General features: G+C 65.4%; 45 protein-coding genes, 1 other RNA gene and 2 pseudogenes (2 of these 48 running past the window's edge). 34 read left to right on the top strand and 14 right to left on the bottom strand.

The window, feature by feature from the left end; all coding sequences use genetic code 11:
• Window positions 1–502 (top strand): annotated as a pseudogene (locus tag XCC_RS18240) (PAS domain S-box protein); it begins 2215 nt to the left of the window's first position.
• A 709-nt stretch (window positions 503–1211) separates the two neighbouring features.
• Here the strand turns inward: XCC_RS18240 and XCC_RS18235 are convergent.
• Together XCC_RS18235 and XCC_RS18230 are read right to left on the bottom strand one after the other, a co-directional pair.
• A complete protein-coding gene (locus XCC_RS18235) occupies window positions 1212–3338 on the bottom strand; it encodes a methyl-accepting chemotaxis protein (RefSeq protein ID WP_029628846.1) in 2127 nt (708 codons plus the stop codon).
• Between the two features lie 673 nt (window positions 3339–4011).
• On the bottom strand, window positions 4012–5466 hold the full coding sequence (locus XCC_RS18230; protein WP_011038613.1) for a cellulase family glycosylhydrolase: 1455 nt from the start codon (window positions 5464–5466) through the stop codon (window positions 4012–4014).
• Between the two features lie 212 nt (window positions 5467–5678).
• Here XCC_RS18230 and XCC_RS18225 point away from each other — a divergent pair, with 212 nt between their 5' ends.
• Together XCC_RS18225 and XCC_RS18220 are read left to right on the top strand one after the other, a co-directional pair.
• Window positions 5679–7166, top strand: coding sequence for a SulP family inorganic anion transporter (locus XCC_RS18225; protein ID WP_012437314.1), 1488 nt, complete (start codon window positions 5679–5681; stop codon window positions 7164–7166).
• A 238-nt stretch (window positions 7167–7404) separates the two neighbouring features.
• The gene (locus XCC_RS18220) at window positions 7405–8385 is read left to right on the top strand and encodes a GGDEF domain-containing protein (protein ID WP_043877867.1); all 981 of its coding nucleotides are present in this window, start codon (window positions 7405–7407) and stop codon (window positions 8383–8385) included.
• Between the two features lie 36 nt (window positions 8386–8421).
• Here the strand turns inward: XCC_RS18220 and XCC_RS18215 are convergent, their stop codons facing one another.
• Window positions 8422–10650, bottom strand: coding sequence for a TonB-dependent siderophore receptor (locus tag XCC_RS18215; RefSeq protein WP_019237219.1), 2229 nt, complete (start codon window positions 10648–10650; stop codon window positions 8422–8424).
• 224 nt (window positions 10651–10874) lie between these two features.
• On the opposite strand from XCC_RS18215, the gene XCC_RS18210 reads away from it, so the two are divergent.
• From XCC_RS18210 to hemC, 7 genes are all read left to right on the top strand, one after another.
• The gene (locus XCC_RS18210) at window positions 10875–12524 is read left to right on the top strand and encodes a M28 family metallopeptidase (RefSeq protein ID WP_011038609.1); all 1650 of its coding nucleotides are present in this window, start codon (window positions 10875–10877) and stop codon (window positions 12522–12524) included.
• A 708-nt stretch (window positions 12525–13232) separates the two neighbouring features.
• Complete coding sequence (locus tag XCC_RS18205) at window positions 13233–15071, top strand: SLC13 family permease (RefSeq protein WP_014509050.1); 1839 nt, start codon at window positions 13233–13235, stop codon at window positions 15069–15071.
• A gap of 317 nt (window positions 15072–15388) precedes the next feature.
• Entirely contained in the window at window positions 15389–17326 is a 1938-nt protein-coding gene (gene mdoH / locus XCC_RS18200; protein WP_011038607.1) for a glucans biosynthesis glucosyltransferase MdoH, read from the top strand.
• Between the two features lie 132 nt (window positions 17327–17458).
• Window positions 17459–18127: an alpha/beta hydrolase gene (locus tag XCC_RS18195; RefSeq protein ID WP_019237217.1), complete on the top strand. Its 669-nt coding sequence runs from the start codon at window positions 17459–17461 to the stop codon at window positions 18125–18127.
• A 3-nt stretch (window positions 18128–18130) separates the two neighbouring features.
• Complete coding sequence (locus XCC_RS18190; protein ID WP_011038605.1) at window positions 18131–19186, top strand: sensor histidine kinase; 1056 nt, start codon at window positions 18131–18133, stop codon at window positions 19184–19186.
• Between the two features lie 30 nt (window positions 19187–19216).
• Window positions 19217–19957, top strand: coding sequence for a LytR/AlgR family response regulator transcription factor (locus tag XCC_RS18185; RefSeq protein ID WP_014509046.1), 741 nt, complete (start codon window positions 19217–19219; stop codon window positions 19955–19957).
• A gap of 30 nt (window positions 19958–19987) precedes the next feature.
• Complete coding sequence (gene hemC, locus XCC_RS18180) at window positions 19988–20902, top strand: hydroxymethylbilane synthase (protein ID WP_011038603.1); 915 nt, start codon at window positions 19988–19990, stop codon at window positions 20900–20902.
• A gap of 335 nt (window positions 20903–21237) precedes the next feature.
• Here the strand turns inward: hemC and XCC_RS18175 are convergent, their stop codons facing one another.
• Window positions 21238–22038 carry a DUF481 domain-containing protein gene (locus tag XCC_RS18175; protein WP_011038602.1) on the bottom strand — a complete coding sequence of 267 codons (801 nt, stop codon included), beginning with the start codon at window positions 22036–22038 and terminating at the stop codon, window positions 21238–21240.
• Between the two features lie 215 nt (window positions 22039–22253).
• Here XCC_RS18175 and XCC_RS18170 point away from each other — a divergent pair, with 215 nt between their 5' ends.
• Window positions 22254–23219, top strand: a complete 966-nt coding sequence (locus tag XCC_RS18170) for a helix-turn-helix transcriptional regulator (protein ID WP_011038601.1) — start codon at window positions 22254–22256, stop codon at window positions 23217–23219.
• Window positions 23220–23223: 4 nt separating this feature from the next.
• Here XCC_RS18170 and XCC_RS18165 read toward each other — a convergent pair.
• Both XCC_RS18165 and XCC_RS18160 read right to left on the bottom strand, forming a co-directional pair.
• Window positions 23224–23298: non-coding RNA, sX9 sRNA (locus XCC_RS18165), on the bottom strand.
• Between the two features lie 120 nt (window positions 23299–23418).
• Window positions 23419–23988: a lipocalin family protein gene (locus tag XCC_RS18160; protein WP_011038600.1), complete on the bottom strand. Its 570-nt coding sequence runs from the start codon at window positions 23986–23988 to the stop codon at window positions 23419–23421.
• A 677-nt stretch (window positions 23989–24665) separates the two neighbouring features.
• Between XCC_RS18160 and XCC_RS18155 the strand changes: the two genes are divergently transcribed.
• From XCC_RS18155 to XCC_RS18140, 4 genes are all read left to right on the top strand, one after another.
• Window positions 24666–24977 carry a membrane protein gene (locus XCC_RS18155; protein ID WP_011038599.1) on the top strand — a complete coding sequence of 104 codons (312 nt, stop codon included), beginning with the start codon at window positions 24666–24668 and terminating at the stop codon, window positions 24975–24977.
• A 68-nt stretch (window positions 24978–25045) separates the two neighbouring features.
• Window positions 25046–27139: a prolyl oligopeptidase family serine peptidase gene (locus XCC_RS18150; protein WP_011038598.1), complete on the top strand. Its 2094-nt coding sequence runs from the start codon at window positions 25046–25048 to the stop codon at window positions 27137–27139.
• Window positions 27140–27376: 237 nt separating this feature from the next.
• On the top strand, window positions 27377–27904 hold the full coding sequence (locus tag XCC_RS18145; RefSeq protein ID WP_011038597.1) for a hypothetical protein: 528 nt from the start codon (window positions 27377–27379) through the stop codon (window positions 27902–27904).
• An 85-nt stretch (window positions 27905–27989) separates the two neighbouring features.
• Window positions 27990–28946, top strand: coding sequence for a hypothetical protein (locus tag XCC_RS18140; protein ID WP_012437328.1), 957 nt, complete (start codon window positions 27990–27992; stop codon window positions 28944–28946).
• Window positions 28947–28999: 53 nt separating this feature from the next.
• Here XCC_RS18140 and XCC_RS18135 read toward each other — a convergent pair whose 3' ends face one another.
• On the bottom strand, window positions 29000–30184 hold the full coding sequence (locus XCC_RS18135; protein ID WP_011038595.1) for a pyridoxal phosphate-dependent aminotransferase: 1185 nt from the start codon (window positions 30182–30184) through the stop codon (window positions 29000–29002).
• Window positions 30185–30293: 109 nt separating this feature from the next.
• On the opposite strand from XCC_RS18135, the gene XCC_RS18130 reads away from it, so the two are divergent.
• From XCC_RS18130 to xerC, 6 genes are all read left to right on the top strand, one after another.
• Window positions 30294–32408 (top strand): S9 family peptidase, encoded by a 2115-nt coding sequence (locus XCC_RS18130; RefSeq protein ID WP_019237214.1) that lies wholly within the window; start codon window positions 30294–30296, stop codon window positions 32406–32408.
• 767 nt (window positions 32409–33175) lie between these two features.
• Window positions 33176–33580: a YbaN family protein gene (locus XCC_RS18125; protein ID WP_011038593.1), complete on the top strand. Its 405-nt coding sequence runs from the start codon at window positions 33176–33178 to the stop codon at window positions 33578–33580.
• A gap of 39 nt (window positions 33581–33619) precedes the next feature.
• Window positions 33620–33886, top strand: coding sequence for an LPS translocon maturation chaperone LptM (gene lptM, locus XCC_RS18120; RefSeq protein WP_011038592.1), 267 nt, complete (start codon window positions 33620–33622; stop codon window positions 33884–33886).
• Window positions 33876–34730, top strand: a complete 855-nt coding sequence (gene dapF, locus XCC_RS18115; RefSeq protein ID WP_011038591.1) for a diaminopimelate epimerase — start codon at window positions 33876–33878, stop codon at window positions 34728–34730. The genes lptM and dapF overlap by 11 nt, the downstream gene beginning before the upstream one ends.
• Window positions 34727–35395, top strand: a complete 669-nt coding sequence (locus XCC_RS18110) for a DUF484 family protein (RefSeq protein WP_016944790.1) — start codon at window positions 34727–34729, stop codon at window positions 35393–35395. The genes dapF and XCC_RS18110 overlap by 4 nt, the downstream gene beginning before the upstream one ends.
• Entirely contained in the window at window positions 35388–36356 is a 969-nt protein-coding gene (gene xerC / locus XCC_RS18105; RefSeq protein ID WP_011038589.1) for a tyrosine recombinase XerC, read from the top strand. Before XCC_RS18110 ends, xerC begins: the two co-directional genes overlap by 8 nt.
• Window positions 36357–36754: 398 nt before the next feature.
• Here the strand turns inward: xerC and XCC_RS18100 are convergent.
• A protein-coding gene (locus tag XCC_RS18100) for an IS3 family transposase (RefSeq protein WP_087942080.1) occupies window positions 36755–37899 on the bottom strand; the annotation gives its coding sequence in 2 pieces (ribosomal slippage) (window positions 36755–37662 and window positions 37662–37899; 1146 coding nt in all).
• A gap of 495 nt (window positions 37900–38394) precedes the next feature.
• Between XCC_RS18100 and hslV the strand changes: the two genes are divergently transcribed.
• Window positions 38395–38946 (top strand): ATP-dependent protease subunit HslV, encoded by a 552-nt coding sequence (hslV, locus tag XCC_RS18095; protein ID WP_011038588.1) that lies wholly within the window; start codon window positions 38395–38397, stop codon window positions 38944–38946.
• Window positions 38947–39064: 118 nt separating this feature from the next.
• Entirely contained in the window at window positions 39065–40432 is a 1368-nt protein-coding gene (gene hslU / locus XCC_RS18090; RefSeq protein ID WP_011038587.1) for an ATP-dependent protease ATPase subunit HslU, read from the top strand.
• 257 nt (window positions 40433–40689) lie between these two features.
• Here hslU and XCC_RS18085 read toward each other — a convergent pair whose 3' ends face one another.
• The 5 genes from XCC_RS18085 to XCC_RS18065 form a co-directional block, all read right to left on the bottom strand.
• Window positions 40690–40989, bottom strand: coding sequence for a hypothetical protein (locus XCC_RS18085; protein WP_011038586.1), 300 nt, complete (start codon window positions 40987–40989; stop codon window positions 40690–40692).
• A gap of 218 nt (window positions 40990–41207) precedes the next feature.
• On the bottom strand, window positions 41208–41663 hold the full coding sequence (locus XCC_RS18080) for a nucleoside deaminase (RefSeq protein ID WP_011038585.1): 456 nt from the start codon (window positions 41661–41663) through the stop codon (window positions 41208–41210).
• Window positions 41660–42160, bottom strand: coding sequence for a GNAT family N-acetyltransferase (locus XCC_RS18075; protein WP_011038584.1), 501 nt, complete (start codon window positions 42158–42160; stop codon window positions 41660–41662). Before XCC_RS18075 ends, XCC_RS18080 begins: the two co-directional genes overlap by 4 nt.
• A gap of 25 nt (window positions 42161–42185) precedes the next feature.
• Window positions 42186–43277 carry an HlyD family secretion protein gene (locus XCC_RS18070; protein ID WP_011038583.1) on the bottom strand — a complete coding sequence of 364 codons (1092 nt, stop codon included), beginning with the start codon at window positions 43275–43277 and terminating at the stop codon, window positions 42186–42188.
• Complete coding sequence (locus tag XCC_RS18065; protein ID WP_011038582.1) at window positions 43274–44923, bottom strand: MFS transporter; 1650 nt, start codon at window positions 44921–44923, stop codon at window positions 43274–43276. The genes XCC_RS18070 and XCC_RS18065 overlap by 4 nt, the downstream gene beginning before the upstream one ends.
• 87 nt (window positions 44924–45010) lie before the next feature.
• On the opposite strand from XCC_RS18065, the gene ubiE reads away from it, so the two are divergent.
• From ubiE to XCC_RS18040, 5 genes are all read left to right on the top strand, one after another.
• Window positions 45011–45772, top strand: coding sequence for a bifunctional demethylmenaquinone methyltransferase/2-methoxy-6-polyprenyl-1,4-benzoquinol methylase UbiE (gene ubiE / locus XCC_RS18060; protein ID WP_014509029.1), 762 nt, complete (start codon window positions 45011–45013; stop codon window positions 45770–45772).
• 190 nt (window positions 45773–45962) lie between these two features.
• Window positions 45963–46853 carry a GGDEF domain-containing protein gene (locus tag XCC_RS18055; protein ID WP_012437339.1) on the top strand — a complete coding sequence of 297 codons (891 nt, stop codon included), beginning with the start codon at window positions 45963–45965 and terminating at the stop codon, window positions 46851–46853.
• A gap of 74 nt (window positions 46854–46927) precedes the next feature.
• A complete protein-coding gene (locus XCC_RS18050) occupies window positions 46928–48877 on the top strand; it encodes a M1 family metallopeptidase (RefSeq protein ID WP_029628849.1) in 1950 nt (649 codons plus the stop codon).
• Window positions 48878–49502: 625 nt separating this feature from the next.
• The gene (locus XCC_RS18045; protein WP_011038578.1) at window positions 49503–50222 is read left to right on the top strand and encodes a hypothetical protein; all 720 of its coding nucleotides are present in this window, start codon (window positions 49503–49505) and stop codon (window positions 50220–50222) included.
• Window positions 50223–50225: 3 nt separating this feature from the next.
• Complete coding sequence (locus tag XCC_RS18040; RefSeq protein ID WP_014509025.1) at window positions 50226–50849, top strand: HAD family hydrolase; 624 nt, start codon at window positions 50226–50228, stop codon at window positions 50847–50849.
• A gap of 128 nt (window positions 50850–50977) precedes the next feature.
• Here XCC_RS18040 and XCC_RS22835 read toward each other — a convergent pair.
• A pseudogene (locus XCC_RS22835) lies at window positions 50978–51168 on the bottom strand (hypothetical protein); the annotation flags it as partial.
• Between the two features lie 519 nt (window positions 51169–51687).
• Between XCC_RS22835 and XCC_RS18035 the strand changes: the two are divergent.
• The 6 genes from XCC_RS18035 to XCC_RS18010 form a co-directional block, all read left to right on the top strand.
• On the top strand, window positions 51688–53427 hold the full coding sequence (locus tag XCC_RS18035; RefSeq protein ID WP_011038576.1) for a PQQ-dependent dehydrogenase, methanol/ethanol family: 1740 nt from the start codon (window positions 51688–51690) through the stop codon (window positions 53425–53427).
• Between the two features lie 41 nt (window positions 53428–53468).
• A protein-coding gene (locus XCC_RS18030) for an IS3 family transposase (protein WP_087942063.1) occupies window positions 53469–54613 on the top strand; the annotation gives its coding sequence in 2 pieces (ribosomal slippage) (window positions 53469–53706 and window positions 53706–54613; 1146 coding nt in all).
• A complete protein-coding gene (locus tag XCC_RS18025) occupies window positions 54614–54943 on the top strand; it encodes a methanol dehydrogenase (protein ID WP_011038575.1) in 330 nt (109 codons plus the stop codon).
• Window positions 54940–56694 (top strand): quinoprotein dehydrogenase-associated putative ABC transporter substrate-binding protein, encoded by a 1755-nt coding sequence (locus XCC_RS18020; RefSeq protein WP_011038574.1) that lies wholly within the window; start codon window positions 54940–54942, stop codon window positions 56692–56694. The genes XCC_RS18025 and XCC_RS18020 overlap by 4 nt, the downstream gene beginning before the upstream one ends.
• Before the next feature lie 25 nt (window positions 56695–56719).
• Window positions 56720–57361 carry a c-type cytochrome gene (locus tag XCC_RS18015; RefSeq protein WP_029628851.1) on the top strand — a complete coding sequence of 214 codons (642 nt, stop codon included), beginning with the start codon at window positions 56720–56722 and terminating at the stop codon, window positions 57359–57361.
• Window positions 57358–57671, top strand: partial view of a beta-propeller fold lactonase family protein gene (locus XCC_RS18010; protein WP_011038572.1) — the start only. Its footprint extends 733 nt past the window's final position; 314 of the gene's 1047 nt are visible here — the first part of the coding sequence; the start codon lies at window positions 57358–57360; its stop codon lies beyond the right edge, outside the window. Before XCC_RS18015 ends, XCC_RS18010 begins: the two co-directional genes overlap by 4 nt.

Genomic DNA, 57671 nt, shown 5'->3' with positions numbered 1-57671 from the left:
CGCGCTCACCGGCCTGCCCAATCGGCACGCCTGGTCGGAGGCACTGCACACTGCGGTGACGCATGCACAGCAGCAGCACACCGCGGTGGCGGTGATGTTTCTGGACCTGGATGGCTTCAAGCGGATCAACGACGTGCACGGCCATCGCGCCGGCGACGCCGTGCTGGTGGCCTTCGGCCGCTGCCTGCAGCAGGCAGTGGGCACGCGCTACCTGGTGGCACGCCTGGCTGGCGACGAATTCGTGGTGCTGCTGGACGACCTGCACGCCCCGGAGCGCGAATGCGCCGCCGTGGCCGAGCGTATCCGCAACGCCGTGGCTGCCGGCACCACCTTCGGCGAGCAATGGCTGCCGATCCAGCCCAGCATCGGCGTGGCCTGGCAACGCGGCAGCACCGCCGACACTGCCAGCCTGATGCACGCCGCCGATGAAGCAATGTATGCCGCCAAGCGTGCGCGCTGCGGCGATGGCGAGACGCCCACTGGGCGTGACGCGGCGCGCTGAGTTTCTGGGCGCGGTTGTACCGACGATGTCTGCATGCCGTGTCTTCTTCTCTCATCGGGAGAAGGACCCGCAGAGCGGATGAAGATGCCGCGCTGGATCAATCAAATCATTGATGCGCTGACAGCCGGTCAATGCGTTGCACGCATGAGCCGCGGCACTACAAAGCAGCAATCAACCGCGTCACTACATGGCGAAACCCAGTCACCAGCAGCTGTTTAGAAGCAAGCCGATCAACCACTTCCTTCTCCCGTCGGGAGAAGGTGCCCGCAGGGCGGATGAGGGTACGGGCGCCAGATCAATCGAGTGGAAAGTCGAATGCACATAGAACGACTGCATTGCAAAAAGCAGCAATCAAATACGTAAGTGCATGCGAGGCGCGGCGGTTAGCAGTTACTTCAACGCAACCGAACAACTGCGTCCATCTCGCCTGGAGAAGAGGGCAGAAGAGTGTTGCCAAGCGCGTTGAGGGTACTGCCTCCGCACGCGGTATGGATTGTCAATGCTTCGCAGGTAGCAGATGCAGCTGGCGAATTTGGTCTGACATTGCAAACGCCAGAAGTGAAACACCAATGCTCAACCACAAGCGCGGCAGAAACCGTGGCACTTCATTACAAGTCTGCTATCGCCTCGGCCCCGGAAGCTCACTAAGCGCCTGCTAGTGCACTGCACACCAACATCCGCGGTGCGCAGTGCCTGCCAATACAGAACGTCAGGCGGCCTGTACGTGCCGCTGCCGCTGCTCGGCCTGTGCCGGCACCAAGCGGAACACCGACACCGCGCGCGTCAGCTCGGCGGCCTGATCTTCCAGGCTGCGCGCTGCGGCGGTGGCTTCTTCTACCAGCGCTGCGTTTTGCTGGGTCATTTCATCCAGTTGCATCACCGTGGTGCTGACCTGCTCGATGCCAGCGCTCTGTTCGGTACTGGCGGCGGTGATCTCGGCCATGATGTCGGTCACCCGCTTCACCGAACTCACCACCTCGGTCATCGTGCTGCCGGCCTGTTCCACCAGGCCCGAGCCTTGCTCGACCTTTTCCACCGAGTCGGAAATCAGCTGCTTGATTTCCTTTGCCGCGCCAGCCGAACGCTGCGCCAACGCACGTACTTCGCTGGCCACCACCGCAAACCCGCGGCCCTGTTCGCCGGCACGTGCGGCTTCCACCGCGGCGTTCAACGCAAGGATATTGGTCTGGAAAGCGATGCCGTCGATCACCCCGATGATGTCGGAAATGCGTGCGGACGATTGCGTGATCGCCAGCATGGTGCTGACCACTTCCTGCACCACGCGGCCGCCGCTTTCGGCTACGTCACCGGTGCCCTTGACCAGTTGATTGGCCTGGCGCGCGTTGTCGGCGTTCTGGCGCACGGTGGAGGTGAGTTCCTCCATGGAGGCAGCGGTTTCTTCGAGGTTGGCAGCCTGATGCTCGGTGCGCGTGGACAGGTCGGAATTGCCGCTGGCGATCTCACCGGCCGCAGTGTTGATCATCTCTGCCGACTGCTGGATGCCTTGCACGATAGTAGTGAGCTGGATCGCGGTGCGGTTGGCCGCATTGGCCAGGCGCCCGAACGCACCTTCGTAATGCGATTCCACCCGCTGCGACAAATCGCCGTCGGCGATCGCGGCCATGATGCGGCCGACATCGTCCAGGCCGGCGTCGGCCTGCTGCATCAAACGGTTGAGCGCCTGCACCATTTCCGCGAAGGCGAACTGATAGCGCGCCTGGTCGCCACGTGCGGAGAAATCGCCGCGCGCGGCGGCATCGGCAAGCCGCGCGATATCGCCATTGATCGCCGACAGATTGGTCTTCACCGTGTCCAGCGCCTCATGCAGCGCTGCGCGCTGGCCGGGCAGGCGGCGCATGTCGCGGCGCAGATCGCCGCGGCCATAGTCGCTCATCACATCCATCGCTTCGTTGATGGCGTCCAGGTGCTCGAAGACCACTGTGTTCACGCCATGCGCCAGGCTGCCGTAATCGCCGGGGAAGTCTTCCGGGATGCGGTGCGCGATGTTTTCCCCCTGCTGCAGGCGGATCATGGTCTGCATCTCGCCATTGAAGCGCTGCAGCTGGGTTTGCATCTGCGCCATGCTGTGCATCAGCTGGCCGGTTTCATCGCGCGACTCGACGCGGATGTCGTTGTCGAACCGGCCCGAAGCGATCGCCTCGGCGGTGCGCGTTGCAGCACGCAGCGGTGCAGCCATGGCCGAGGCAATCAACCAGCACAGGCCGATCACCATGGCTACCAGCGCGCCGCCGATCAGCGTCAGCGTGCGGGTGAATCCCCACGCCTGCACCTGGATGTCTTCGGCGTACACGCCCATCACCAGCACCCAGTTCCAGGCCGGAAACACCTTGGCATAGCTGATCTTGGGCAACTGCTCTCTCTTGCCGGGCTTGGGCGCGTCGTAGTAGCTGAAGCCATCGCCGCTGTCGATGGCGGTCTTGATATCGCGGTAGACGTACTGCCCGGCGTCACTCTTGTAATCGGACATGTCCGTGCCGACCGGCCGCTTGGGATGCATCAGGATGCGCATCTGCGGGTCGACGATGAAGAAGTAATCCACGCCGTCATTGGTGCGCATATCCGCCAGCGTGGTACGCGCCGCTTCCATGGCTTGTTGCTTGCTCAGCTCGCCGGCCTTCACCTTGTCGGCGTAGTGCTGCATCACCGTCAGGCCCATTTCCACTTCGGTCTTGACGCTGAGCTTGCGTGCTTCGACCAGATCCAGGTATTGCAGACGCGCTGCGGCAACCGCCAGCAGGATCACGCCAACGGCGAGCAGCGTGCACAACAGGACGAACTTGCGGGTGAGTGGGAGATTGGCAACATGCCGGCGCAACGAACTGACGAGATACATGAAGGATGTCCACAAAGACGCGGGAGCGTTGTCGTGGATATCGGCTGTTTCACGCGGCGATTTAATGCTATCTGCGGCCGCGCCTGCTTGTCTGCAGCCGCACGGAAACCGGTAGGAGCGGCCTTGGGCGGGATGGGCGTTATCGGCAATGCCTCATCGCGCCCGAGGGCGCTCCTACGGGGCATTGCGTGTGATTGGATTACTGCGTGATGCATCCGATCGAGCGGCGCTGTTGCCGTCACGACATGTGCGAATGCTGATTCGAACGCGCTCCGAGGTTGCAGCTTCGTAGGAGCGCCCTTGGGCGCGATGGGCCTTATCGGCAATGCCCATCGCGCCCGAGGGCGCTCCTACGGAAAGATTGTGTGGTTCTGCGGTGTTGCTACTCGATCACGGCTGTCGCTGCGATCTTGCGGCGTCTTCGTCAACCAGATGACCGTGCAGACGCTGGACAACGTTCCAACGCCAAAAAAACGTAGGAGCGCCCTTGGGCGCGATGGGCTTTATCGGGAATGCCCATCGCGCCCAAGGGCGCTCCTACGAGGTCGTGGGTTAGGCGCCGCAGGTGATCATCAACCTGCTACGCAGCGCCTCCACAATGCCACTGCATGTTGCAAAGGTAGCGGACACGGGAGCCGTACCCGCCACAGTGCACTCAGCTCGCGGCGCAGAAGCCGAACTCGGCGGTGGCGCCGGCTGCCAGGGTGCGGTTGAAGTCCACGCCGCTGGCTCTGAGCGTGCTGCCGCTCTGCGACCAGGTCGCATTCCAGGCGTTGTTGACCGTACCGGTGACCGGCACCGCGATCGACCAGGTGCCGCTGGCGGTGCCGGTGTTGGTCACCTGCACGCGGTTGCAATAGCCGCCGTTCCAGCTGTTGTCCACGATCACCTTGGTGCTGAAGGTGCTGGTGCCCGGGGTGGGCGTCGGCGTGGGGGTAGGCGTCGGTGTCGGTGTGGGCGTAGGTGTGGGAGTCGGCGTCGGCGTGGTATTGCCGGCGGTGCCCCACAGCGTGCGCAGCAGGGTCATCTTGTCCTGGCGCACGCTGGTCCAGTCATCGCGCAGGATGCCGCCGGTGTCGCCGCTGTTGGGATTCCACGACCAGTAGAAGCCCTGGTTGATGCCCTTGCTGCGCAGGTACTTCACCAGCGCGTCCTGCCAGGTCTTGTCGCGTGCGTCGCCTTCGCCGTACTTGCCACCGAACTCGCCCAGCAACAGCGCATGCGTGCCGGCGAACTGACCGAAATGGCGTTCCCAGATGGCGGGCATGTTGTTGGGGAAGTTGCTGTCGTTGAAGTACGACTGCACGAACACGTCCGGGCCGTACACGTGCGGGGCCAGCAGCAGGCGGTTGGCCGGGATGTTGAGCGGGGTGCAGGCCAGCGGCTGCAGGTTGCCGCCCCAGAAGATGCCGCCGTTGGTGGAGCACACCGGGTTGTCGGTGATGCCTTCCACCGCGATCAGCCACTTCGGCGCGACCGCCAACACCGCGGCCGAGCCGCGCTCGGCAGCCTTGTTCCAATCGGTGGCGGCGTTGCCGGTACCCCAGGTGGCGGCGCCGTGCGGTTCGTTCTTCAGATCCAGGCCGAGTACATACGGCACGTTCTTGTAGCGGTTGGCCACAAAGCGCAGGTCGGCCAGCCACTGTGCCTCGGTATAGGAGCCGGTGTACCAGAGCTCGGAAATGCCGGCGCAATCGGGGGTGTGGTGATCCAGCAGCACATACATGCCGCGCGCATTGAATTCGGCGATCACCTTGTCGAGGATCTGCAGCGAGGTCAGGCCCTGCAGGTCGGCGTTGCGGCTGTAGTCGATGCTGGCCGGCATGGTGTCGCTACGCAGCGTGGCCGGGCAGAACGGCAGGCGCACGGCGTTGAAGCCCAGGCCCTGCATCTGCACGATCATGTCCTTCCAGTTGCGTGCCCACAGGCCATGCATCACGTGGTTGCCGGTTTCGAAGCCGAACACGTTCACACCCTTGAGCTGCACGACCTTGCCGCTGTCGTCGACGATCTGCCTGCTGTTGTTGATGGAATAGCTGAAGGCCGGCCCGGCGGCCAGTGCGAGGGCGGTGGCCAAAGCGAGCGTGCTTGCGGTCCTGAATATGGACATGGTGATCTCCCTAGAGAACCGGGCTCGACACCCGAGCGCGGTAAGGCGGGCATCTTGGTCTGTGCGCGCGTCGCGTGGTGTGATCGTCCCCACAGAAAACACCATTGCCGCACCGATCACATCGCGGCTGCGGGAGCGGTCGCTTTCCCGCACACTAGTGCCCCCTGCGCGCTGTCCGCAGGACTGTCGTTCTTGTCCCTGGAGTGTCCCCCATGTCCTTCCTGCGCACCGAACTGGCGCAATGGCGCGCCTCGCCTGCGCGCGAACTGATGGCTGGCGCCGTTGCCACGTTCGCCCTGATTCCCGAAGTCATCGCCTTTGCGTTCGTCGCAGGCGTGGACCCGCAGGTCGGCTTGTTCGCGTCGTTTGTGATCGGCATCGTGATCGCGTTTTGTGGCGGACGGCCGGCGATGATTTCCGCAGCCGCCGGCTCGGTGGCGCTGGTGGCTGCGCCGCTGGTGGCCACGCATGGGTTGCCGTATCTGCTCGCCGCCGGGCTGCTCGCCGGGCTGGTGCAGATCGTGTTCGGGCTGCTGCGCCTGGGCGTGCTGATGCGCTTTGTCAGCAGCTCGGTGCGGACCGGGTTCGTCAACGCGCTGGCGGTGCTGATCTTCGCCGCGCAGCTGCCGCACCTGCTCGGTGCCAACCCCACCACCTGGGTCACGCTGGGCGTGGGCCTGGCCATCATCTACGGCCTGCCGCGGTTGCGGCTGCCCGGTGTCTCAGCCATTCCGTCGCCGCTGCTGTGCATCCTGCTGCTCACGGTGGCCAGCAGCGCGCTGCACCTGCCGCTGAAGACGGTGGCCGACCTGGGCAAGCTGCCCACCGCGCTGCCGTTCCTGCAATGGCCCGGCGTGCCGTTGACGCTGGAGACCTTGCGCATCATCGCGCTGCCGGCGCTGGCCATCGCAATGGTGGGCCTGCTCGAATCGATGATGACCGCGCGCGTGGTCGATGAACTCACCGACACGCCCAGCAACAAGAACCGCGAATGCACCGGCCTGGGCCTGGCCAATGCGGCCGCCAGCCTGTTCGGCGGCATCGCCGGTTGCGGCATGATCGGGCAGACCGTGGGCAACGTGAAATACGGCGGCCGCGGCCGGCTGTCGACGCTGTTTGCCGGCGTGTTCCTGCTGATCCTGATGGTGCTGCTCAAGCCGTGGGTGTCGCAGGTGCCGGTGGTGGCGTTGGTGGCGATCATGGTGATGGTCTCGGCCGAGACCTTCGACTGGCGCTCGCTGCGCACCGTGATCACCCACCCGCGCACCTCCAGCGTGGTGATGCTGGCCACGGTCGCAGTGACCCTGGCCACCCACAACCTGGCCGCTGGCGTGGCGGTGGGCGTGCTGCTGAGCGGGGTGTTCTTCACCTTCAAGGTGTCCGGACTGCTGCAGATCGTCCCCAGCGACGCGGCCAACCCGCTGCGCACCTACAGCGTGCGCGGGCAGGTGTTCTTCGCCTCGGCCGATGTGTTCATCGATGCCTTCGATGCCCGCGACGTGCCCGGCCAGCAGGTCATCATCGACGTGAGCCGCGCGCACTTCTGGGACATCACCGCGGTGGCGGCGCTGGACAAGGTGGTGCAGCGCCTGCGCCACCACGGCTTGCAGGTCCAAGTGCAGGGCCTGAATGCCGCCAGCCGGCGGCTGATGCAGGCCCACGCCCTGGGCGAGGATGCGCTGGAATCGGCCCTGCCCTGAGCCAGGCCGCGGCCCCTGTACCCGCATGGCGTCAGGGGCCGGCAACGGCGGGATTGACCTTGCTGGCCGCGCGCTGAGCGGGGCCGGGCAGCGGACTCAAGTTCGCCCCCCAGACGCCGATGAACCGACATCTCTGATTGCGGTGATCTGTCGTGATACCAGTGCGTACCCGCCACAGGCCTGAGCCTGCCTGTCACCGGTGTTCCCGGCGGGCGCCGGTGCGTGCGGTGCCGCCACCATGACCGAAGCGCCGCTGCTGGAACGGATGGTCGACCTGACCGCCATCCGCGACGCCGATCTGCTCGATCTCACCCTGCTGCGCACCGTGCGCGAAGTGTGTGCGGCCGAAGAATTGTCGCTGCTGCGCATCGCCCCCGATGGCCGCAGCATGGCCGAAACCCGGTTGCGCGAGGACGGCCGGCTGTCGCTGACGGTGGCCGAGATCCACGACGCTTCCACGCGCGCGCTGCTGGCGCACGTGCGCGGCCCGGGCGAAGTGGTGCAGCTGCAGCACGACGGCCGCGCGCTGCTGGTCTACCCGATGATGGAAGCGCGCGGCATCCGCACCTGTCTGCGCGTGGGCGGCACGCAGGCCCCCGGCGCTGCCGAGCAGCTCTTGCTGCAGGGCTTTGCACGCTTTTTCCAGAACTACCGCAGCCTGCTCGACGACGCCCAGCGCGACGCACTTACGGGCCTGCGCAATCGCAAGACCTTCGACGACATGATCCTGCGCCTGTTCGCCGCCAACGCGGATGGCGCGCAGGAGAACGCGGTGTGGCTGGGCATCGTGGACATCGACCATTTCAAGCGCGTCAACGACACCTTCGGGCATTTGTATGGCGACGAGGTGCTGCTGCTGGTGGCCCAGCTGATGCAGCGCTGCTTCCGTCAGGACGATCTGCTGTTCCGTTTCGGTGGCGAGGAGTTCGTGATCGTGTTGCGCGGGGTGGACCGCGACACCGCAGTGAGCCTGTTCGAGCGCTTCCGGCGCGCGGTGGCCGAGCACAGTTTCCCGCAAGTGGGCACGGTGACCTTGAGCACCGGCATCGTCGAACTCAGCGATGGCCGGCTGGTCAGCCAGATGCTGGACGAAGCCGACAAGGCGCTGTACTGGGCCAAGCAGCACGGCCGCAACCGCGCGGCGGTGCACAGCGAACTGATCGCCAGCGGGCAGATGCAGCGGGTGGACCAGCAGACCGGCAGCGTGGATCTGTTCTGAGTTTGCATGGCGCCACCGTCAAGGCGCCTCGTACGCTTAGAAGTTCGCGCGCAGGTTGAACAATAGCCGCCGCGGTTCGCCCCAGTAGCCGGAATTGAAGAAGCCCACGTTGCGGTAATAAACCTTGTCGAACAGGTTGGTCACCGTCACGCCCACGCTCAGCTGCTCGTTGATGCGGTAGCGGCCCATCAGATCCACCAGTAGATAGCCGCCCTGGGTGACCCGCCCGCTGCGCGTGATCGGTGCGCCGGCCGCGGTGAAGCGCCCGGTGGGGATGGTCTGATTCTGATACACCGCGCTCTGCCAGCTGATCCCGCCGCCCAGGGTCCAGTCGCCGAACCGGTAGGTGGTGTTGAAGCGCGCCAGGTGCATCGGGCTGGTGGTGAACACCCGCGCGCCGCGCTGGTCGGTGCTGTAGGCGTAGGTGTAGCCGCCGGTCATGCTCCAGTCCGGGGTGATCGCGCCGGAGACTTCGAACTCGCCGCCCCAGGTTTCCACGCCCGACACCGCGCGATACGCAGAGCTGCCATCGGGCAGGCTGTTGGGCGCCACTTCCGGATCGATTTCGGCCACGTTGTCCTGTTGCATGTGGAAGCCGTTGAGCGCGGCGTAGAGCGCACCGCCAAAGAACTCGCCCTTGAAGCCGTACTCGAGATTGGCACCCACCACCGGATCCAGTTGCTGGTTGGTGCGGTCGCGCAGGTTCTGTGCCTGGAATACATCCGAATACGACACAAACGCCGAGAGGTGCCGGCTCAGGTCGTAGATCGCGCCCAGATACGGGGTGAGCGCATCGGCGTCGTAGTCGGCGCTGCGTCCGGTGAACTGGTTGGCCGGCGAATAGTTGTCCGTGGCGGTGTTCCAGCTGGAATACCGCCCACCGCCGATCAGCTTCAACGCATCGGTGGGATTGAGCCGCACGGCCGCGTAATAGCCTGTTTCCTGCGTGTTGGTGATGCTGCTGGGGATGCCGGCATTGGTGGTGGTCGGCCGGCCCACATCGCCATTCCAGTCGAAGATGCTGGGGAAGGCGGTCAGGCTGTAGGGACGCGCGGTGATGGCGGTGCGCAGCGTGCCGAGATCGCGGTCGTAGTGATTGGCGCCGACCACCAGTTCGTGCGCACGGCCCAACCATTGGAACGGGCCGGAGGCGTAGAGATCCAGCGCGTTCTCGCGGGTTTCCGACACGCCGTAGGTGTCGGACACGCGCAATCCCAACCCGGTGCGCGCATCGGCGAACGAGGCGCTGTTGGAGCCGGCAAACAGCAGGCTGTCGGTATCGGTGGCGCGATGGTTGTAGGCAAGCCGCCCGCTCCAGCCGCCGGCAAATTGCTGTTCCAGCGTTGCGAAGACATTGGTGCTTTCGCGCTCCCACCGGTTCCAGCGTGCTGCGGCGCTGTAGGAGCGCGGCAGCCGTGCCGGTGTGCCATCGCTGAAGAACAGCGGCGCGGCACTCCACGCACCGCCATCGGAGTGCGTGGCGAGGTGGTCGATGCCCGCGCGCAGCCGCGTGCTGTCGGTGAGGTCGGCTTCGAGCACGCCGTACATGCTGGGCGAGCGGTCCTGCTGGAAGCGCACCCAGCTGTCCTTTTCGGTGTAGGCGCCCACCACGCGGCCGCGCATGCGCCCGCCGGAGGTCAGCGGGCCGGCAACGTCCAGCTCGGCGCGGCGGTAATCCCATGAGCCAACATTGAGGCTGGTACTGGCCTGGAACGCCGTGGTGGGGCGCTTGCGCACCATGTTGACGGTGGCCGATGGATTACCCGAGCCGGTCACCAGGCCACTGGCGCCGCGCACCACTTCGATACGCTCGTAGATCGAGGTGTCGCTGAGGATCGAATTGCCGCCCGCGCCGGTGGTGTAGTTGGTCGGCACGCCATCGAACATGAAGTTGCTGATCGCAAATCCGCGCGCAGCGAACAGCGTGCGGTTGCTGTCGTAGGACTGCACGGTGACGCCTGGCGTCTGCTGCAACACCTCGGCGATGGTGATGAGGTTGAAGTCTTCGATGCGCTGGCGGGTGAATACCGTTAGCGATTGCGGCGTCTCGCGCAGCGTCAGCGGCAACTTGGTGGCGGTATTGGTGCCGCGCACCTGGTAGCCCTCGGTGCGGCCGGTCACCAGCACCTGGTCCAGCGTGTTTGCTGTCGGCGCGGGGGCATTGTCCTGTGCATGCGCGGCGGTGGCACACAACGCACCGGCGCACTGCAGCGCCAGCAACAGGCGGGAGTGGGCGCGCACGGAGCGTAGCAGGGCAACGGGCATGGACACACTCGGCAACGAAGGGGAGGGCACGCGCAAGCGGCAGGCACGGCGTTGCCGCCACTGGGTCAGGCACGTTGCGCAGCGCGTAAGTGAGAATGAATATTATTAAAGTTGCGCGCGGGCGTCGAGTACGTACGTGCTGTGCAACCCATCTAATGGCACGTGGCGTCGCCGCGCGGTGGCCTACACTCCGGGGCTGTCTTTGATCACACCGGGGTGCTGCAGTGAAGCGAGTTGGACTGGGAATGCTGGCAATGGCGGTCTCCACCGCACTGATGGCGGCAACGCCGACATTCGATGGCGCGCGCATCTCGCGTGACGTCAAGGAGCTGGCCTCCGACGCCTATGAAGGCCGCGGCCCGGCCACTGCCGGCGAAGACAAGACCATTGCCTACCTGAGCACGCAGTTTGCCGCGGCCGGTTTGCAGCCCGGTGGCGATCTCGCCGATGGCAAGCGCCTGTGGACGCAGGCGGTGCCGCTGCGGCGCGCCGATATCGTGGGCACGCCGCGTATTACGGTGCAGGGCGGCAGCGCGCCGCAGACCCTGACCCAAGGCAAGGAGATCGCGATCCGCGCGGCAATGGACGGCTCATCCAAGGTCGATATCGCCAACGCGCCGCTGGTGTTCGTCGGCTACGGCGTCAAGGCGCCGGAGCGCGACTGGGACGACTTCAAGGGTGTCGACCTCAAGGGCAAGATCGCCGTGGTGCTGATCAACGACCCGGATTTCGAGACCGGCAAGGGCGCCTTCGATGGCAAGGGCATGACCTACTACGGCCGCTGGACCTACAAGTACGAAGAAGGCGCGCGCCAGGGCGCACTCGGCGTGCTGGTGGTGCATGAAACCGCGCCAGCCTCCTACGGCTGGGACACCGTGGCCAGCTCCAACACCAACACCATGTTCGATGTGGTGCGCGACAACCCGCGCGCCGCGCATCCCACCTTGGAAGGCTGGGTCCAGCGTGATCTGGCCGCGCGTCTGTTCACGCAGGCCGGCCTGGATTTCGACACCTTGAAGAAGCAGGCGCAGACCCGCGCATTCAAGCCGGTGGAACTCAAGGGGCAACGCTTGAGTGCCAGCTACACGGTCAAGTCGGATGTGATCACCTCGCACAACGTGGTCGCGCGCCTGGAAGGCAGCACCCATCCCGACGAGACGCTGATCTACAGCGCGCACTGGGACCACATCGGCGTGGGCAAGCCCGATGCACGCGGCGACACCATCTTCAACGGCGCGCTGGACAACGCCAGCGGCACGGCCGCATTGCTGGAGCTGGCGCGCGGTTTCGCCAAGGGGCCGAAGCCGGAGCGCTCGGTGGTGTTCCTGGCGGTCACCGCCGAGGAAAAGGGCCTGCTCGGTTCGGAGTTCTACGCCTCCAAGCCGCTGTACCCGCTGGCGACCACGGTGGCGGTGATCAACATGGACGGCATGAACCCGTTCGTTCCCTCGCGCGATTTCGGTATCTACGGCACCGCCAAGCTGGAGTTGCTGGATCAACTCAAGACCGTCGCCGGGCAGTGGAAGCTGCGCTACACGCCCGATCCCAAGCCGGAGGCGGGCTACTTCTTCCGCTCCGATCATTTCTCCTTCGCCAAGCGTGGCGTGCCGGCGTTGTCGTATGCGGCCGGCCAGGATTGGGAAGTGGGCGGCGTGGCCGCAGGCAAGGCGGCATCGGACGACTACACCGCCAAGCGCTATCACCAGCAGGGCGATGAGTGGAAGCCGGACTGGAGCTTCGCCGGTGCCGCACGCGATCTGGGCATCCTCTACGCCCTGGGCCAGCAGCTTGCCGATGCGCGTACCTGGCCGAACTGGAGCAGCGATTCGGAGTTCCGCGCCACCCGCGACACCAGTGCGGACGCGCGCAAGTAACGCCGTGTAGCGACGCTGCTGCGTCACTATGTGGAGATGTAGGCTGCCGGCGCTCACTGCGCCGGCAGTAGCGCGCAGAGTTCGCGTGCGCGTTGCGGAGTGGTAGGCAAGGTTGCGTCAGCGATGGAGCACGCAGTGCGGCAATGGGAAGCCGTCCTGTGTGCATCGGCCCAGGCGTGCGTGGCATGGCGACGCACGGGCGAAGCCAGCTCCGCAATAGAACTGACGCCGCAATGTAGTTCGCGTGCTACCACCGCTGCCGATTGCACGGCCGGGATTCGGTGCATGCATCCCAGGCGCGTGAGCTACTGCCACGCGCATGTTCTGCAGTCTCCGAACAACAAGCAGGCTCCAAGCAACAAGCCTTGGACAAAGGCATCCGCACAACCACAGCGCCGCGGTGTGTCGCTTGCGGCGTGCATTCTCATCGCGACCGCTCGGCAGCCTCCGCATGACCTGGCCTGCACGCCCGGCTATCCAGCCCAACCGCAACGTAGTGAGGGATGACGCCCCACCCACGACACTCACATCTGTCCAAGGTGCATGCGTGCAGCACACCATCGACACCGCGCAGCCGCTGGCATTCGCAAACACAACGCAACTGCCGCAGCACGCCCGCCCACACGCAGTTGCTCCCAAACGTGACCACGCGCATGTCGCCTTCACCGCGCTCAGGTAAGGTCGGCGCAATCGCAGGCGGTGAGTGGAATGGAACAACAGCAACTCGTGTTTCTGGTCATCCTCGTGGTGGCACTGGTGCTGTTCATCAGCGAAAAGCTGCGGGTCGACCTGGTGGCCATGCTGGCGACGCTGGCGTTGACCCTCACCGGCATCCTCACCCCGACCCAGGCCTTGTCCGGGTTTTCCAGTGAGCCGGCGATCATTGTCGCGGCGGTGTTCGTGTTGTCGGCCGGCTTGTCGGCCACCGGCATCACCGACCGTATCGGCGCGGCGATCGGGCGCGCCGCCGGCGGGCGCGAGTGGCGCGCCATCGCGGTCACCATGCCGGCCACCGCGGCCCTGGCGGCGTTTTCGCACCATCTGATGATCACCGCGATGATGTTGCCGGTGATGATGCGGCTGGCCCGCGAGCAGAAGCTGGCCGCCTCGCGGCTGCTGATGCCGATGTCGCTGGCGGCCTCGTTGGGCACCACCTTGACCCTGATCAGCGCGCCGGCCTTTCTGCTCGCCAATGCCGCGCTGGAACGCGGCGGCCACGGGCGGCTGGACCTGTTCGCCATCACCCCGATCGGCGCGGTGCTGGTCGGCGTGGGCATGCTCTACATGCTCGCCGGGCGCTGGCTGCTGCCCAAGCGGCAGGGCGAAGACGATGGCGGCGCGGACTATCTGCGCCTGGAGCGCTATTACACCGAACTGCTGGTCGACGCCGATGCGCCCTGGGTGGGCCGGCCGCTGGCCGAGTTCGAGGCCGCGTTCACCGAACGGCTGCAGGTAGTGGATTGGTTGCGCAACGGCATGCGCCGGCGTCGCAGCAGCAACGAGGGCCTGCTGCGCGCCGGCGATGTGCTGCTGGTGCGCGCCTCGCCGGACGAGATCGCCTCGGTCAAGGATGAGCCGGGTTTGTCGTTGCATGCGGTGGCCAAGTACGGCGAGCAGCCGCGCGAGGATCGCACCGACCCGCAGCGCCCACACGAGGCACTGGGCGAAGAGCAGCTGGTGCAGGCGGTGGTGGCACCGCATTCGGAATTCGTCGGGCGCTCGGTGTCGCGTATCGATTTCCTGCACACCATGGGCGTGGTGGTGGTCGGGCTGTGGCGCAAGGAAGGCTGGCTGCATGGCGAGTTGTCCGAGCTGCAGCTGCAGGAAGGCGACCTGCTGGTGTTGTGGGGCCGTCAGCACACCTTCCAGCAACTGTCCCAGCACCGTGGCTTCTTGATGCTGATGCCGTTCGACGGCCGCCGCAGCCGGCGCCGGCGCGCACCGTTGGCAGTGGCCATCATGCTGGCCGCCGTCGCGGCGGCCGCGGCCGAGTGGCTGCCACCGCATATCGCCTTCCTGCTCGGCGCGGTGGCCATGGTGCTCACCCGTTGCGTGAGCATCGAACAGGCCTACGCCGAAATCGACGTGCGCATCTACGTGATGATTGCCGGGGTGATTCCGCTCGGCATGGCGATGGATCAGACCGGCACCGCGCGCTGGCTGGCCGAGCATGTGCTGGCGCACGCGCACGGCCTGTCGCCGCTGAGCCTGCTGCTGTTGATGTTTGCCGCCGCCGCGTTGCTGACGCAGGTGTTGTCCGATGCCGCCACCACGGTGCTGTTGACGCCGGTGGCGCTGGCCCTGGCGCAGGGGCTGGGATTGCCGCCGATTCCGTTCGTGGTGTGCACCGCGATGGGCGCGGTGGCCTCGTTCCTCACCCCGATCGGCCACCACGGCAACCTGCTGATCCTCAATCCCGGCCAGTACCGGTTTGCCGATTTCCTGCGCGTGGGCGTGCCGCTGACGGTGTTGATCGCGTTTGCCTCCGCATGGATGGCGCGCTATCTGTGGCTGGGCGGGCCGTTGCTGCCCTTCGCCTGGCCGTGACAGCCGGCGCGCCAGGCTGCAATCTGTTGGGGTAGCGTTCGGTCGCTGCGGCGTAGTCTGCCGCGCGGTCCTCGTCGGGAGGGGCGAAGACCGCAAACGGTGGCCTTCGGTTCCTTTAACGAACGATTCTTTAGGATGAGCCGCGACGTGAAGTCGCAGCCAGGAGAGCTTGTGCATTGGAGTTGTTCTACTGCGACGTGGTCGCACACCGTCGGGATCGCCCGTAACACGGTGCGCGTGGCAACGTTGCCGCGCACGCCATTGGCCATCTCGTTTCAGCCCGCAATGTCGCCGCAGATGCGCGACGGGCAGCCCTGATGGACGGCACCGTGACCCTTTCCCCTGCACCAACCGATCTACCTCCCGTCTCCAGCCTCGATGCCGGCCAGCCCACGCTGCCGCCGGAAGCGCCGCTGGCAATGCCCGAACAATCCCTGCGCGAAGGCAGCCTGCAGGTACGCCACCAGCGCACCTCGCCGATGGGCATCGGCCTGCGCCGCTTCTATCTGATCGGCGGCACGCTCACTGCCACCGCGGTGGCGGTGTGGGTGATGCTCAGCGTGCTGTGGCCCGGCGGCTTCAGCGTGCTGGAAGGCTGTTTGCTGGGCCTGTTCGTGTTGCTGTTCGCCTGGATTGCGATGTCCTTCGCCAGCGCGGTGGCCGGCTTCATCACCGTGGTCGCACGCGCCGGGCGCAAGCTCGGCATCGATCCGGATGCGCCGTTGCCCAGCCTGCACACGCGCACCGCGTTGCTGATGCCCACCTACAACGAAGACCCGCGCCGCCTGTTGGCCGGCCTGCAGGCGATCTACGAATCGGTCGCAGAAACCGGGCAACTGGAGCACTTCGATTTCTTCGTGCTCAGCGATACCACCCGCGAGCACATCGGCCGCGCCGAAGAACAGGTGTATGCCGAACTGTGTGACAGCGTCGGCGGGCATGGCCGCATCTTCTACCGCCGCCGCGCCGACAATGCCGCGCGCAAGGCCGGCAACGTGGCCGACTGGGTGCGCCGTTTTGGCGGCAACTACCCGCAGATGCTGATCCTGGACGCCGACAGCGTGATGACCGGCGACACCATCGTGCGCCTGGTCGCCGGCATGGAAGACAACCCGGACGTGGGCCTGATCCAGACCTTGCCGGCGGTGGTGAACGGGCAGACCCTGTTCGCCCGCATGCAGCAGTTCGGCGGCCGCGTGTACGGGCCGATCATCGCCTTCGGCGTGGCCTGGTGGCATGGCGCGGAAAGCAATTACTGGGGCCACAACGCCATCATCCGCACCCAGGCGTTTGCCGATCACGCCGGGCTGCCGTCGCTGCGTGGGCGCAAGCCCTTCGGCGGCCATGTGCTCAGCCATGACTTTGTCGAAGCGGCACTGATGCGGCGCGGCGGCTGGGCCATGCACATGGTGCCGTACCTGCAGGGCAGCTACGAAGAAGGCCCGCCCACGCTCACCGACCTGCTGGTCCGCGACCGCCGCTGGTGCCAGGGCAACCTGCAGCACGCCAAGGTGGTGGGCGCCAAGGGCCTGCACTGGATCAGCCGCATGCACATGATGATCGGCATCGGGCATTACTTCACCGCGCCGATGTGGGGCATGTTGATGCTGGTGGGCATCGGCATTCCGCTGGCAGGCGCAGGCATCGATCTTGCGCAGGGCCTGCCGTTCTCGCCGGCGCGCTACTGGCACGGCAGCAGCGACGGCAACGCGATCTGGATCTTCGTCTGCACCATGTTTGTGCTGCTCGCGCCCAAGCTGCTTGGCTATATCGCCCTGCTGCTCAACCCGCGCGAACGCCGCGCCTGCGGGGGTGCGATCCGCGCCGCGTTGAGCATCCTGCTGGAGACCGTGCTGGCGGCCTTGATGGCGCCGGTGGTGATGTACCTGCAATCGCGCGGCGTGTTCGAAGTGCTGGCCGGCAAGGATTCGGGTTGGGATGCGCAGGTGCGCGACGACGGCAAGCTGTCGTGGCCGGCATTGATCCGCAGCTATGGTGGCCTGAGCGTGTTCGGCCTGTTCATGGGCACGCTGGCCTACCTGGTGTCGCCGTCGCTGGCGGCGTGGATGGCGCCGGTGATCGTGGGCATGGTGGTGTCGATCCCGGTGGTGGCGGTGACCTCGCTGCGCCGCACCGGCCTGGCGCTGCGCCGCGCCGGCATCTTCTGCATCCCCGAAGAACTCGACCCGCCCAAGGTGCTGGTGCGTGCGTCCGAACTGCGCCGCGCCGCCGCGCTCGAACCGTCGCTGATCTGAGCGACCCACGGCGCGTGTCACCGCGGCCGCGCTCGCTGGCAGGCAGCAGCCGGCGCCACTGGCCGCCTTGCGCAGCGCGCTGAGCGCACAGGGACGCAAGGCATAATGCCCAGCCCTGTCACCGGAAGGTGGATGATGCTGGACGTGATTGAACGCGAGACCGGACCGAACCCCCAGTGGGCGGTGATCTGGCTGCATGGCCTGGGTGCGGACGGCAGCGACTTCGCGCCGATGGTGCCGGAATTGGTGCGCCCGCAGTGGCCGGCGCTGCGCTTCGTGTTCCCGCATGCGCCAATCCGCCCGATCACCATCAACAACGGCGTGCGCATGCGCGGCTGGTACGACATCGTCGGCATGGACTTTGCCCAGCGCGCGGACAAGGTCGGCATCGCCGAGTCGGTGGCCCAGGTCGAGGCCTTGATTGCCAACGAACAGGCGCGCGGCATTGCGCCCGACCGCATCCTGCTGGCCGGCTTCTCGCAAGGCGGCGCCGTCACCCTGGCGGTGGGCCTGCAGCGCCGCGTACCGTTGGCCGGGTTGATCGCCATGTCCACCTATCTGCCCGATCCGGCCGCCGCTGCCAGCCAACTGCAGCCGGGCGCGCTGGCGCAACCACTGTTCATGGCGCATGGCAGCGCCGACCCGGTGGTGCCTTACCGCGCCGGCGAACAGAGTGCGCAGGCCCTGCAGGCACTGGGGTTCACGCTGGAATGGCATAGCTACCCGATGGGCCACCAGGTCTGCGTGGAAGAGATCGACGCCCTGCGCGACTGGATGCAGGCGCGCTTCACCGCCGTCTGAGCCATGGCCCACACCGCGCCGCAGATCGCCTGGATGCCGGACCTGTGCCGGCTGCCACGCCTGGGCGCGATGCTCGGCCTGGCCGAGCTGGTGGTGCTGGTGGTGACCCTGGTGCCCGAAGCCGGCGCTGCGCGTAGCCTGACGCTGTCGCGCTTCGTGTCGGCCAGCGGCCTGGCGCTGTGGCTGGCCCTGGCGGTGAGCGTGCTGCTGTGCGTGCTGCGGCCGTCCTTGTCGCGGCTGCCGCCACGGCTGGGCGGGCTGGCTGCGTTGTCGATCGCCGCAGTGGTCGCCATGCTGGGTGCTGGCATCGTGCATGGCCTGTACGCGGTGCTCGACCAGGCCCCGCTCGGCCCGCTGGTCGGGTTCTGGCGTTTTACGCTCGGCAGTGCAGCCACGGTGGTGCTGATCACCGCGCTGGCGCTGCGCTATTTCTACGTCAGCGATCGTTGGGAGGCGCAGGTGCAGGCCAACGCCCGCGCCGAAGCCGATGCGCTGCAGGCGCGCATCCGCCCGCATTTCCTGTTCAACAGCATGAACCTCATCGCCAGCCTGCTGCGGCGCGACCCGGTGGTGGCCGAACAGGCAGTGCTGGACCTGTCGGACCTGTTCCGCGCCGCGTTGGGGGCGGGCGAGGGTGTGTCCACGCTGCGCGCCGAATGCGAGCTGGCCGAGCGTTACCTGGCCATCGAATCGCTGCGCCTGGGCGATCGTCTGCAGGTGCGCTGGCACAAGCAGGAACCGCTGCCGTGGGCGTTGCCCATGCCGCGGCTGGTGCTGCAGCCGCTGGTGGAAAACGCGGTGCTGCACGGGGTGTCGCGCATGCCCGAGGGCGGCACCTTGTACCTGTCGCTGCGGCAGCGAGGCAGCCAGTTGCAGATCCGTATCGTCAATCCGGCCCCGCAGCCCGGCACCCAGGCGCCGCTGGTGGTGGCGGGCGCCGGGCATGCCCAGGCCAGCATCTCGCACCGGTTGGCGTTTCAATTCGGTGCCGGGGCACGGATGGCGGCCGGCTGGTCGGAGGGCTACTATGCCTGCGAGATCACATTACCGTTGAAGTGAGGGGGAATCACTTCAGCGAGGGGGATGTCCATGACGGCCACGCAAGTGCGGGTCCTGATCGCCGATGACGAGCCACTGGCACGTGAGCGCCTGCGCCTGCTGCTGGGCGAGCATCTGCACGTGCAGGTGGTGGGCGAGGCCGAGAACGGCGAGCAGGTCCTGCAGCTGTGCGAGCAGCAGCAGCCGGACCTGGTGCTGCTGGACATCGCCATGCCCGGGGTCGACGGCCTGGAAACCGCGCGCCTGCTGCGCCAGCGCCCGCAACCGCCGGCGGTGGTGTTCTGCACCGCCTACGACCAGCACGCACTGTCGGCCTTCGATGCGGCCGCACTGGACTACCTGATGAAACCCGTGCGCCCCGAGCGCCTTGCTGCCGCGCTGCAACGCGTGGCGACCTACCTGGCCGGGCGCACCCCCAGCCTCGCGCCGGCCGCGCCGCTGCGCACCCACCTGTGCGCGCGGCTGCGCGGCAGCCTGCGGTTGATCGCGATCCAGGACGTCCGCTATCTGCAGGCGGAGGAGAAGTACGTCATCGTCCACCACGCCCGGGGCGAGGACCTCATCGAAGAGTCGCTCAAATCGCTGGAAGACGAATTCGCCGAGCGCCTGGTGCGCATCCACCGCAATTGCCTGGTCGCCCGCGAGGAGCTGGTGGAACTGCGCCGCAGCGGCGATGGCCAGGTGCATGCGGTGCTGCGCAACGTGCCGCAGACCCTGGAAGTGAGCCGGCGCTGTGTGGCCAGCCTGCGCGAACAACTGCGCCAGGTATGAGTTGGGCGTCGTGTCCGCGATAATGGCGGCATGACCACGCTGCGCATCGCCACCCGTAAGAGCCCGCTTGCCCTCTGGCAGAGCGAACACGTCGCCACCGCGCTGCGCCAGCACCACCCCGGGCTGGAGGTCGTGCTGGTGCCGATGAGCACCCGCGGCGATGAAGTGCTGGACCGCTCGCTGGCCGCCATCGGCGGCAAGGGCCTGTTCCTCAAGGAACTGGAGCTGGCCATGCTGCGCGGCGAGGCCGATTGCGCCGTGCACTCGCTCAAGGACGTGCCGATGGAGCTGGACGCGCCGTTCGTGCTGCCGGCCATCCTGGAACGCGGCGACCCGGCCGATGCGCTGGTGTCCAACCTCTACGCCACCTTGCAGGCCCTGCCGCTGGGCGCACGCGTGGGTACCTCGTCGTTACGCCGCCAGGCGCAGTTGCGCGCCGCGCGCCCGGACCTGGAATTGATCGACCTGCGCGGCAACGTCAACACCCGCCTGGCCAAGCTCGACAACGGCGGCTACGACGCCATCGTGCTGGCCTGCGCCGGACTGCAGCGGCTGGGCCTGGAAGCCCGCATCACCGCGCGGCTGGACGCACCGGAGTGGCTGCCCGCCCCGGCGCAGGGCGCGGTGGCGGTGGAATGCCGCGGCGACGATGCCCGCATCCACGACCTGCTGGCAGTGCTGGATGCCGGCCGCACGCGCGCCTGCGTCGAGGCCGAGCGCGCGATGAATCGCGCCCTGCACGGCAGTTGCCACGTGCCGGTGGCTGCCTTCGCGCGCTGGGAAGGCGAGGACCTGTTCCTGCAGGGCATGGTGGGCAGTGCCAGCGACGGCCGCCTGATCCACGCCGAGGCGCACGGCAGCCCTGACGCTACCGAAGACCTCGGCCGCCTCGTCGCCGACGGCCTGTTCGAAAAGGGCGCCGCACAGCTGCTGGCGGAGCTGTAAGCGCTAGCCAGACCGTAGGAGCGGCCTTGGCCGCGAACGCATTACCGATAACACCGACGCTGACACCTGATCGGCAGAGCCCTCGCGGCCAAGGCCGCTCCTACGCCAGCGGTTCATTGTTGCTGCATGGCTGATGGCGAGATGCAGAGATTTGCCTAGGACATCACGTCATCGCCGATGGCGTACCCGAGGAGCGCCACCGCAGCTGCCGCGGCCCTGCAAGCCGCCAGCCATCTCGTAGGAGCGGCCTTGGCCGCGAACGCGTTACCGATCACACCTGCGCGTAATCGATAAAAACCCTTGCAGCCAACGCCGCTCCTACAAAGCGCAATGGCTTACTTGAACGTGTAGACCAGGTTCACCGTGGTCAGCGTGTCGGTCTTCTTGTCGCCCTCACTGACGTCGCTGTTGTGGCGCATCTGCCAGGCGGCCTTGAGTGCGAAGTGCGAATTCATGCTGACCTGCACGCCGAAATCGTTCTGCGCGTAGGTGTTGTATTCGCCCGATTCCACCAGCAGCGTGTTGATCAGATCGGTGTTGTCGGTGACGGTGTATTTCAGGTCGAACAGACCACGGCCGATCAGCCCGGTCTCGTTGCGGTCGTCGTCGCTGTTGTGTGCGCGGCGGATACCCGGGCCGATCTGCGCATCCAGATAAAAACGATCGGCATCGATCAGGCGCGTGCCGTAACCGATACCGAAGGTGGCCAGGCGGTCGTAGGTGGCGAAGTCATCGTGTTCGTAGCGGCCGGTCGCGGTGAGCTGGCGGTGTTCGCCCAGCTGCAGCGCGCTGCCGGCACTGCCGGTGTAGCGCTCGGCGGTGGTCTGGCGCTCGCGCGTCACGCTGCCGTCGTCGTTGGTATTGGTGTATTCCGAGCTCGAGCGCAGCGCGGTGGCATCCAGGCTGTGGATCCAGTCGCCATCGGTGTAGCGCAGGCGGATGCGCCCGTTGAGGCTGTCGGTGGTGCTGTTGCCGTGCGCGGACGCATAGCCGAGCTCGCCACTGCTGCCGCTCCACGGCGAGGGCATCAAGGCAGCGGCCGGGTCTGCCGGCGCCGGTGCGATCGCCTGGGCCCAGACGGTGGGCGTGATCAACAACAGCGGCAACAGGGCAGACAACGGGGCACGGCGTGACATGGGCGGCACTCTTGGAGACGAAAGGGAAGGCAGAGAGGTGAAAGCGATTTCATGATAACGGACTGGGCGACCGCGTCAGGACCGGGTGAAGCCGCGCTTCATTGGCGGTTCGGGCGATCGGCGCGCCGCGCCCCCTGCGCCGGGCCGGGTAGGCAGGCGTTGCGCGCGGTGTGGATGCTCACCCCGCCGCGCGAAGACTCGGACATAATCAGCGCATGGACCGCTACGAACGTATCAACGCCCTGCATCGCCTGCTCAAGTCGGCCCGCTACCCGGTCACGGTGGCGCGCCTGCAAGATGAGCTGAGCTGTTCCCGCGCCACCGTTTACCGCGACCTGGCCTTTCTGCGCGATGCGCTGATGGCCCCGGTGGAGGGCGACGGCGAATCCGGCTTCCGCTATCTGTCTGGCGAAAGCGACCGCTTCGAGCTGCCGGGCCTGTGGCTGAGTTCCGAAGAACTGCACGCCTTGCTGGCCTCGCAGCAGCTGCTGTCGCGGACCGGCGGAGGCGTGCTCTCCTCGATGCTGGCACCGCTGCAGCAGCGGATCGAAGGCCTGCTCGCTGCCCAGGCCGGCGTCTCGCAGTGGCCGGTGGACCGGGTCCGGGTGATCCCGCACCGCGGCCGCAAGCTCGACGAAGCCAGCTTCCGCAGCGTGGCTTCGGCAGTGCTGGAGCGCAAGCAGTTGAGTTTCGACTACCGCGCCCGCTCCACCGACGAATCGACCAAGCGCACGGTGTCGCCGCAGCGCATTACCCATTACCGCGACAACTGGTACCTGGATGCGTGGGACCACGGCCGCGAAGGCGTGCGCAGCTTTGCGGTGGACCGTATCAACCACGCGCGCATCATCGATACCACCGCGCGCGACGTGCCCGACAGCGAACTGGATGCGCAGCTGGGCGCCAGCTACGGCATTTTTTCGGGCGCGCCCAAGGGCTGGGCCACCATCGTGTTCAGCGCCAAGGCCGCGCGCTGGGTGGCCGACGAACACTGGCATTCCAAGCAGCAAGGGCGCTTCCTGCCCGACGGCCGTTACGAACTGAAGGTGCCGTACAGCGTCTCGCGCGAGCTGCTGATGGATGTGCTGCACTACGGCTCGGACGCGGAAATCGTCGAGCCGATGTCGTTGCGCGAGCAGGCCAAATCGCTGCTATCGCTGGCGTTGAGTAATTACGACTAAGCGCGGCTAACGGTACGTAGCGGGCAGTTGTCAGGTGGGTGCGGGCGGCGCGGAAGAACCGGACCGTACGTGGATACATGCCGGTTTCGAGCACCGGGCGCGCGCCCTGGCGGCTGCGCAGTCGTTTTGATCGCGGCTCCAAGCCCGGCGGGCAACGCCGGGGAGCGCACGCTGGCATGGCCGCGTGCGCGGGCGCCAATCAGCGCTTGTCGGGGACTTCGAAGCCCAGCCGGCCTACCTGTTCGGGCAGCTGCGGCACGCGCTTGAGTTTGTCGGTGTAGATGGCGTAGTCGTCGCGCATCTTGTTGACCAGGGTGCGGTACTGGTCGCGGCTCATGTCCGGCTTGCGCGCGAAGATCCAGGCCAGATCGCGGCCGGGGTAGGAGATCAGCATCCACGACCCGTCGGGTGCAATTTCCAGGATGCGCTGCTTGGCCGGAATGACCTTGTAGAACCACACCCGCCAATCGCGGTTGCCGCTGTCCGCGTCCACCGAGGCGCGCGCGTTGACTTCCTTTTCCGGCTCCTCGAAGCCTTCGCGGTAGCGATAGCGCACCGCCACCTTGCCGTCTTCCACCAGGGTGTATTCGTCGCGGCTGGCCACATGGCCGCGCTCGACCGGGTTGGGCATGCGTGCAATCACGTACCAGGTGCCCATGATCTTGGACAGATCGATCGGCCGCTCCGTGGTCGGTGTGTCCTTGGCCTGCGCCGTGGGCAGGCCAAGCACGAGCAGGAAAGCGAGGGCGATCGAAACGGTCAGGCGCATCGCAAAGTCACAGAGGGTCAGTTGGGTCAGCACACTACCGCATGCAGGGGGCAAGTTCGCGTCAACGGTTGCGCCTGGCGTCGACAAACGCCGCTGGACCGGCCGGGCGCGCGTGCCAGCCGCGCTAGTGGACGGCAGCCAGATGACGGAGCCGCGACAGTGGCGGCGCTGATCGCTGACCGCGGGCCGGTGGATGCAGCTGCGCATGCCGCATCAGCTTGATCTGGCTGATCAGCCCGCGTGACGGCGACGCGTTGGGGAGGGCTGGGGGCGGTTGATGCATGCAGTGGGACAGCGCCAGTGCTGGGGCCAGCCGCCGCCTGTCTTGGATGGCCCTGCGCATTGCGGCACTTAGGTAGAACTGCGCTACTGGCGACGCGTGGGTAACGGCCGTGGTGTGCGGTTGGTGCCGGAACCGGAAACCGCGCGAGTGCTGGTCCAGCCAGGCTTGCTCAGCGTTGCGCGGCCTACGCACGGCGGAAGTCCATCAGTGTCGCAGCGGCGGCGGGAACACCGCGGGCCCCAGCCGCGAGCGAGCAGCGCGCAGCGCCGCCGCCAACCAGCCACACGCGCGAAACGGCAGCGCTGTCACCGGTGTCGCACAGGTCGCAGCCGGTGAGATGGCCGCAGGCAATTCTGCCGGCCTGTCCTCATCCATCCCGCCACGGAGTGCCGCCATGTCGCATCGCCTTTCCCGTCGTTCCGAAACTCCCGACCCACGCGTGCTGCGTCCGGTGCGCCAGGTCGCCCTGGCCGGGCTGGCCCTGGTATTGGTGTGGCCGGCGGCGCGCGGCCATAGCGAGTGGATCGGCTGGTTGCCGCTGTGGCTGGTCGGCATGCCGATGCTGGCGTGGTGGAGCCTGTACCGGTTCGCCGTGCCGGCATTGCCGCGCCGGGGCGAGCGGCCAGCAAGGACGCGGCGGCGGGGGCCGCAGGCGCAGCGCCGTCGCGTGGGTTCGCGCACGGCGACGCAGGTGCGCGCGGCCTGACCTTCGGCAGGGGAAGCCGTCGAACGGCTATGTTACGGTCCGGCGGCTCGCTTTCTTAGGGAACCCCCATGTCCAAATTCGCCTCGATCTGCCTGGTTGCCGGCCTGATCACTGCTGGCGCCGTCTCTGCAAAGGAAACCGCCGTGTCCAATGATCCGTATGCCTGGCTGGAAGATGTCACCGGCGCCAAGCCGCTGGACTGGGTCAAGGCGCAGAACGCCAAGACCGAGGCGCGGCTGGCGGTGACCCCGGCCTTCAAGCAGATGGAATCGAGTATCCGCGAGGTGCTCGACTCGGATGCCAAGATTCCCACCGTGCAGAAGATCGGCCCGTACTACTACAACTTCTGGAAGGACAAGCAGCACGAGCGCGGCCTGTGGCGGCGCACCACGCTGGACGAATACCGCAAGGCGGCGCCCAAGTGGGAAACCGTGCTGGACCTGGATGCGCTCAACAAGGCCGAGAAAGAGAACTGGGTCTGGCACGGCGCCGATTGCCTGCGCCCGGGCTACCAGCGCTGCCTGATCGCGCTGTCGCGCGGCGGTGCCGACGCGGACGTGACGCGTGAGTTTGACCTGTCCACCAAGCAGTGGGTCAAGGACGGGTTCTTCCGCCCCGAAGCCAAGGGCGGGCTGGGCTGGATCGATCAGGACACCGTCTACGTCTATACCGATTTCGGCCCCGGCGCGATGACCAGCTCCGGCTACCCGCGCATTGCCAAGCAGTGGAAGCGCGGCACGCCGCTGAGCACGGCCAAGGTGGTGTACGAGGGCAAGCCCACCGACATGTACATCATGGCGATGCATGACGACACGCCTGGATTCGAGCGTGATTTCGTCAGCCGCACGCTGGCCTTCTACAACGACGAGCTGTATTTCAAGAAGGCCGATGGCGCGCTGGTAAAGGTGGATGCGCCGAACTCCGCCAACAAGAGCGTCAAGCGCGAGTGGCTCACCCTGGAGCTGCGCGAGCCGTGGACGGTGGGCGGCAAGACCTACAAGGCCGGCTCGCTGCTGGTCACGCGCTTTGATGCCTTCATGCAGGGCAAGCGCGACTTCGATGTGCTGTTCGAGCCCACCGACACCACCTCGCTGGCCGGCATGACCTGGACGCGCTCGCACCTGGTGTTGAACGTGCTGGAAGACGTCAAGAACCGCCTGAGCGTGATCACGCCCTCGCAGGATGGCTGGAAGAAAAGCGCCTTTGTCGGTGCACCAGCCTTTGGTACCGTGGATGTCGGCGCCGTGGACAGCGATGACAGCGATGCGTTGTGGCTGACCGTCACCGACTACCTCACGCCCACCACCTTGTCGTGGGTGGACGTGGGCACTGCGCCGCAACCGCTGAAGACCATGCCGGCGTTCTTCGATGCCGGCGAGGACAGCATCGAGCAGCACTTTGCCACCAGCAAGGATGGCACCCGCGTGCCGTACTTCCTGGTGCGGCCAAAGGATCTCAAGCTCGATGGCAGCGCGCCGACCCTGCTGTATGGCTATGGCGGTTTCGAGATCTCGATGACGCCGAATTATTCCGGCGCCCTGGGCCGTGCCTGGCTGGAGAAGGGTGGCGTTTACGTGGTGGCCAACATTCGCGGCGGTGGCGAATATGGCCCACGCTGGCACCAGGCCGCGCTCAAGCAGAACCGCCACAAGGCCTATGAAGACATGGCCGCGGTCGCCAAGGATCTGGTCGCGCGCAAGATCACCTCGACCAAGCACCTGGGCGTGCAGGGCGGCAGCAACGGCGGCCTGATGACCGGCAACATGCTGACCCAGTATCCGGAGCTGTTCGGCGCGGTGGTGGTGCAAGTCCCGCTGCTGGACATGAAGCGCTACAGCCATCTGTTGGCGGGCGCCTCGTGGATGGCTGAGTACGGCAATCCTGACACCGACGACTGGAAATTCATCCAGACCTTCTCGCCGTATCACCTGTTCGATCCGAAGAAGACCTACCCGCCGGTGATCTTCCTGACCTCCACGCGCGATGACCGCGTGCATCCTGGCCACGCGCGCAAGATGGCCGCCAAGATGATCGAGGCTGGCAAGGACGTGACCTACTACGAGAACATCGAAGGCGGCCATGGCGGCGCAGCCAACAATGCGCAGGCGGCGCATATGTCGGCGCTGGCCTACAGCTTCCTGTGGGAGCGTTTAGCGGATTGAGGCGTCCATGCCCACCATGCGGGGATAAGGCTAGCTTTCCACCACTATCGAAATATTCAAAAATATGCGAACTCAATGGTGATTGCGTCCTTTGTGCATCGGGTGTAAAAAATAATGGGGCGCGTCGCTGTGAGGCGTCCCGAGTCCACCTCCCCTCTATCTCCAGAGGAGAATGCTGCAAAATAAAAATCCCTTGATAGGAGCTATTATGAAAATCCTGAATATCGCAGTGGGAGCATGCTTTTTTTCATCGCTTCAGGTGTCATTGCTCAAAATGTAAGTTTGTCTAACAACGCTTTAGGTACATCCATGGATCGGAGGCTATTGGAACAGGAAGTCGCTCCAATACGCTCTCGAGCGGAACTGCAGGAATATCTAAAATTTATGCCGGCTCAATCGCCCCTGAAGTATTTATCTCCTTCAAATAGAGAGCGATTTCTGAATAGTCTTGTTTTTTCAGAGAGCGGCTTGGCAAGTTATTCCTATCAAGATTTGGAAATGGAACTGAATGCGCTTGAGGCATATAAGGTTCTATCGCTGTTCGGCCAGCAGGCAACAGTCGCGCTTATTCCCGGGTTGAGGCAGTCAGATGGGTTTAGCAAGGCGATCATGTCGTCCGTCGATTCTCGGGAGCCCGTAAATGCAATCAGTGGTGAATACAGGCCGGATGCCAGCAAAGATCCAGATTATCCTGATTATGCATGCGTAGCTAAGGCTACCTGCGGTCAGTCAATGGGAAAGATTTGCATCGGTGCCAATTGCTAGTCAATTCCAAGGCCGGCTTCCGCCAGATCCCATCGAATTGGGGTCTGGCGCTTCGCGAATTCCCAACACACTGGAGAGCAGTGCCATGTCGATTGGCCATTGTCGGTTCCGCTGGTTTTTTATCTCGACAGTACTGCTCATTAGCTCTGTGGCGTGGGCGCAACCCTCGGTTGACGTGTTGAATGACGCTTACGATCGCCTGGTGGCGCTGGACGAGGCGACCCTGAGCCTGCCACGCAAGGATCGCCTGCAACGCTTGGCGGACGCCTATAACGCAGCGTTTGCGCCGGTACTCGACTCTCCACGCCTTGCCGACGTCCCCAGGGCGGGCTTGGAAACATTGTCGCGGGCAAGCCAGCGCCTTGCCTATTACACTGACGACGAGCGCTATTTGCAGCAAATGATCGAAGTCATGGAAGCATTTGGCGACACTGCCGGGCCTGATGTGCTGAAGCGCTATCATCAGACGCTTGTCCAGTTTCGTCGCTTTGCGGACGCAGACCAACTGGCAGGTGCCCATCCCGGCATTGAATTTGAACCGGTACCCGATGTGGTCAGGGCGGGGCCTACGGTTAGGCCCAATGCCTATGCCATTGATCAAGGCAAGAGGCGGCTGCGCGAAATCCAGATTCCGTTGCGCGGAGACATACTGGTCGTGGTCGTCCATCCGCATTGCAGATTTTCAGTGAGAGCCATGGACGATCTGAGGCATCATCCGCTCTTGCAAGGGGTCCACCTTGTATGGCTTGCGCCTGTTGGGCTGCGTCTTGATTATGAGGTACTTGAAGCTTGGAATAAGACGCATACGGATCAATCCATCGTACTGGCACGCCACACGGCGGATTGGTCAATGATCAACAGTTGGGGTACACCGACCTTCTATCTGATGCACGACGGAAAGATGGTTGCCAATTTTTCCGGCTGGCCGCACGAGGGAAATTGGCTGGAGTTGCGGGCGCTGCTCGGCAAACGGTCCGACGGGCGCATCGAGTTGGCGGCTACGGCACACAATGACGCGGGCCAGAGTAGGCCAGTCAAGTAGGCACGCAGACTGCACTGTCAGCGGGGTGGCGTTAGCCCGTCTCGTATCTCCGTTCAGATGTGCCGTAACCCACGCGCAATGCGCTCCACCGCCTGCTCAAGGCGCGGCAGGCTCTGCGTATAGGCGATGCGGACGTGCTGGTTGGCGCGGTGGAAGCCGAAGTCGATGCCGGGAGTGAAGGCAACATGCTCGGTTTCCAGGAAGTGCGTACAGAAGGCCTGCGCGTCCTTGGAGAATGCGCTGATGTCGGCATACAGATAGAACGCGCCTTGTGGCTCGACGGCGATGTCGAAGCCCAGTGCGCGCAGTGCAGGCAACAGGTAATCGCGGCGTTGCTGGAACTCGGCGCGGCGCGCTTCGAAGATGGCGATGCTCTCGGGCGTGAAGCAGGCCAGGGCCGCATGCTGGGCGATGGACGAGGCGCTGATGTAGAGGTTCTGCGCGAGTTTTTCCAACTCGGGCACCGCAGAGGGTGGGGCGATCAGCCAGCCCAGGCGCCAGCCGGTCATGCCGAAGTATTTGGAAAAACTGTTCAGCACGAACGCGCTGTCGTCCACTTCCAGCACGCTGTGCGCGTCCAGGCCGTAGGTCAGGCCGTGGTAGATCTCATCCACCACCAGGTGGCCACCACGCGCCTGCAAGGCCTGCGACAAGGCGGCCAACTGCGCACGCGAGAGCACGCTGCCGGTGGGGTTGGCCGGTGAGGCCACCAACGCGCCAACGCTGTCGGCCGTCCAGCAGGCATCCACCAGCGCCGGGGTCAGTTGGTAGTCGCTGTCCGGGCCCACCGGTACCAGCTGCGCGCCAGCTTCGACCAGGCGCAGGAAGTGACGGTTGCACGGATACCCCGGGTCGGCGAGCAACCAATGCTTGCTCGGGTCGACCAACAGGCTGCTGGCCAGCAGCAAAGCGCCGGAGCCTCCCGGGGTGACCAGCACGCGCTCGGGATCGATGTGGCAGCCGTAACGCTGCGCGTAAAACCCGGCAATTGCCTCGCGCAACGCGGGCAGCCCGCGGGCGGCGGTGTAACGGGTGTGGCCTGCGGCCAATGCAGCCTGGCCGGCGGCCACCACGGGCGCAGCGGTGGTGAAGTCCGGCTCGCCGATTTCCAGGTGGATGACATCGTGGCCGGCCTGTTCCAGTGCGTTGGCGCGGGCCAGCAGGGCCATCACATGGAAGGGCGCGATGTCCTGGCTGCGGCGGCTATAGCCGGACACGGGCGAAAGCAGTGAGTCCATTGCGAAGATGATAGACCAGCATGACCTCGGACACATGACGCTCCCCGGCGGCCTCTTCCACACTCGCGCGCTGGGATGGCATTGCGTTCATCCAACGGACCCCAATCTGATGAAACCTGTCCTGACCTTGTTGATCGCCAGCCTGATGACCAGCTCTGTTCCTTCCGCACTTGCCGCCCTCCCGACGCCGCCGGACGTGGCCAAGCATCCGCACGTGGTCAAGGCCCCGTTCGGTGCCACCCGTAACGATGACTACTACTGGCTGCGCGACGACAAGCGTGAGAACAAGGCCATGCTGGCGTATCTCAACGCCGAAAACACCTACGCCGACGCCTTGATGGCGCCGCTGAAGCCGCTGGAAGACACGCTGTATACCGAGATCGTCGGGCGCATCAAGCAGGACGATGCCAGCGTGCCGTACCGCGAGCGTGGCTACTGGTATTACACGCGCTACGAGGCCGGCAAGGACTACCCGATCCAGGCGCGCCGCAAGGGCAGCATGGACGCACCGGAAGAGATCCTGCTCAACGTCAACACCCTGGCCGAGGGCAAGGGCTACTTCAGTGTTGGCGATGCCGAAGTCAGCCAGGACAACCGCATCCTGGCCTGGGCCGACGATGCAGTGGGCCGCCAGCAGTACACCATCCGTTTCAAGAACCTGGAGACCGGCGAGGTCTATCCGGACACCGTGGAAGGCGTCTCCGCCAACGTGGTGTGGGCCGACGACAACAAGACCTTGTTCTATGTGGAAAACGACCCGGAAACGCTGCTGACCGTGCGCGTCAAGAAGCACGTGCTCGGCACGCCGGCCAAGGACGACGTGCTGGTCTACGAGGAAAAGGACGACAGCTTCTACATGGGCATCTCCCGCACCCGCGACGACAAGTACATCGTCATCGGCGTGGAGAGCACGGTGTCCTCGGAAACCCGCTACGCGCCGGCCGACAAACCCGAGACCTTCACCGTGCTGGCCAAGCGCGAGCGCGACGTCGAATACCACCCGGAGCATTTCGGTGGCCGCTGGGTGATCCGCACCAATGCCGATGGCGCCAAGAACTTCAAGCTGGTCACCGCGCCCACCAATGCGACCACGCGCAAGCAGTGGACCGACTGGGTGGCGCACGACCCGAACGTGTATATCGAAAGCTACGCACTGTTCGATGGCTTCACCGCCATCGAAGAACGGTCCGGTGGCCTGGAGCGCGTCCGCCTGCTCAAGCGCGATGGCAGCCACGAGTACGTCAAGACCGACGAGTCGGCGTATTCGATGGGGTTGTCGGTCAACTCCGAGCCGGACACCGCGTGGTTGCGCTACACCTACACCTCGCTGACCACACCGGCCACCACCTACGAACTCAATACCCAGACCGGCGAGCGCAAGCTGCTCATGCAGCAGCCGGTGATCGGTTACGACGCCGGCAACTACGTGACCGAACGCGTCTGGGTGACCGCGCGCGACGGCGTCAAGCTGCCGGTGTCGCTGGTCTACAAGAAAGGCTTCAAGAAAGACGGCACTGCCGCGTTGTTCCAGTACGCGTACGGCAGCTACGGCATGTCGATGGACCCGGCGTTCAACCTGCCGGCGGTGAGCCTGCTGGATCGCGGCGTGGTGTACGCCATCGCGCACATCCGTGGCGGCCAGGAAATGGGCCGGCAGTGGTATGACGACGGCAAGCTGCTGCACAAGCAGAACACCTTCAACGACTTTGTCGATATCACCCGCGGCCTGGTGGCACAGGGCTACGCTGCCAAGGACCGCGTTGCGGCTTCCGGCGGCAGCGCCGGCGGCTTGCTGATGGGCGCGGTGGCCAACATGGCCCCGCAGGACTACCGGGTGATGGTGGCGCAGGTGCCGTTCGTGGACGTGGTCACCACCATGCTCGATGCCAGCATCCCGCTGACCACCAACGAATACGATGAATGGGGCAACCCGGAAACCAAGGATTACTACGACTACATGCTGTCGTATTCCCCGTACGACAACGTGCGCAAGCAGGCCTACCCGGCGATGTTCGTCGGAACCGGCCTGTGGGATTCGCAGGTGCAGTACTGGGAACCGGCCAAGTGGGTCGCCAAGCTCCGCGACGACAACACCGGCACCTACCCGATCGTCTTCCGCACCAACATGGAAGCCGGCCACGGCGGCAAATCCGGCCGCTTCCGCCGCTACCGCGAACTGGCCGAATCGTATGCCTTCGTGCTGGACCAGCTGGGCGTCAAATAGTTGAGGGGCGGGGATTGGGGAGTCGGGATTTGGGATTCGTAAGAGCAGATCGCGCGGGCTTTTAGCGATTAGCTATTTGCCTGGATGTCAGGGGACGGTGGATGCGGGAGGCTGGTGTTGCCGCCGCCGCCTCCCAATTCCCAATTCCCGTCTTCCGTCTCCTTCTTCCCCCTTTTCACCTCTGCTCCGGCTTCCGCTTCCTGCTTCGCTTCCCGCCGTCCCACCTAGCGTTTTCCTTCCTGTTTTTTCGCTTCCTGCTCCTGCTCTCGCTTCTGCTGACGCTCTCGCTCCACCAACGTCGCCTTAAAGCGAGCCGAGCACCGCAGCTGCGCGGGGCCGAAGAGGCGCCCTTGTCTGAGCGCAGCGAGTTTGGGCGCCGTGCCACGCGTGGTGAGGAGCGCAGGGCACCGGTGCGGCTTCACCGCACCGGATCGCGTCGGCGACAGCGGTTTTGGTTCATTTTGCCAAGACAAAAGGAACTCGCGCCGCAGGCGCGAAAGCCCTGCACTCGCTCTGCCGTGCTTTCAGACGTGCCAGCAATAAGCGACAAACCAATCGTCGCCCAAGCACCGCAATCAACCCACCCCTTCGTGCGTTCTCCGGGCAAAGCATCCGGCTGAAAGAACGCCGCCGCAAAATCGAAGCGAGCCTGAGCGCACACACATGGCACGCACCCCAACACAAGCTGCTCCCAAGCGCACCCCACATCCCCTGCAACAAAAAACCGTCCACCCACCAACCCCCACCACTGGCCGTATCATTCCCCCATGACGCGACCGAACCGATTCCGCTGGGCGTGGTGGCTGCTGGCCTATGCCAGCCTGGCCACCGGCATTGTCGGCATCTTCGTCCCCGGCCTGCCCACTACCGTATTCGTGCTGATCTCCGCCTGGGCCGCCTCGCGCGGCTCCGAACGCCTGCACCGCTGGCTGATGGCGCACCCGCGCTTTGGCCCGGCCATCGTCGAATGGCAGACCTATCGCGCGGTGAGCCGCAAGGCCAAATGGATGGCGACCCTGACCATGACCATCTGCGCCGCCATCATGCTGTGGTGCGTGCCGGTGCTGTGGGTCAAATGCCTGTCGATCGGCAGCATGGCGGTGGTGGCCATCTGGCTGTGGCTGCGCCCGGAGCCGCCGCCGCGCGCACTGCAAACGCCCGCCTCGCACTGAGCGCACGGCAGTCAGGGTGTTCTGGCTATACTTCGGTGCATGAGCATTATGTCCCGACCGTCTGTTCGTCTCGCACTGGTGGGTGCGACCCTCGTCCTGCTCGCCGCCTGCGGCAACAAGGGCCCGCTGGTGATGCCGCAGAAGCCGGTGCCGGTGGAAGCCCAGCCCGTGCTGCAGCCGCCGGATGCACCGCAACCGCTGGACGAATCGCAGACGCCCGCGCCCGTGCCGGCCGACAGCACCACCCAGCCCGCGCCGACCACGCCGACCACGGATCAGCCCGCCAGCAGCGGCAATGAGCGCTGACGTCCACACCGGGCGCTTGCGTTTCACCAAGATGCATGGCGCCGGCAACGATTTCGTGGTGCTGGATCTGCGCAATGGCACACCACCGCCCGATGCCAGCCTGGCCGCGCGGTTGGCGGATCGTCATTTCGGTGTGGGCTGCGACCAGATCCTGACCATCGAAACGCCACGCAGCGCCGAGGCGGTGGCCGCCTACCGCATCTGGAATTCCGACGGATCACACTCGCAGCAGTGCGGCAATGGCGCGCGCTGTGTGGCCGCGTGGCTGGTGCGCGAGGGCACCGCGCAGGGCGATGTCTTCACCATCGACAGCCCCTTCACCGCGCACCGCGTCGAGCGATTGGACGCGGGCACATATTCGGTAGCGATGGGTGTACCGCAGTTCGAGCCCACGCAGATTCCGCTGGCCGGCTTTGCCCATGCGCGCGACGAATACGCGCTGCCCGTGCACGGAGAAACCGTGCGCTTTGGCGCGGTGTCGATGGGCAACCCGCACGCGGTTGTGGAAGTTGGCCGGGTCGATGCGGCGCCGGTGGAGCGGGTAGGTGCGTTGCTGCAACAGAATGCGGCGTTTCCCGAATCAGTCAATGTCGGGTTTGCACAGGTGGTGGACCCGGCGCATGTGCGGTTGCGTGTGTACGAACGCGGCGTTGGCGAAACGCTCGCCTGCGGCAGCGGTGCGTGCGCGGCCGCGGTGGTGCTGATGCATCGGGGCCGGGTCGAGCGCGATGTACGGGTGTCCTTGCCGGGTGGCGAATTGCGGATCCGCTGGGCCGGCGAGCAGGCGCAGGTGGTGATGTCCGGGCCGGCCGTGTTCGTCTTCGATGGAGAGTGGAACCAATGAGCGAGATCGACAAACTCGGCGCGCATGACGTCGCCAACTGGCTACGCCGCCATCCGACCTTCCTCAAGCAGTTCCCGGATCTGGCGGTGAGCCTGCTGGTGCCGCGCGATGACGGCCCCACTGCCTCCCTGGCCACGTACCAGCTGGAAGTGCTGCGCGACAAGAACCGCGAGTTGTCGCGGCGCCTGCACGAACTGGGCAGCAATGCGCAGGTCAACGAACGGCTGGCGGTGCGCACGCATCAACTGACGCTCGCGCTGATGCGCCAGGCCACCCCGGCCGACACGCTCAAGGCGATGGCCGCATCGTTGGCGGAAGATTTCAATGGCGAACTGGTGCGGCTGGTGTTGCTGCAACCGGTCGCCGGGCTGGAGGCAGACTGGTTGCAGGTGATGGCGGCCGATGACGCGCGCCTGGCGCCATTTCGCGATTGCCTCACCGATGGCGAGCCGATCTGCGGCCGCCTGCAAGCCGAAAAACATGCGCTGTTGTACGGCGCGCATGCAGGCGAGGTCCAATCCACCGCGTTGCTGCCGTTGCCGGGCATCGGCCTGATCGCAGTGGGCAGTAGCGACGCCAATCGGTTCTACCCGGGCATGGGTACGTTGTTCTTGCGCATGATGGGCGAGTCGCTGGTGGTGGCACTGCAGCGCTTCGATGCCTGAGGCGGCGCCGCCGGTTGCGGATGCGCGGGGTTCCTCGCCGACAGCGACGACCGGACCCGGCGCAGATGCAACGCTGTCTGCGGTAGAGCCCTTCCTGGCGCATCTGCAGATCGAACGGCAGGTCTCGGCACATACGCTGGATGCGTACCGGCGCGATCTTGCCGCGCTGATCGGTTGGGCAAGTGCACAGGGCAGCGAGGATGTCGCGCAGCTCGACAGCGCGCAGCTGCGGAAATTTGTCACTGCCGAACACCGGCGCGGGTTGTCGCCAAAGAGCCTGCAGCGTCGCCTGTCGGCTTGCCGCAGTTATTACGCGTGGTTGCTCAAGCATGGCCGCATCGCGACCAGCCCTGCGGCTGCGTTGCGCGCGCCCAAGGCGCCGCGCAAATTGCCGCAGGTGCTGGATGCCGATGAAGCGGTGCGGCTGGTGGAAGTGCCAACCGACGCGCCGCTGGGCCTGCGCGACCGCGCCTTGCTGGAATTGTTCTATTCCTCCGGGCTGCGTCTGAGCGAGCTGTGCGCCTTGCGCTGGCGCGATCTGGATCTGGACAGCGGCCTGGTCACGGTGCTTGGCAAAGGCGGCAAGCAACGCCTGGTACCGGTGGGGTCACATGCGGTGGCGGCCTTGCGCGCCTGGCAGCGCGACAGCGGCGGCAGCGCGCAGACGCATGTCTTCCCGGGGCGTGCGGGTGGTGCGATCTCGCAACGCGCGGTGCAGATCCGCATCAAGCAGCTGGCGGTGCGCCAGGGCATGTTCAAGCACGTGCATCCGCACATGCTGCGCCACAGTTTTGCCAGCCACATCCTGGAATCCTCCGGCGACCTGCGCGGTGTGCAGGAGTTGCTGGGGCATTCGGATATCGCCACCACGCAGATCTATACCCATCTGGATTTCCAGCATCTGGCCAAGGTCTACGACGCTGCGCATCCGCGGGCGAAGCGCAAGAAGGCGACGGAATGAGTGCGCGCCTCTGCGCGTGAGTGTGAGAGACGTCATCAGCCTGCCGGCCAGCTATTGTGATCGAGACGCTGGTGCTGGCCCGGTCCAGCATAGGTGCCGTTGATAGAGCCGATGCAGCTGTTAAAGCCAGTAGTTGGCAAAACAAGTACCGCTGGTAAAGCCACCACCGTTGATAACTCAGTCCAGCTAGCGGCCCAGTCCAGCTGATTGGGCCATCACAGCGGTAAAGCAGTGCTTGGATAGCTGGCAGCTCATGAAGTGTGCTCCGCTCTAGCCCCTCTCCCCTCGGGGAGAGGGGTTGGGGTGAGGGTCCCTGTGCAGACGCTGCTTGGCGTCTTGGGAAAGTTGGAGAACCTCAGAGTTCGCTGTGTCTGATACGCCCAGGGTTCCGTAGACACTCAAGACCCTCGTTGCGCGTAGCGCCGTTCAAACTCTACAGGTGACAGGTCGCCAGTTGAACCGTGGCGGCGGTTGGGGTTGTAGAACATCTCGATGTAGTCGAATACCTCGGCGCGAGCGGCGTCCTTGGTGGGATAGGTCAGCCGCCTGATCCGCTCGCGTTTGAGCAGGCCGAAGAAGCTCTCCACGGGTGCGTTGTCGTGGCAGTTGCCACGCCGACTCATGCTGCACACCAAGCCATGGGACGCCAGGAAACTGCGCCAGTCATCGCTGGTGTAGACAGACCCTTGGTCCGAATGAACCAAGCAACCAGCGTTGGGTTTGCGCCGCCACACCGCAGACAACACCGCCTGCACGACCAACTCGGTGTCGGCCCGATCGCGCATCGCCCAGCCGACGACCTGCCTGGAAAACAGATCGATCACAACAGCCAAATACATCCAGCCTTCATGCGTGCGGATGAAGGTGAAATCGCTCGCCCAGGCCGTGTCCGGCTCCGTCACGTCGAACTGTCGGTCAAGCAGGTTGGCCGCCGCCTTGCACTGCATTCCTCCATGGAAGCGCGGTTTGCGACCATAGCCCACCTGGGCACGCAGTCCCTCGGTGCGCATCAGCCGATGCACCCGATGACGACTACAACGCTCACCCAGATCGCGCAGATCCGTGGTGATCTTGCGATGCCCATAGACACTGCCGCTGGCCAGCCAGTGGTGCTTGATTAGTCCAAGCAAGCGATCATCTTCCTTGGCGCGCTCACTGTTGGGCGAGCACAACCAAGCGTAATAACCCGACCGGTTGACCCGCAATACCCGGCACATTGCACACACCCTGAATTCCCCGCAGTGGGCTTGCATGAAGGCGTACTTTGCCTTTACCCCTTGGCAAAGTACGCGGCGGCCTTTTTTAGGATGTCGCGCTCCTCGGTCACTCGACGCAACTCTGCCTTCAGCCGCCGAACCTCGGCGCTCTGGTCCACCTCGGCGCGATGCACCACGCCAGACTTGCCGAACGTGCGCAGCCAGGCGTACAGGCTGTGCGTCGTGACACCCAGCCGCTCGGCGACTTCTGCCACCTTGAACCCACGATCAGTCACTTGCCGGACCGCCTCGATCTTGAACTCATCCGTATACCGCTTGCTGCTCATAGACACCTCCGAATCGACCATTTTCCATGGCCTTGAGATGTCTAGGAAACCCTGGGCGTATCAGTCCCATTGAAGTTCAAATGCCGCGCGCAAGGCAACCGCGGTTAAACAGCGCGACGTTTCAATGATGGGTGCGAGAAGCGCAGCTGTTTTCGAGACATCTCTGCAAGTCGCCAATAGAGCGTGTTGACTCACTGGGCATGCAATCAATTGAAGCGGCCGTACCCTCACCCCAACCCCTCTCCCGACGGGAGAGGGGCTATACGGATGGCATGCGGTCACCTGCTTGGGTGGCGGTCGGTGCGCTCCGCCAGCGTGTGCGCACTTCGCGCCTGTCCATTCTCCAACTCCAACTCTATTCGCCCAATGGCCCAATGGCCCAATGGCCACCCGCTACTTGTTACCTGCACCACCGGCATCACTCTCTTCCTTCGTTGCATCCCGCTTGAACCCGGCAGGGGCGTCCCCACCTCTTTGGAAACCCCCGGAGGACCCATGGATCCCAGCCAGAACCCCAACGTCGTTCACGCCACCACCATCATTTCGGTCCGACGTGGCGGGCATGTCGCCGTCGCCGGCGATGGTCAGGTCACCCTCGGCCATACGGTCATGAAAGGCAACGCGCGCAAGGTGCGCCGGCTCGGCCGCGACGGCCAGGTACTGGCCGGTTTCGCCGGTGCAGCCGCCGATGCGTTCACCCTGTTTGAACTGTTCGAAGCCAAGCTGGACAAACACGGCCAACTGACCCGCGCCGCCGTGGAGCTGGCCAAGGATTGGCGCACCGAGCGCCGCCTGGGCAAGCTCGAAGCATTGCTGGCCGTGGCCGACAAGGAAACCTCGCTGATCATCAGCGGCACCGGCGATGTCATCGAGCCGGAAGACGGCATCATCGCGATCGGCTCCGGCGGCTCGTACGCACTGTCTGCCGCACGCGCGCTGCTGGCGCACACCGAGCTGGACGCCAAGACCATTGCCACCGAGGCGATCAACATCGCCGGCGATATTTGCATTTATACCAATCGCAATGTGGTGGTTGAAGAGCTGTGAATCGTGATTCGGCAGTCGGGATTCGGGATTCGGGATTTGCAACTGCATTCCTGGGTTCTGATAGCCACTCGGACACTTTGATCATTCCTATTCCGCTTTTACCAATCTCGAATCCCCAATGCCTAATATCGATACCGCCACCATGACTCCGCGCGAAATCGTGCAGGAGCTCGACCGCCATATCGTCGGCCAGCACGATGCCAAGCGTGCGGTGGCCATTGCGCTGCGCAATCGCTGGCGGCGCATGCAGTTGCCGGAAGAATTGCGCAACGAAGTGATGCCCAAGAACATCCTGATGATCGGCCCCACCGGCGTGGGCAAGACCGAGATCGCGCGGCGTCTGGCCACGCTGGCCAATGCGCCGTTCGTCAAGGTGGAAGCCACGCGTTTCACCGAAGTGGGCTACGTCGGCAAGGATGTGGAACAGATCATTCGCGACCTGGCCGATACCTCGGTCAAGTTGTACCGCGAGCAGGCCAAGGTGCGCGTGCGCAACCAGGCCGAAGAGCGCGCCGAAGATCGCATCCTGGATGCATTGTTGCCGCGACGCTCGGCCGGCATCGGCTTCGACCCGGAGGCGGCGCGTCATGAGCCGTCGGCGCAGGACAATGAAACCCGCATCAAGTTCCGCCGCATGTTGCGTAACGGCGAACTGGACGAGCGCGAGATCGAACTGGAAGTGGCGGTCAACGCCAGCATGGACATCATGACCCCGCCGGGCATGGAGGAAATGGGCCAGCAGCTACGGCAGATGTTCTCCAACCTGGGTGGCGGCAAGTCGCAGAAGCGCAAGCTCACCATCAAGGCCGCGCGCCCGCTGTTGATCGAGGAAGAAGCCGGCAAGCTGGTCAACGAAGACGACATCCGCACCGCGGCGATCGAGGCGTGCGAGCAGCACGGCATCGTGTTCATCGACGAGATCGACAAGGTGGCCAAACGTGGTGAAGCCGGTTCGTCCGGTGGCGATGTCAGCCGCGAGGGCGTGCAGCGCGATCTGCTGCCGCTGGTGGAAGGTTCCAACGTGTCCACCAAGTACGGCACGGTCAAGACCGACCACATCCTGTTCATTGCTTCGGGCGCGTTCCATCTGGCCAAGCCCAGCGATCTGATTCCGGAATTGCAGGGCCGCTTCCCGATCCGCGTGGAATTGACCGCGCTGACCAAGGCCGATTTCGTGCGCATCCTCACCGAGCCCAAGGCGGCGTTGATCAAACAGTACGAAGCCTTGCTGCAGACCGAAGGTGTGGCCTTGACCTTCGGCGCCGATGCGGTGGACCGCCTGGCCGAGATTGCCGCGCAGGTGAACGAGCGGCAGGAAAACATCGGTGCGCGGCGTCTGCATACGGTGCTGGAGCGCTTGCTCGATGTGCTGAGCTACGAGGCGCCCGACCGCGATGGCCAGAGCGTCACCGTGGATGCGGCCTACGTGGATGCGCAGTTGGGCGAGCTGGTCCAGGATCCGGATCTGAGCCGTTACATCTTGTGACCCTGTGCGGTCTGCTTGCGGTAACGCATGCAGACCGGCAGTTGTAAGAAGACCCGCCGTTGGCGGGTCTTTTTTTGCGGCGATCACGTCTTTAAAGCGCCACGCAAAGCCGCAGGAATCGCCCAAACGCGATCGCTGTGCCAGCGGCATCGCTCGCGCGTTTCACTGCGGCTCACCGCGCTCGCACATTAGATCCGCTCACGGCTGGCTTCAGCAGCGCCGCTCGCTGCCGTCAGTCGGCTCTCGCGGCGAAACAATCAGCGCAGGCTGTCTCTGTAGCGCCGGATCAGCAGTGCGCCCAGCTGCACATGCGCGTGCAGTGCGCGGTCGGCAGCCGCGGGCGGCAGGGTGTTCTCACCCTGGCGCGCGGTCTGCGCGGCCGCGTCGCTCTCTGTCAGGTCACTTGCTTCCAATGCCGGCAAGGCGTCTCTCGCCAGCGGCACATCCAGCGCCCGCCCGCCGTTCACTGCGGCCAGCTGCCGCATTGCCGGCGCCCGCTCCAACGCAAACGGCAGCGCCGCAGCGCCATTCGCTACCACCACATCCACTGCTGCCATCGACGCCTTCCCCCTGTGTGAAGCGCGAGCGTAGCGCTGGGCATGTCAACGCGCGTTGACAGGCCGGGGCAGGGCATTGGCGAACGTCACCTGCTGCGAAGATCCTGGCCGGCCAGACGTTTTTACACAGGAGTTGCTGGCCGCCTGGCGCATCCAGTTACGGCACAAACGCACCATGGCGCTGCAACGACAACCGCCAGCGCCACCACAGCACGGACTCAGTCTTCGCCAATATCCTCGTTCCACACATCCGGATTGGCGGCGATATAACCACCGAGCAGGTCCATGCACTCCTGGCTGTGCAGATCGATGACGTTGACACCATGCTCGCGCAGCCAGTCGATGCCGCCTTGGAAGGTGACCGATTCGCCCACCACCACAGTGCCGATATTGAACTGCCGCACCAGCCCGCTGCAGTACCAGCATGGCGCCAGCGTGGTGACCATGATGGTGTCCTGGTAGCGGCGTTGGCGACCAGCCTTGCGGAATGCATCGGTCTCGCCGTGCACGGAAGGGTCGTTTTCCTGCACGCGGCGGTTATGGCCGCAGCCAAGCAAACGTCCGTCGCTGTGGTACAGCGCGGCCCCGATCGGGATGCCGCCTTCGGCCAGACCCTGGCGGGCTTCGGCGATGGCGGTGTCGAGCAGCGCGCGGTAGTCGGGTGTGGTGATCATGCAAGCTCCTGAGTGGCTGCGTCGGCGCGACGCAGCATGTCGATATGCGGAATGCCGTCTTCGAGATACGGCGCAGAGGTGGGCGCAAAACCATGCGCGGCGTAGAGGTGTTGCAGGTGCGTTTGCGCACCCAGTTGCACGGCACGGCCGGGCCACTGGGCCTGCACCAGGCGCAGGCCTTCGCGCAACAAGACGTGGGCCAACCCATGGCCGCGGTGTGCGGCAGCGATGACGACGCGGCCGATGCTCGGTTCGGGATAGCTCAGCCCGGGCGGCAGCACGCGCAGGTACGCGGCCAGCGCACCGTCATCCGTGGTGCCGAGCAGGTGCAGCACCTCGGCGTGGGTGTCCTTGCCGTCCAGCTCCGGGTACGCGCAGTGCTGCTCGACCACGAACACATCGGTGCGCAGCCGCAGCACTGCGTAGAGCTGGGGCGTGTCCAGCTCGGCAAAGCGCAGTGCGCGCCAGTGCACAGGAAAGGGGGCCAAAACAGTCATCGCCGCATCATAACGGCTGCGTTGCTTACTCGGCGCGCTGGGCGGTGTCGATGGCCACCACCACCGACATGCCCGGACGCAGCCGCGCGGCCTGCGGCTGGCCGGGATCGACACTGATGCGCAGCGGAATGCGCTGGGCAATCTTGACGAAGTTGCCGGTGGCGTTGTCCGCGCGTAACACGCTGAACTCGGAGCCGGCCGCTGGCGAGATCTCCTGCACGCGGCCCTGCAGGCGCGCATTGGCCAGCGCATCCACGGTGAAGCTGGCGCGCTGGCCCACACGCACATTGGCCATTTGGGTTTCCTTGAAGTTGGCCACCACCCACAAGGTGTCCGGCACCAAGGCCATCAACTGCGTGCCGTTGGTGACATAGGCGCCCTGGCGCACGCCGAGCTGACCCAGCTGGCCGTCGCGCGGCGCGAGGATGCGCGTGTTGTCCAGGTTGATTTGTGCCAGCTGCACGGCTGCCTGCGCATTGGCTACCGCCGCTTCCAGCGCTGCACGATTGACGGTGACACTGCGCGCGTTCTCTTCGGCGGCCTGCACTGCGGCGCGCGCCTGAGCCACGCCGGCGTCGGCCTGTGCGCGCGCGGCAAATGCGGTGTCGCGGTCCTGCTCGGACACCAGTTTCTGGTTGGCCAGTTGCTGCGCGCGTGCATACGCCGAGCGCGTGCGATCGCGCTGGGCCTGGTTGCTGCTCAGGGTGGCGCGTTGCTCGGCGATGGTGGCCTCGGCGCTGTGGCGCTGCTGTTCCCAGTTGGCCAGGTTGGCCTGCGTGGTCTGCAGTTGCGCCTTGGCCTGTTCCAAATGCTGCGCATAGATGCGGTCGTCGATCTTTGCCAACAGCTGGCCGCGGCGCACATGCGCAAAATCCTGCACCGGCACCTGCGTGACATAGCCACTGACCTGTGGCGCGATCACCGTGACCTGGCCATGCACCATCGCGTTTTCGGTGCGCTCCACCGCGCTGGTGAACGGCGGCAGCCGCCACGCATACAGCACCAACGCCACGCCGATCAGCGCAAGCCCACCGAACCCGAGCACGCCATACAGACGGCGGCGACGGCGACGCCGTCTCTGTGCGGCGGTTGGAGCGGTGTCGGCAGGTGTATTCATGGGCGCGCAGTCGGAACAGAAGGAGAGGGGGCAACCGGCGGGCGCAGATAACGGCGCCACACCAGCACGGAGAGAATCCACAACCCGGTGGCAATGGCAATGCAGCCGATCAACAGGAACACATCGTTATAGGCCAGTACGTTGGCTTCGCGGGTGGCCACCGTGCCCAGTGCACGCACGCCTTGCGCCTGGCGCAGGGCCGGGTCGCCGATCGCGCGCCCGTACACGCTGGCATAGGCCTGCACGCGCGCGGCCACCTGTGGGTCGGTGAGCACCAGGTGCTCGACCAATTGGCTGGAGTGATATTTCTCGCGCACCACCTGCAGCGTGCCCAGCAGCGCGCTGCCGAGCAGGCCGCCCATGTTCTGCGCCATGCCGAACAACACGATGAAACTGATCAGGTTGCGCGGCTGGGTGACTACGCGGCCGATGCCGGCCACCATCGCCGGGCCCACGAAGAAGGTGCTGCCGAACGCCAGCAGAAACTGGCTGACATACATCTGTTCCGGCCGGGTCAGGCTGGTGGCGCGCGCATCCATGAAGCAGCCGATGCAGATCGCCGCCACCGCGATGATCAGGTGCTCTGCAATGCGCGCCGGATTGATCAGCAAGGCACTGGCCACCACGCCCACCACCGCGCCCAGCAACATCAGCGCGAACAAGGTCTGCAATTGGGTGTTCGCCAACCCCAGAGTCTGGAAGAAGCCGATCGCACCGGTGCTCTGTTCGGACAGCACCAGGCGGATCAGCAGGATTGCCAGGCCCAGGCGCAGCATGTCGGCACTGGCCAGCCAGCGCGTGTTGATCATCGGATTGCGGCGGTTGTGTTCGATCCATGCGGCCGCGCACAGCAGCACGATGGAGGCCGCCAGCACCACGCCCAGCCACGGCGTGCTGGTCCACCACAGCAGCCGGCCCAGCGAGAGCACCGCGGCCAATCCCGCCGCGCCGGCAGCGAACAGGCTGAAGGTGAGGAAGTCCAACGGCTCGAATACGCGGTACCGGTCGCTCGGCGGCAGCTTGAGCGCCAGCACGCAGGCCAGCGCAAACACCGCCAGGCCGAATTCGAACAGATACAGCCCCTGCCATTCGCCAAATTCCAGCAGGTCGGTGGAAAACACCCGCGCCAGTGGCAGTGCCAGCTGGGTGAGCCCCAGCCCGGTCACCACCGCCTTGAGCCGGTATTTGGCCGGGAACGCCTGGATCACGTAGTACAGCCCCAACGAGCTGAGCGCCGCGCCCACCAGCCCGTGGGCGGCCCGCACGGTGATGGCCGAACTCAGGCTGTGCACGAACAGGTGCGCGAAGGCAATCACCGCATACAGCGCCAGGAAGATCTCGGTGAACCGCCGCAGCCCGAACTGCTGGCGGAACTTCACCAGCAGCAGGTTGGCCGACATGTTGGTCATCACGTAGGCGGCCGGCAGCCAGGCCATTTCAGTGGCGTACGCCCCCAGCGTGCCTTGCAGATAGGGCAGGTTGGCAGTGACCAGCGCATTGCTCAGCCCACCGGTCAGCGCCACCACCACGCCGACCAGGCCGTACTGGATGCGTCGCCGGGTCGGGTGCAGCGGCGTGGAGGCCGACCCGGGCAGGGTGGGCTTCTCATGGGGCTGCCAGTCGCGCTGAACGTACTTGTCGCGCACCAAGTGCTCGCTGGGGCCGTCGCAGGAAGAGCCGCGATTGTGGTCCCGTTGCGGTCATGGTGGCGTCAGCAGTGCGATAATCCGCCCATGAGCGAATCTCCCTACACCTCCGGTACTACCCATTTCGGCTTCCGCGACGTCGCAGCAAAGGACAAGCAGAAGCTGGTCGGCGAAGTGTTCACCTCGGTCGCACGCAACTACGACCTGATGAACGATCTGATGAGCCTGGGCATCCACCGTGCGTGGAAGCGCTACTTCGTGGCCACCGCGCAGGTGAAGCCGGGCGACCGCGTGCTGGATCTGGCCGGCGGTACCGGCGATATCGCCGTGCTGCTCAAGGAGCGCGTGGGCAACGAAGGCGCGGTGGTGCTGGGCGACATCAACGCCGGGATGCTCTCGGTGGGCCGCGACCGCCTGACCAACCGCGGCCTGGTGGCCGGCTTCGATTACGTGCAATGCAATGCCGAAGCGCTGCCGTTCCCGGATCAGAGCTTCGACCTGGTGACCATCTCCTTCGGCCTGCGCAACGTCACCGACAAGGACGCCGCGCTGCGCGAGATGTACCGCGTGTTGAAGGTAGGTGGACAGGCACGCGTGCTCGAATTTTCCGAAGTCACCGCCGACTGGTTCAAGCCGATCTACGACTTCCATTCGTTCAAGATCCTGCCCAAGCTGGGCCAGCTGTTCGCGCGCGATGCCGACAGCTACCAGTACCTGGCCGAGAGCATCCGCAAGCACCCGCCGCAGGATTCGCTCAAGGGCATGATGGGCGAGGCAGGCTTTGCGCGGTGCCACTACAAGAATCTCACCGGCGGCATCGTGGCTATCCATTCCGGCTACAAGATCTGATGCACCGGCCGGCGCGTGCCAGCGCGCCGGTGTCGCTCCACTGCACTCCTCGCTGCATGCACGCTTGGGTTCGCTTGCGCGCGTGAATCGACGCATTTGCGCGCGCTGACCGACGGAATTTTGAGACATCCATCGCGTTGGCTCCACAAACCGTCGGCGACACTAGACGTTCTTTTTGCCGGAGACATGGATGCGCTTGTACGCCGGGCTGTCGCGCCTGTTTCCCCGCTCCTTCAGCGCCAAGCTGTTGGCGGTGACGTTCGTCGGCATCCATCTGCCTTTGTTGTTGCTGATCGCCTGGCTGGCCGCGCAAAGCGAGCTGGACGGGCGGCCGCTGTGGTCGGTGGTGATCGTGGCCTTGCTGGCCACGCTGGCCGGCACCGCATTGACGCTCTCGGCGCTGTATCGCTTGCTGGCGCCGCTGCGCATCGCCGCCGATGCGCTGGATGCGTACTACGCCGATCAACGCTTGCCCACGCTGCCCGAGCACGGCGATGACGAACTGGGCCGCCTGTTGCGCGGCATCAACCGCAGCCTGCGCGGCATCGACGCGGGCATGCGCGATCTCAAGCGGCACGCGCTGTTCGACCCGCTTACCGAAGCCCTGAATCGCCGCGGTTGCGAGCAGGCCATGCGCGATTCGGTGACCGCCGCGCAACGCGAAGGCTGGCCGTTCGTGCTGTTCGTGCTGGACATGGACAACCTCAAGCCGATCAACGACCGCTTCGGCCACCTGGCCGGCGACCGCGTGCTGGTGCGCCTGGTCGAATCGGCCTACGGCTGGCTGGGTGCGCAGGACTGGATCGGCCGCTGGGGCGGCGACGAATTCCTGATCGGCGTGCATGCCTCCGAAGACGAAGCCACGCTCAAGCTCAATCAGTGGCTGTCGATGCTGGAGCGCGAAGATGCCGAAGAGGCGCCGCTGCACGTGAGCGCCGGCAGTGCGGTGTGCGAGGTGGGGATCGACGCCACCGAGCTGTATCGGCGTGCGGATGCGGCGATGTACCGCGCCAAGTTCTCCGGTGGCCGGCGGCTGGTGCGCGATGGCCACGACGCCCCGCGCAGCCATCCGGTGGCGTGATCGGCCCACGGCAGCACGGGCAGCGGCCGGGCGAGGGCGCTAAAATGACCAATTCCTTTGCTGCGGTGCCTTCGATGCGCTTCCCGTTCCTGTCGCTGTCCCTGGCCGTGTCCATTGCATTGGCCGGCTGTTCCAACGAATCCACGCCGCCGGCGTCCACTGCCGCCGCCCCGGCCGCCACCGCCAAGGCTCCCGTGAAAGCAGACGCCCGCAACCACGACGAAAGCTCCTACGCCCAGCCGCAGCTGGTGGTCATCAAGGACCTGGCGCTGGATCTGAAGCTGGATTTCGACGCCAAGCAGATCGGCGGCACCGCCACCTACACGCTGGACTGGAAGGACAAGGCCGCCAAGCAACTGGTGCTGGACACGCGCGAGCTCAGCATTGCCCAGGTGCAGGCCGACGATGGCAAGGGCACGCTGTCGCCACTGCAGTTCGCGCTGGCGCCGGCCGACAAGACCTTCGGCAGCAAGCTCACCATCGAAACCCCCAACCAGCCGGCCAAGGTCGTCATCACCTACCACACCGCGCCCACCGCATCGGGCCTGCAGTGGTTGGAGCCGGCGATGACCGAAGGCAAGCAACTGCCTTTCATGTTCAGCCAGTCGCAGGCGATCCATGCGCGCAGCTGGGTGCCGCTGCAGGACACCCCGAGCGTGCGCTTCACCTATAGCGCGCATGTGACCTCGCGCCCGGACGTGATGGTGCTGATGAGCGCCGACAATGACCCCAAGGCCGCGCGCGACGGCGACTACAGCTTCAAGATGCCCGAGCCGATTCCCTCGTATCTGCTGGCGATCGCTGCCGGTGATGTGGTGTTCAAGCCGATCTCCGCGCGCTCGGGCGTGTGGGCCGAGCCGAGCATGGCCGACAAGGCTGCGAAGGAATTCGAAGACACCGAGAAGATGATCGGTGCCGCCGAGAAACTCTACGGCCCGTATCGCTGGGGCCGTTACGACATGCTGGTGCTGCCGCCGTCGTTCCCGTTCGGTGGCATGGAGAACCCGCGCCTGACCTTCGCCACGCCGACGGTGATCGTGGGCGACAAGTCGCTGGTGTCGCTGGTGGCGCACGAGCTGGCGCATAGCTGGTCGGGCAACCTGGTGACCAATGCGAGCTGGAAGGACATCTGGCTGAACGAAGGGTTCACCACCTACGTGCAGGGCCGCATCACCGAAGCGCTGTACGGCAACGAGATGGCCGAGATGGAGCGCGAGATCGACCAGGGTGATTTGCTGGCCGAAGTGAAGGGCATGGCGCCGGCCGACCAGGCCCTGGCGCTGCCGCCGCTGGCCGAGCGCGACCCGGATGAAGCGCTGAGCCAGGTGGCCTACGTCAAGGGCGCGTGGTTCCTGCAGTTCCTGGAACAGCGCTTCGGGCGCGAGGTGTTCGACCCGTTCCTGCGTGGCTGGTTCGACGATCATGCGTTCCAGAGCGCGACCACCGACCAGTTCGTCGACTATCTCAACAAGAACCTGCTGGCCAAGCATCCCAACACGGTGAGCGCGGCCGAAGTGGACGCCTGGTTGAAGCAGCCGGGCATCCCGGCCTTCGCCGCCAAGGCACGCTCGCGCAGCTTCTCGATCGTGGACACCGCACGTATCGCCTGGAGCGGTAGCGGCACGCTGCCCAACAAGCAGGTCACCGGCGAATGGGGCACGCAGGAGTGGGTGCATTTCCTCAGCGGCATGGGCGCGACTTTGAAGCCCGAACAACTCAAGCAGCTGGACGATGCCTACCACTTCACCGGCACGCCCAACGGCGAGATCGCCATGCGCTGGTATCCGTTGGCGATCCGCAGCGGCTACATCGATGCACGCCCGGCCGCGGGCGAGTTCATCGAACGCGTCGGCCGTCGCAAGCTGGTGCTGCCGATCTATGCCGAGCTGCTGAAGACCCCGGACGGCATCACCTTCGCCGAGCAGGCCTTCGAAAAGGCCAAGCCGAGCTACCACCCGATCACCACCGCGTCGGTGGCCGAGATGATCGCCAAGGCCAAGGCCGCGCCGCCAGCGCAGCCGTAATGGCCGGGGAGGGCGTTGCCTACGCCCTCCCGTTGTTTCATCGGTCTCGCGTGTGCGCAATCGCCCTTGTAGGAGCGCGCTAGCGCGCGATGAGGCGTTCCCGGTAAAGCCCATCGCGCACAAGTGCGCTCCTACGAGAGCGTGGGCCCTCTGCGCAGGCAACGCCGCATCCTCAAACGCTGCACGCTCCGTAGGAGCGCGCTCGCGCGCGATGCCGCGTTCCCGATAAAGCCCATCGCGCACAAGTGCGCTCCTACGAGAGCGTTGGCCCCTCTGCGCAGGCAATGCCGCACCCTCAAACGCTGCACGCTCCGTAGGAGCGCGCTCGCGCGCGATGAAGCATTCCCGGTGAAGCCCGATCGCGCACAAGTGCGCTCCTACGAGAGCGTGGGCTCCTCTGCGCACGCAACGCCGCATCCTCAAACGCTCCACGCCCCGTAGGAGCGCGCTTGTGCGCGATGAGGCGTTCCCGGTAAAGCCCGATCGCCCACAAGTGCGCTCCTATGGTGCTTGGTCGCCCCGTCTGATCGCGGGCGCTGCGGTCACCGCGATACGCCCATGCCCTTGATCAATTCCATCGGGGCAGGCTGGTATCGTTGCCATTGAATTTGCCCTGGAGTCGACGATGAAATATCTGTTGAGTGCGGCCCTGTGCGTCGCGGCGCTGAGTGGCTGCACCGATCGCGAGGCGCAACGCCAGGCGCAGGAAGCCGCGCAGGCGCAGGCCAAGGAACACGAGGCCGAGGCATTGGCCAAGCAGTACGACGCAGCGGTGCAGGCACAGAACTGGGACATGGCGCGCGCGCATGGCGCCGCCCTGCTGGAAGGCTACGCCGGCACGCCGGCCGCTACCCGCGTGGAGGCCGGCTATGCCGAGATCAAGGCCAAGGGCGAGCAGGCGCGCGAGCTGCGCCGCATGCAGGCGCTGTGGCAGTACTCGCAGGTGCCGGCCAAGGGCGGCACGCAGCGCTCGGCGATGATCGATGCCAAGCAGCGCGTGGATGTGGATGGCAGCGGCCCCAAGCCGGTGAGCCTGGTGTTTCGCGACCATCCGCAGTGGAAGCGCCACAGCTATCTCGTGCTGAAGGCCGGCGACTTCAATTGCTACCGCGGCTGCAAGGTGCAGGTGTCGGTGGACGGTGGCGCCGCGCGCCCGATGGCGGCACATCGCCCCGATACCGACGAGGCAATCGCCATGTTTATCGACGACGACAAGGCGCTGTGGAAACTGGTGCGCGGCGCCAAGCGCATCAGCATCGCGTTCCCGGTCAAGGCCGGCGGCACGCGCACCGCCGAGTTCGAGGTGGGCGGGCTGGATACCACCCAACTGCCGGGCTGGAAATAGCGCATGGATGGCACCGTTCCGGCAGGGGCTGCACCGGCCTTGCGCAGCTGCCGGCATTGGGTATTCGACATGGACGGCACGCTGACCGAGGCCGTGCACGACTTCGCGCTGATCCGCAAAGAACTGCAGATCCCGCCCGAGGCGGACATCCTGCATCACCTGGCCGCCTTGCCTGCGGCGCAGTCGCAGGCCAAGCACGCCTGGCTGCTGGAGCACGAGCGCGCGCTGGCCGAAGGCGCGCGTGCTGCGCCGGGCGCGGTGGCGCTGGTGCGTGCGCTGCAGGCAAGCGGCTGCCGGCTGGGCCTGCTGACGCGCAATGCCCGCACGCTGGCGCAGGTGACCTTGCAGGCGCTCGGGCTGGGCGATGCCTTTGCCTGGGACGACATCGTCGGCCGCGACGAGGCCGCACCCAAGCCCGCACCGGACGGATTGCAGTACTTCGCACGCCGCTGGGCGGTGGAAGGCAGCGCGCTGGTGATGGTGGGCGACCACTGCAATGACCTGGCCTGCGGCCGCGCGGTGGGTGCCTGCACCGTCCTGGTCAACACGCCGGGCGACCCGTGGCCCGGCCTGGCCGATTGGCGCTTGCGCGACTGCGCGCAGCTGCTGGCGCAGTGGCAGGGTTAGCCTCCCGTCTTGCTGGTCAGGCGCGGTAGCTGATGCTGATTCGACGCCTGGACGTCCCGGGCTTCGCTGACTAATTCCTAGGGCGACTTTCGGCAAAGAGCTCGTTAGAGATAGATCGTTGCAGTGGCTTCGCCGGCCGGGTCCGGCAGCCGCACGCCCGGGCGATGGCGCAGGAACTGCAGGCCGGGTCGGCGAACAGGCGGCGAAGGTCGTCGATCGACACACTGGCCGGCAATGCGCAGGCGTCGGTCGGCAACGCACCGGCCACCCATGTCGCCAGCGGTTGGCGTTGTCCGGCCAGGCTGTCCGTGATGCATCTAGGGCGAAGCCCGCCTCGCCGCTTCGCCGCCGCACCGCTGGCATCGATGCAGCTGTCCGGCGAGGAGGCGCACCTGGCCGCCGTTTGGGCGATTGGCTGCTGGACATCGGCTTCGCGCCTGGATGTGATCCCGCGCCCGAATGGCATGCGCACACCGTGGAGTGCTTCCCAATCGTGCTACTCGGCGAAATCAGCGACTGGAGGAGATGGCGGAAATGGCCGGCACCACGCCCCGCCATAACGGCCATCCGCAAGCCTCCTATATCGAACTGCTCCATCCGTGTCACAGCACGCACGGCGCAAACTGTGCCATATCCGTGACACCTCCGATGGACAAGCCCGCGTCACCAACGTGAAAGCCGCGTCAGCGCGACGTGGTGCAGCGCACCAGTGCACTGGCATGGGCTTTGCTCTATCTCCCTCGACGTTTCCGACGTCTGCGATGCGATCGGCCGCTGTCACGCCGGCGCCTCGGGATGCTTCAACCAGCGGGTTGTTCAATCGAGAGGGGTAGACGCAATGCACCAATCTTCCTGTCGCAGCGCGCGTGGCGGCGTGTTGCTCATGCTTGCACTGAGCGCTGTGCTGGCCGGCTGCAAGAAAGACACGCCGGCCGAACCTGCCGCTCCTGCGCAAACGGCGGCACCTGCCGCAGCGGCGCCGGCGGCCGCAGTGGTCGATACCGATGGCGAATTCACCACCAACGCCAGCAACCCGGATAACTGGGGCGGTGTCGGTCGCGACTTCGCCTTGACCCGCCACAGCCCGTTGGCGGAGATCAATCGCGACAACGTCAAGAACCTCAAGATGTCGTGGGAAATGAAGACCGACGCCACGCGCGGCCACGAAGGCCAACCGCTGGTGATCGGCAGCATCATGTACATGGTCAGCGCGTATCCCAACAACGTGTACGCGATCGATCTGGCATCGCAGGACGACGGCGGCAAGGTGTTGTGGAAATACACCCCGCAGCAGGACGAACGCTCGGTGGCAGTGGCGTGCTGCGACACGGTCAACCGCGGCGCATCGTATGCCGATGGCAAGCTGGTGTTCGGCAGCCTGAGTGGCGATGTGATCGCGCTCGATGCCAAGACCGGCAAGGAAGTGTGGAAGCAGAAACTTGGCCACCCCGACAAGGGCGAAACCATCACCATGGCGCCGATCATTGCCGACGGCAAAGTGATCGCCGGCATCAGCGGCAACGAGTTCGGCGTGCTTGGGCGCGTGGCCGCCTACAACCTGGCCGATGGTAAGCAGGCGTGGTCCTGCGATGCGGCCGGCACCGACAAATCCATCTGCCTGGGCGCCGATTTCAACAAGGCCAACCCGCAACATGGGCAGCTCGGCGACCTGGGCGTGAAGACCTTTCCCAACGACGAATGGAAGCGCGGCGGCGGTGCGGCCTGGGGCTGGTACAGCTACGACCCGAAGCTGAAGTTGCTCTACTACGGCACCGGCAACCCGGGGCTGTGGAGCCCGTCGTACCGCTGCGGCAAGACCTCGCATGAGGAATGCAACAACGGCGAGCATGACAACAAGTGGTCGATGACCTTGTTCGCCCGCAAGATCGACACCGGCGAAGCGGTGTGGGGCTACCAGAAAACCCCGTTCGACCAGTGGGATTACGACGGTATCAACGAGCCGATCCTGGTCGACCTGACCATCGACGGCAAGGAAGTTCCCTCGGTGGTGCAGTTCGATCGCAACGGCTTTGCCTACGTGCTCGATCGCCGCGATGGCACGCTGCTGCGCGCGCACAAGTTCGTGCCGGCCAACTGGGCCGAACGCATCGACATGAAGACCGGCCGCCCGGTGAAGGTGGCTGCGCATTCGCCACTGGAACGCGGCAAGAAAGTGCAGGCGTTCCCGTCGGCAATGGGCGGCAAGGACCAGCAGCCGTGCTCGGTGGATCCGGCCAATTCGGCGGTGTTCTTCTGCGGCACCAACAACTGGCACATGGAGCTTGAGCCGCAGGAACGCGGCAACACCATGATGGGCCTGCCGTATGTGTTCGCCAACGTGATGATGAAGCCCAACGAGCCCGGCGCACTGGGCATTGTCAAGGCGTTCGACGTGGTGGAAGGCAAGTCCAAGTGGGAGATCAAGGAGAAGTTCCCGGTGTGGAGCGGCACCCTGGTCACCGATGGCGGGCTGGTGTTCTACGGCACGCTGGACGGCTGGTTCCGCGCAGTGGACAAGGACACCGGCAAGAAGCTGTGGGAGATGAAGTTGCCCTCTGATACGCCCAGGGTTTCCTAGACATCTCAAGGCCATGGAAAATGGTCGATTCGGAGGTGTCTATGAGCAGCAAGCGATATACGGATGAGTTCAAGATCGAGGCGGTCCGGCAAGTGACTGATCGTGGGTTCAAGGTGGCAGAAGTCGCCGAGCGGCTGGGTGTCACCACGCACAGCCTGTACGCCTGGCTGCGCACGTTCGGCAAGTCTGGCGTGGTGCATCGCGCCGAGGTGGACCAGAGCGCCGAGGTTCGGCGGCTGAAGGCAGAGTTGCGTCGAGTGACCGAGGAGCGCGACATCCTAAAAAAGGCCGCCGCGTACTTTGCCAAGGGGTAAAGGCAAAGTACGCCTTCATGCAAGCCCACTGCGAGGAATTCAGGGTGTGTGCAATGTGCCGGGTATTGCGGGTCAACCGGTCGGGTTATTACGCCTGGTTGTGCTCGCCCAACAGTGAGCGCGCCAAGGAAGATGATCGCTTGCTTGGACTAATCAAGCACCACTGGCTGGCCAGCGGCAGTGTCTATGGGCATCGCAAGATCACCACGGATCTGCGCGATCTGGGTGAGCGTTGTAGTCGTCATCGGGTGCATCGGCTGATGCGCACCGAGGGACTGCGTGCCCAGGTGGGCTATGGTCGCAAACCGCGCTTCCATGGAGGAATGCAGTGCAAGGCGGCGGCCAACCTGCTTGACCGACAGTTCGACGTGACGGAGCCGGACACGGCCTGGGCGAGCGATTTCACCTTCATCCGCACGCATGAAGGCTGGATGTATTTGGCTGTTGTGATCGATCTGTTTTCCAGGCAGGTCGTCGGCTGGGCGATGCGCGATCGGGCCGACACCGAGTTGGTCGTGCAGGCGGTGTTGTCTGCGGTGTGGCGGCGCAAACCCAACGCTGGTTGCTTGGTTCATTCGGACCAAGGGTCTGTCTACACCAGCGATGACTGGCGCAGTTTCCTGGCGTCCCATGGCTTGGTGTGCAGCATGAGTCGGCGTGGCAACTGCCACGACAACGCACCCGTGGAGAGCTTCTTCGGCCTGCTCAAACGCGAGCGGATCAGGCGGCTGACCTATCCCACCAAGGACGCCGCTCGCGCCGAGGTATTCGACTACATCGAGATGTTCTACAACCCCAACCGCCGCCACGGTTCAACTGGCGACCTGTCACCTGTAGAGTTTGAACGGCGCTACGCGCAACGAGGGTCTTGAGTGTCTACGGAACCCTGGGCGTATCACTCCGGCATCATCGGCAACCCGATCGCCTACAAGGCCAATGGCCACCAGTACGTGGCGGTGTTCTCCGGCATCGGCGGCTGGATTGGGTTGCCGGTGGCGGCAGGTCTGGATCCGGCGGATCCGTACGGCGCGCTGGGTGCTGCCGGGCTGGCGTTTGGCGCCGGTTTCGACAAGATCCCGCTCGGCGGCATGGTGCATACCTTCCGCATCGATGGTGCAGGCAAGACCGTGACCGCCAGTGCGACCGCCACGGCGGCCGCAGGTGGCGGCACCGCCAACGCAGCAGCGAAGACCGCACGATGACGCATCTGCAAGGCGTTCGGCACGCACACCGGCAGGTCACTGCCGGCGTGCGTGGCCTCACCCGGCACCTGTGCATGGTGCTGGTGGGGTGCAGCCTCGGACTCGTCGCCGCAGGTTGCACACGCGAGCCGTCCTCACCGACGGCTCGCGCTTCTCATTCCGATGCTGCGCCGGCCACGCCCACTGCGTCGCCGGCGCCAGCGTCCACGCCTCCACCCGCCGCCGATCCGTCGGTGCTGCGCGTATGCGCGGACCCCGGCAACATGCCGCTGTCCAACAAGGCTGGCGAAGGCTTCCAGAACAAGATTGCGCAGGTCGTGGCCGAGGCCATGGGCCGCCGGCTGGAATACGAATGGCGCACCTATTACCAGCGCGGTCTGGCACGCAGCACCATCAATGCCGGCCGCTGCGATGTGTTGATGGACCTCAACAGCGATTTCGAAATGGGCCTGACCACACGGCCGCTGTATCGCTCGCCCTATGTGCTGGTCACGCGCAAGGGCCTGGACCTGGTACCCACCTCGCTCGACGACCCGGCCCTGAAAAAACTGCGGCTGGGCGTGTTCCAGAGTTCGCCTGCCCGTCAGGCCTTGTACGAACATGGCGTGTCGGGCGAGGTGAAATACCTGTTCTACGACTCGGCCACCGCGCCGGAAGAGCATCCCGGCAAACTGGTCGAGCGCGTTGCCGCCGGTGAGCTGGATGCGGCCGAATCCTGGGGCCCGGTGGCTGGGTACTACGCCGCACGCAACAACCTTGGCGTGGTGCCGCTCAACACCATCGACGATGCGGTGCTGGAGTATTCGATGGCCTGGGCCGTGGCGCGCAAGAACGCGGCACTGCGCGATGCGCTGAACACCGCCCTGCAGCAGAGCGCCGCCAAGATCGATGAAATTCTGCGCAGCTATCACGTGCCGCTGGTGCGGTGTGCGGACTGCATTGTGGCCGGCGATCTGGCATCGCATGGGCCGTATGTCACACCCGCGTCCGCACCGAAAAGCACCAATGCCGCGACGTCCTCGCAGGAGCTGGCCCAACTGCAGCTGCGCATCGCCGATGGCGCAGATCCGAACCAGGAACTGGCCCACGCGCTGGATGCCGGTGATGCGCTGCGTGCAGCGTGGTTGCTACGCCATGGCGCCGATGCCAACCAGCCCAACCTGCTGGGCGAGCCACCGTTGCACCAGGCCATCCGCAATCAGGAACCGGACCTGGTTGGCCTGCTGATCGACGCCGGCGCACGCCTTGACGCGCGTGATGGCAACGGCTGGACGGCCTTGATGAAGGCCGCCTGGGGCAACGATGCGGACAGCGTGCAACGGCTGCTCGCCCGCCGCGCGCCACTGGACACCGTGTCCAGCGATGGCTGGAACGCGCTGGAGCTGGCGGTGTCGTACGCCGACGTCGGTGTCGTTGAGGCGTTGCTGAAAGCCGGCGCCAAGGCACGTGGCGCCAACCGCACCGGGTTTACGCCGGTGATGTTTGCAGTACCGCGCGAGGACCCGGCCATTCTGGATGCATTGCTGAAGCACGGCGCCGATGTACGTGGCGCCAACCAGGCCGGCGTCACCGCCTTGATGCTGGCGGCTGCCTCCGGCCGCGAAGCGACGGCCAAGCGCTTGCTGGCCGCCGGCGCCGACCCGGCTGCGCGCAATCGCGACGGTAAGACCGCTGCGACCTTGGCGCAGGAGCGCGGCGATGCGGCATTGGCCGCGCTGCTGGCACCTGGCAAGCGCAGCACCACCCAATAAGTGCGTCATCCACCGCGTGCAAGGGGTGCGCGGTGTTCCCTCCGATTGTCAGAAAGGTTCGTTCATGCGCAAGGTTACTGCCCGTCGTTTCGATCGTTCCCTGCGCGCACCGCTGTGCGCGTTGTTGGTCAGTGTGCTGCTGGCCGCCTGCGGCAAGGACGCACCGCCAGCACCCGCCGCCGACACGCCGCCTGCGGCCGGCACACCGGCGCCGGCTGCCGATGCCGCAGCGCCCGCACCGGGCACGCCGGCCGCTGCACCAGCCGCCGGGCCTGCGCCGGACCCGGCTACGCCGCCCGCGCCGCCCGCCGCGGTGCTGCCGATCCCGAAGGGGCCCGAGGTCAAGGTCACGCCCGAGCTCATCGCCGAAGGCAAGAAGATATATTTCTCCGCCGGCTGCAACGCCTGCCATGGCGGCACCGGCGGCGGTGGCATGTGCCCGCCGCTGACCAACGACATCTGGGTGTACGGCAGCGATGACGACACCTTGCGTGCACTGATCAGCGAGGGCACCGCGGCGATGATCACCCACGGCAAGACCCGCATCGGCCATGAAAAGGTGGTGGGGCAGATGCCGCCGTTCGCACCGGTGCTCAAGCCGGGTGATACCGAAAAACTGCTGGCCTTCATCCACTCCATCAACAAGACCGCGGGCAAGGCGCAATGACGGCAGCGGCCGCGCGGCAACGTTGGAGGATCACCGCAGGCGTGTTGTGCGCGCTGCTGGCGTTGGCAGGTTGCCAACGCGACAGCGCAGCGCCCGCGGCCACGCCTGCCGCTGCCGCCAGCACCAGCGCGCCGCCCAAGGCGACTGCGCCGGTGCTGGCCTTCGTGCCCAACCAGCGCAGCGGCACGGTGTCGGTGATCGACACCGCCAGCGATACGGTGGTGCGCACGCTCAGTGCGCAAGGGGCGCTCGGCAAACGGCTGCAGCAGGTATTGCCCGGCCCGCAAGGACAGCTGTATCTGATCGATGC

This window comes from Xanthomonas campestris pv. campestris str. ATCC 33913 (assembly GCF_000007145.1).
Lineage (GTDB): Bacteria > Pseudomonadota > Gammaproteobacteria > Xanthomonadales > Xanthomonadaceae > Xanthomonas > Xanthomonas campestris.
This window is presented reverse-complemented; position numbering and strand designations above follow the sequence as displayed.

Excerpts from the sequence above, each read along its gene's own strand:
- XCC_RS18155 (WP_011038599.1), top strand. The coding sequence starts at position 24,666 with ATGTCGCATCGCCTTTCCCGTCGTTCCGAAACTCCCGACCCACGCGTG.
- hemC (WP_011038603.1), top strand. The coding sequence starts at position 19,988 with ATGACCACGCTGCGCATCGCCACCCGTAAGAGCCCGCTTGCCCTCTGG.
- XCC_RS18035 (WP_011038576.1), top strand. The coding sequence starts at position 51,688 with ATGCACCAATCTTCCTGTCGCAGCGCGCGTGGCGGCGTGTTGCTCATG.
- hslV (WP_011038588.1), top strand. The coding sequence starts at position 38,395 with ATGGATCCCAGCCAGAACCCCAACGTCGTTCACGCCACCACCATCATT.
- XCC_RS18215 (WP_019237219.1), bottom strand. The coding sequence starts at position 10,650 with ATGCCCGTTGCCCTGCTACGCTCCGTGCGCGCCCACTCCCGCCTGTTG.
- XCC_RS18225 (WP_012437314.1), top strand. The coding sequence starts at position 5,679 with ATGTCCTTCCTGCGCACCGAACTGGCGCAATGGCGCGCCTCGCCTGCG.
- XCC_RS18045 (WP_011038578.1), top strand. The coding sequence starts at position 49,503 with ATGAAATATCTGTTGAGTGCGGCCCTGTGCGTCGCGGCGCTGAGTGGC.
- mdoH (WP_011038607.1), top strand. The coding sequence starts at position 15,389 with ATGGACGGCACCGTGACCCTTTCCCCTGCACCAACCGATCTACCTCCC.
- XCC_RS18085 (WP_011038586.1), bottom strand. The coding sequence starts at position 40,989 with ATGGCAGCAGTGGATGTGGTGGTAGCGAATGGCGCTGCGGCGCTGCCG.
- ubiE (WP_014509029.1), top strand. The coding sequence starts at position 45,011 with ATGAGCGAATCTCCCTACACCTCCGGTACTACCCATTTCGGCTTCCGC.
- XCC_RS18080 (WP_011038585.1), bottom strand. The coding sequence starts at position 41,663 with ATGATCACCACACCCGACTACCGCGCGCTGCTCGACACCGCCATCGCC.
- XCC_RS18110 (WP_016944790.1), top strand. The coding sequence starts at position 34,727 with ATGAGCGAGATCGACAAACTCGGCGCGCATGACGTCGCCAACTGGCTA.
- XCC_RS18160 (WP_011038600.1), bottom strand. The coding sequence starts at position 23,988 with ATGCGCCTGACCGTTTCGATCGCCCTCGCTTTCCTGCTCGTGCTTGGC.
- dapF (WP_011038591.1), top strand. The coding sequence starts at position 33,876 with ATGAGCGCTGACGTCCACACCGGGCGCTTGCGTTTCACCAAGATGCAT.
- lptM (WP_011038592.1), top strand. The coding sequence starts at position 33,620 with ATGAGCATTATGTCCCGACCGTCTGTTCGTCTCGCACTGGTGGGTGCG.
- XCC_RS18130 (WP_019237214.1), top strand. The coding sequence starts at position 30,294 with ATGAAACCTGTCCTGACCTTGTTGATCGCCAGCCTGATGACCAGCTCT.
- XCC_RS18075 (WP_011038584.1), bottom strand. The coding sequence starts at position 42,160 with ATGACTGTTTTGGCCCCCTTTCCTGTGCACTGGCGCGCACTGCGCTTT.
- XCC_RS18170 (WP_011038601.1), top strand. The coding sequence starts at position 22,254 with ATGGACCGCTACGAACGTATCAACGCCCTGCATCGCCTGCTCAAGTCG.
- XCC_RS18145 (WP_011038597.1), top strand. The coding sequence starts at position 27,377 with ATGCTTTTTTTCATCGCTTCAGGTGTCATTGCTCAAAATGTAAGTTTG.
- XCC_RS18195 (WP_019237217.1), top strand. The coding sequence starts at position 17,459 with ATGATGCTGGACGTGATTGAACGCGAGACCGGACCGAACCCCCAGTGG.
- XCC_RS18185 (WP_014509046.1), top strand. The coding sequence starts at position 19,217 with ATGACGGCCACGCAAGTGCGGGTCCTGATCGCCGATGACGAGCCACTG.
- XCC_RS18135 (WP_011038595.1), bottom strand. The coding sequence starts at position 30,184 with ATGGACTCACTGCTTTCGCCCGTGTCCGGCTATAGCCGCCGCAGCCAG.
- XCC_RS18230 (WP_011038613.1), bottom strand. The coding sequence starts at position 5,466 with ATGTCCATATTCAGGACCGCAAGCACGCTCGCTTTGGCCACCGCCCTC.
- xerC (WP_011038589.1), top strand. The coding sequence starts at position 35,388 with ATGCCTGAGGCGGCGCCGCCGGTTGCGGATGCGCGGGGTTCCTCGCCG.
- XCC_RS18050 (WP_029628849.1), top strand. The coding sequence starts at position 46,928 with ATGCGCTTCCCGTTCCTGTCGCTGTCCCTGGCCGTGTCCATTGCATTG.
- XCC_RS18020 (WP_011038574.1), top strand. The coding sequence starts at position 54,940 with ATGACGCATCTGCAAGGCGTTCGGCACGCACACCGGCAGGTCACTGCC.
- XCC_RS18205 (WP_014509050.1), top strand. The coding sequence starts at position 13,233 with ATGGAACAACAGCAACTCGTGTTTCTGGTCATCCTCGTGGTGGCACTG.
- XCC_RS18175 (WP_011038602.1), bottom strand. The coding sequence starts at position 22,038 with ATGTCACGCCGTGCCCCGTTGTCTGCCCTGTTGCCGCTGTTGTTGATC.
- XCC_RS18220 (WP_043877867.1), top strand. The coding sequence starts at position 7,405 with ATGACCGAAGCGCCGCTGCTGGAACGGATGGTCGACCTGACCGCCATC.
- hslU (WP_011038587.1), top strand. The coding sequence starts at position 39,065 with ATGCCTAATATCGATACCGCCACCATGACTCCGCGCGAAATCGTGCAG.
- XCC_RS18070 (WP_011038583.1), bottom strand. The coding sequence starts at position 43,277 with ATGAATACACCTGCCGACACCGCTCCAACCGCCGCACAGAGACGGCGT.
- XCC_RS18040 (WP_014509025.1), top strand. The coding sequence starts at position 50,226 with ATGGATGGCACCGTTCCGGCAGGGGCTGCACCGGCCTTGCGCAGCTGC.
- XCC_RS18140 (WP_012437328.1), top strand. The coding sequence starts at position 27,990 with ATGTCGATTGGCCATTGTCGGTTCCGCTGGTTTTTTATCTCGACAGTA.
- XCC_RS18125 (WP_011038593.1), top strand. The coding sequence starts at position 33,176 with ATGACGCGACCGAACCGATTCCGCTGGGCGTGGTGGCTGCTGGCCTAT.
- XCC_RS18055 (WP_012437339.1), top strand. The coding sequence starts at position 45,963 with ATGCGCTTGTACGCCGGGCTGTCGCGCCTGTTTCCCCGCTCCTTCAGC.
- XCC_RS18190 (WP_011038605.1), top strand. The coding sequence starts at position 18,131 with ATGGCCCACACCGCGCCGCAGATCGCCTGGATGCCGGACCTGTGCCGG.
- XCC_RS18150 (WP_011038598.1), top strand. The coding sequence starts at position 25,046 with ATGTCCAAATTCGCCTCGATCTGCCTGGTTGCCGGCCTGATCACTGCT.